This window comes from Rhizobium sp. BR 362 (assembly GCF_036528765.1).
Taxonomy (GTDB): Bacteria; Pseudomonadota; Alphaproteobacteria; order Rhizobiales; family Rhizobiaceae; genus Rhizobium.
Genome location: NZ_JARWGH010000039.1, coordinates 1 through 41889, shown reverse-complemented (window position 1 = coordinate 41889; position 41889 = coordinate 1). Strand labels below are relative to the sequence as shown.

At 58.6% G+C, this 41889-nt stretch carries 40 protein-coding genes and 1 pseudogene; 25 read left to right on the top strand and 16 right to left on the bottom strand.

All coding sequences use genetic code 11. The annotated features are described in order from the left end of the window. Together QDY28_RS27120 and QDY28_RS27115 are read left to right on the top strand one after the other, a co-directional pair. On the top strand, positions 1-371 hold a 371-nt coding region (locus QDY28_RS27120; RefSeq protein ID WP_331384427.1), incomplete at its 5' end, for a zinc-binding dehydrogenase. A gap of 13 nt (positions 372-384) precedes the next feature. Further along, on the top strand, positions 385-1074 hold the full coding sequence (locus QDY28_RS27115) for a type 1 glutamine amidotransferase domain-containing protein (RefSeq protein ID WP_331384426.1): 690 nt from the start codon (positions 385-387) through the stop codon (positions 1072-1074). A 141-nt stretch (positions 1075-1215) separates the two neighbouring features. Here the strand turns inward: QDY28_RS27115 and QDY28_RS27110 are convergent, their stop codons facing one another. Beyond that, positions 1216-3285 (bottom strand): NADH:flavin oxidoreductase, encoded by a 2070-nt coding sequence (locus QDY28_RS27110; protein WP_331384425.1) that lies wholly within the window; start codon positions 3283-3285, stop codon positions 1216-1218. 102 nt (positions 3286-3387) lie between these two features. On the opposite strand from QDY28_RS27110, the gene QDY28_RS27105 reads away from it, so the two are divergent. Together QDY28_RS27105 and QDY28_RS27100 are read left to right on the top strand one after the other, a co-directional pair. Continuing rightward, positions 3388-4335 (top strand): LysR substrate-binding domain-containing protein, encoded by a 948-nt coding sequence (locus QDY28_RS27105; RefSeq protein ID WP_331384424.1) that lies wholly within the window; start codon positions 3388-3390, stop codon positions 4333-4335. A 332-nt stretch (positions 4336-4667) separates the two neighbouring features. After that, on the top strand, positions 4668-5147 hold the full coding sequence (locus QDY28_RS27100) for a DUF2231 domain-containing protein (RefSeq protein WP_331384423.1): 480 nt from the start codon (positions 4668-4670) through the stop codon (positions 5145-5147). A 167-nt stretch (positions 5148-5314) separates the two neighbouring features. On the opposite strand, the gene QDY28_RS27095 is transcribed toward QDY28_RS27100, so the two are convergent. From QDY28_RS27095 to QDY28_RS27075, 5 genes are all read right to left on the bottom strand, one after another. Then, complete coding sequence (locus QDY28_RS27095) at positions 5315-6169, bottom strand: carbohydrate ABC transporter permease (RefSeq protein ID WP_331384422.1); 855 nt, start codon at positions 6167-6169, stop codon at positions 5315-5317. Then, the gene (locus QDY28_RS27090; RefSeq protein WP_442967599.1) at positions 6159-7064 is read right to left on the bottom strand and encodes a carbohydrate ABC transporter permease; all 906 of its coding nucleotides are present in this window, start codon (positions 7062-7064) and stop codon (positions 6159-6161) included. The genes QDY28_RS27095 and QDY28_RS27090 overlap by 11 nt, the downstream gene beginning before the upstream one ends. A gap of 100 nt (positions 7065-7164) precedes the next feature. Next, entirely contained in the window at positions 7165-8379 is a 1215-nt protein-coding gene (locus QDY28_RS27085; RefSeq protein WP_331384421.1) for an ABC transporter substrate-binding protein, read from the bottom strand. 85 nt (positions 8380-8464) lie between these two features. Continuing rightward, entirely contained in the window at positions 8465-9250 is a 786-nt protein-coding gene (locus QDY28_RS27080; protein WP_331384420.1) for a DUF4037 domain-containing protein, read from the bottom strand. A 34-nt stretch (positions 9251-9284) separates the two neighbouring features. Then, positions 9285-10604: an alpha-L-fucosidase gene (locus QDY28_RS27075; RefSeq protein ID WP_331384419.1), complete on the bottom strand. Its 1320-nt coding sequence runs from the start codon at positions 10602-10604 to the stop codon at positions 9285-9287. A 203-nt stretch (positions 10605-10807) separates the two neighbouring features. Between QDY28_RS27075 and QDY28_RS27070 the strand changes: the two genes are divergently transcribed. Beyond that, positions 10808-11815, top strand: coding sequence for a LacI family DNA-binding transcriptional regulator (locus tag QDY28_RS27070; protein ID WP_331384418.1), 1008 nt, complete (start codon positions 10808-10810; stop codon positions 11813-11815). Between the two features lie 77 nt (positions 11816-11892). On the opposite strand, the gene QDY28_RS27065 is transcribed toward QDY28_RS27070, so the two are convergent. Then, on the bottom strand, positions 11893-12999 hold the full coding sequence (locus QDY28_RS27065; protein ID WP_331384417.1) for an alcohol dehydrogenase catalytic domain-containing protein: 1107 nt from the start codon (positions 12997-12999) through the stop codon (positions 11893-11895). Positions 13000-13148: 149 nt separating this feature from the next. On the opposite strand from QDY28_RS27065, the gene QDY28_RS27060 reads away from it, so the two are divergent. Continuing rightward, entirely contained in the window at positions 13149-13499 is a 351-nt protein-coding gene (locus tag QDY28_RS27060; protein WP_331384416.1) for a DoxX family membrane protein, read from the top strand. Between the two features lie 57 nt (positions 13500-13556). Then, complete coding sequence (locus QDY28_RS27055) at positions 13557-14171, top strand: TetR/AcrR family transcriptional regulator (protein ID WP_331384415.1); 615 nt, start codon at positions 13557-13559, stop codon at positions 14169-14171. Between the two features lie 123 nt (positions 14172-14294). Here the strand turns inward: QDY28_RS27055 and QDY28_RS27050 are convergent, their stop codons facing one another. The 7 genes from QDY28_RS27050 to QDY28_RS27020 form a co-directional block, all read right to left on the bottom strand. Beyond that, positions 14295-14615, bottom strand: a complete 321-nt coding sequence (locus QDY28_RS27050; RefSeq protein ID WP_331384414.1) for a 2Fe-2S iron-sulfur cluster-binding protein — start codon at positions 14613-14615, stop codon at positions 14295-14297. 35 nt (positions 14616-14650) lie between these two features. After that, complete coding sequence (locus tag QDY28_RS27045) at positions 14651-15898, bottom strand: NAD(P)/FAD-dependent oxidoreductase (RefSeq protein WP_331384413.1); 1248 nt, start codon at positions 15896-15898, stop codon at positions 14651-14653. After that, the gene (locus QDY28_RS27040; protein WP_331384412.1) at positions 15895-16449 is read right to left on the bottom strand and encodes a cupin domain-containing protein; all 555 of its coding nucleotides are present in this window, start codon (positions 16447-16449) and stop codon (positions 15895-15897) included. Before QDY28_RS27040 ends, QDY28_RS27045 begins: the two co-directional genes overlap by 4 nt. Continuing rightward, positions 16442-17110: a 4-carboxy-4-hydroxy-2-oxoadipate aldolase/oxaloacetate decarboxylase gene (locus QDY28_RS27035; RefSeq protein ID WP_331384411.1), complete on the bottom strand. Its 669-nt coding sequence runs from the start codon at positions 17108-17110 to the stop codon at positions 16442-16444. Before QDY28_RS27035 ends, QDY28_RS27040 begins: the two co-directional genes overlap by 8 nt. A 21-nt stretch (positions 17111-17131) precedes the next feature. Further along, positions 17132-18061 carry an ABC transporter substrate-binding protein gene (locus QDY28_RS27030; RefSeq protein ID WP_331384410.1) on the bottom strand — a complete coding sequence of 310 codons (930 nt, stop codon included), beginning with the start codon at positions 18059-18061 and terminating at the stop codon, positions 17132-17134. Between the two features lie 128 nt (positions 18062-18189). Continuing rightward, positions 18190-19215 (bottom strand): amidohydrolase family protein, encoded by a 1026-nt coding sequence (locus tag QDY28_RS27025; protein ID WP_331384409.1) that lies wholly within the window; start codon positions 19213-19215, stop codon positions 18190-18192. Then, on the bottom strand, positions 19215-20405 hold the full coding sequence (locus QDY28_RS27020; protein ID WP_331384408.1) for a cytochrome P450: 1191 nt from the start codon (positions 20403-20405) through the stop codon (positions 19215-19217). The genes QDY28_RS27025 and QDY28_RS27020 overlap by 1 nt, the downstream gene beginning before the upstream one ends. Before the next feature lie 223 nt (positions 20406-20628). Here QDY28_RS27020 and QDY28_RS27015 point away from each other — a divergent pair, with 223 nt between their 5' ends. The 6 genes from QDY28_RS27015 (at position 20629) to QDY28_RS26990 (ending at position 26917) form a co-directional block, all read left to right on the top strand. Next, positions 20629-21420 carry an ABC transporter ATP-binding protein gene (locus QDY28_RS27015; protein ID WP_331384407.1) on the top strand — a complete coding sequence of 264 codons (792 nt, stop codon included), beginning with the start codon at positions 20629-20631 and terminating at the stop codon, positions 21418-21420. Continuing rightward, a complete protein-coding gene (locus QDY28_RS27010) occupies positions 21417-22127 on the top strand; it encodes an ABC transporter ATP-binding protein (RefSeq protein WP_331384406.1) in 711 nt (236 codons plus the stop codon). The genes QDY28_RS27015 and QDY28_RS27010 overlap by 4 nt, the downstream gene beginning before the upstream one ends. Further along, positions 22127-23008: a branched-chain amino acid ABC transporter permease gene (locus tag QDY28_RS27005; RefSeq protein WP_331384405.1), complete on the top strand. Its 882-nt coding sequence runs from the start codon at positions 22127-22129 to the stop codon at positions 23006-23008. The genes QDY28_RS27010 and QDY28_RS27005 overlap by 1 nt, the downstream gene beginning before the upstream one ends. Beyond that, the gene (locus tag QDY28_RS27000) at positions 23005-24000 is read left to right on the top strand and encodes a branched-chain amino acid ABC transporter permease (protein WP_331384404.1); all 996 of its coding nucleotides are present in this window, start codon (positions 23005-23007) and stop codon (positions 23998-24000) included. Before QDY28_RS27005 ends, QDY28_RS27000 begins: the two co-directional genes overlap by 4 nt. After that, positions 23997-25229: an ABC transporter substrate-binding protein gene (locus QDY28_RS26995; protein WP_331384403.1), complete on the top strand. Its 1233-nt coding sequence runs from the start codon at positions 23997-23999 to the stop codon at positions 25227-25229. Before QDY28_RS27000 ends, QDY28_RS26995 begins: the two co-directional genes overlap by 4 nt. A 308-nt stretch (positions 25230-25537) precedes the next feature. Continuing rightward, entirely contained in the window at positions 25538-26917 is a 1380-nt protein-coding gene (locus QDY28_RS26990) for an aminomethyl transferase family protein (RefSeq protein WP_331384402.1), read from the top strand. 186 nt (positions 26918-27103) lie between these two features. On the opposite strand, the gene QDY28_RS26985 is transcribed toward QDY28_RS26990, so the two are convergent. Next, complete coding sequence (locus tag QDY28_RS26985; RefSeq protein ID WP_331384401.1) at positions 27104-28003, bottom strand: alpha/beta hydrolase; 900 nt, start codon at positions 28001-28003, stop codon at positions 27104-27106. Positions 28004-28349: 346 nt separating this feature from the next. On the opposite strand from QDY28_RS26985, the gene QDY28_RS26980 reads away from it, so the two are divergent. The 5 genes from QDY28_RS26980 to sucD all read left to right on the top strand — a co-directional run bounded on the left by QDY28_RS26980 (position 28350) and on the right by sucD (position 33439). Then, on the top strand, positions 28350-28991 hold the full coding sequence (locus QDY28_RS26980) for a response regulator transcription factor (protein WP_331384400.1): 642 nt from the start codon (positions 28350-28352) through the stop codon (positions 28989-28991). Between the two features lie 182 nt (positions 28992-29173). Then, positions 29174-30364 carry an aminotransferase class V-fold PLP-dependent enzyme gene (locus tag QDY28_RS26975; protein WP_331384399.1) on the top strand — a complete coding sequence of 397 codons (1191 nt, stop codon included), beginning with the start codon at positions 29174-29176 and terminating at the stop codon, positions 30362-30364. 22 nt (positions 30365-30386) lie between these two features. Next, the gene (locus QDY28_RS26970) at positions 30387-31328 is read left to right on the top strand and encodes an HpcH/HpaI aldolase/citrate lyase family protein (RefSeq protein ID WP_331384398.1); all 942 of its coding nucleotides are present in this window, start codon (positions 30387-30389) and stop codon (positions 31326-31328) included. A gap of 12 nt (positions 31329-31340) precedes the next feature. Then, the gene (locus QDY28_RS26965; RefSeq protein ID WP_331384397.1) at positions 31341-32525 is read left to right on the top strand and encodes a malate--CoA ligase subunit beta; all 1185 of its coding nucleotides are present in this window, start codon (positions 31341-31343) and stop codon (positions 32523-32525) included. 14 nt (positions 32526-32539) lie between these two features. Then, a complete protein-coding gene (gene sucD / locus QDY28_RS26960) occupies positions 32540-33439 on the top strand; it encodes a succinate--CoA ligase subunit alpha (RefSeq protein ID WP_331384396.1) in 900 nt (299 codons plus the stop codon). A 197-nt stretch (positions 33440-33636) separates the two neighbouring features. On the opposite strand, the gene QDY28_RS26955 is transcribed toward sucD, so the two are convergent. Further along, positions 33637-34722, bottom strand: coding sequence for a hypothetical protein (locus QDY28_RS26955; protein WP_331384395.1), 1086 nt, complete (start codon positions 34720-34722; stop codon positions 33637-33639). A 293-nt stretch (positions 34723-35015) separates the two neighbouring features. Between QDY28_RS26955 and QDY28_RS26950 the strand changes: the two genes are divergently transcribed. From QDY28_RS26950 to QDY28_RS26920, 7 genes and pseudogenes are all read left to right on the top strand, one after another. Continuing rightward, the gene (locus QDY28_RS26950; protein ID WP_331384394.1) at positions 35016-35759 is read left to right on the top strand and encodes a FadR/GntR family transcriptional regulator; all 744 of its coding nucleotides are present in this window, start codon (positions 35016-35018) and stop codon (positions 35757-35759) included. A gap of 56 nt (positions 35760-35815) precedes the next feature. Further along, positions 35816-36592, top strand: a complete 777-nt coding sequence (locus QDY28_RS26945; RefSeq protein WP_331384393.1) for an SDR family oxidoreductase — start codon at positions 35816-35818, stop codon at positions 36590-36592. Between the two features lie 105 nt (positions 36593-36697). Further along, positions 36698-37765: an ABC transporter ATP-binding protein gene (locus QDY28_RS26940; RefSeq protein ID WP_331384392.1), complete on the top strand. Its 1068-nt coding sequence runs from the start codon at positions 36698-36700 to the stop codon at positions 37763-37765. A gap of 149 nt (positions 37766-37914) precedes the next feature. Further along, a complete protein-coding gene (locus tag QDY28_RS26935; RefSeq protein ID WP_331384391.1) occupies positions 37915-39228 on the top strand; it encodes an ABC transporter substrate-binding protein in 1314 nt (437 codons plus the stop codon). 66 nt (positions 39229-39294) lie between these two features. After that, complete coding sequence (locus QDY28_RS26930; RefSeq protein WP_331384390.1) at positions 39295-40230, top strand: carbohydrate ABC transporter permease; 936 nt, start codon at positions 39295-39297, stop codon at positions 40228-40230. A 15-nt stretch (positions 40231-40245) separates the two neighbouring features. Continuing rightward, entirely contained in the window at positions 40246-41145 is a 900-nt protein-coding gene (locus QDY28_RS26925; protein ID WP_331384389.1) for a carbohydrate ABC transporter permease, read from the top strand. 608 nt (positions 41146-41753) lie between these two features. Continuing rightward, positions 41754-41889, top strand: a pseudogene (locus tag QDY28_RS26920) (IS256 family transposase); the annotation flags it as partial.

The window sequence follows — 41889 nt, the reverse complement described above, 5'->3', positions numbered from 1 at the left end:
ATGCGGAGCAGATGAAGGCCGTCGGCGGGCGCTTCGACGTGATTATCGACACGGTCCCCTATGATCACGACGTCAATCCTTACATGCCAACGCTGACGTTGGAAGGCGTGCTCGTCCTCGCCGGCTACCTGGGGCCGCTCGCCACGCCGGTGAACGCCGGCGGGCTCGTGCGCGGCCGCCGAGCGATTTCCGGTTCCTTCATTGGCGGCGTGCCGGAAACCCAGCAGATGCTCGATTTCTGCGGGCAACACGGCATCGTCTCGGACATCGAGATCATCCCCATCCAGAAGATCAACGAAGCCTATGAGCGCATGTTGAAGAGCGACGTGAAGTATCGCTTCGTCATCGACATGGCCTCGCTTAAATCCTGAGGAGCCCGAACCCATGACCGGCATCATTAAGCCCATCCTGTGCGTGGTCACCAGCCATCCGATCCGCGGCGACAGCGGTGAGCCGACCGGCTTCGCGATGGTCGAACTGACCCATCCGCTCGAAGTGTTCCAGGCCGCCGGAATTCCGGTGGAGATCGCCTCAATCCGCGGCGGCCATCCGCCGATCGACTTCTTCGATCTCTCCGACCCGGTCAACGACCGCTTCTGGAAGGACAAGGAATTCCGCGAGGCGCTTGCTCATTCTCTTGTATTGGGCGACCTCGACGCATCGCGCTACTCCGCAGTGTTCTTCGCCGGCGGCCACGGCACGATGTGGGACTTCGCTGACAGCGAGGCCGTGCAGAAAGTCATCCGTGAGATCTGGGAAGCGGGCGGTATCGTCTCGGCGGTCTGCCACGGTCCGGCCGCGCTGGTGAACGCGAAGCTTTCCGACGGCAGCTATCTCGTCGCCGGCAAGACGCTTGCCTCCTTTACCGACGAGGAAGAGGCCGAGGTCAACTACACGAAGGTAGTGCCTTATCTGCTCGCGACCACTCTCAAGCAGCGCGGCGCATTGCATCAGGCTGCACCCAATTGGTCGGGGAATGTCGTAACCGATGGTCGCCTGGTGACGGGCCAGAATCCGGCGTCAGCGCGTGGTGTCGGCCAAGCTCTCGTCGATCAGTTGGCTACGAAGCTCTGAACGACGATCTCCAGATCTCTTCGATCCCAGCAAGGAGCAGAGCGCGCTTGAGGAGCGGCAATGAAGAGGCTCGCGCATTTTTGCTCATCAACGCGACTGCCGAGCCTGGAAACCTAGCTTCGCGCAATTTCCTACATCACGTTAGAGTTTAGAACACAGTCGATAGGCGTCCTGGATCGAGGAGTAGATGTCTCTGCTGGCCACGGCGTCGCCAATTCGATGAAGCTCCAAATCTGCTTTCGCCCCTGTCGGGAGAGCATCCGTTGCCCTGTCGCCAAGCAGAAACGCAATGTCGGTCACGCCCAAATTTGCGGATTTGGGCTTGAGATCTGCGTAGACGTCCTCGGCTGCAACAGTGCCGTTTTCGATAATGACCTGATCCGCCGCGATCTCTATTTCAGCTTGAGTGTATTCATTGCGGAACACCGCGATCAATTTGCCCGCTGCCCGATAAACCCTCACAAGTCTGATATCGACCAGGGATCGAACGCCGAGTTCGGCGATGCGCTTGCGGAAGCCGACCTTGTCGGGATAGGGCATTTCGATTGCCAGCGCATCGTCCGGCGTTGCGATGCAGACGGATGCGCCCTCAGAGGCAAGCTGGATCCCGCAGGCGAGTGCCGCTTGACGGCCTGTTCCATCATAGACGAGGATCTCGGCCTTGGCGGGAACTGAGCCGCCAAGCACATCCCAGACACTGTCGCAAAGTTCGGCGCCTTCAAGCCATTCCATGTCGGGAATGCCGCCTGTCGCGATCACAGTGACATCAGGCCGTTCCGCCAATACCATTTCCGCGTTTGCGTAGGCGTTGCAACGGACGTCGACCCCGAGATGTTCGAGTTCACGGATGCGCCAGTCAACAATGCCCAGCAGATCTTTTCGGTCGGATGCTCTTGTTGCAATCAGGATCTGTCCGCCCAATCTCGAACCCGCCTCGAAAAGCACGACGTCGTGGCCACGTTCGGCGGACACTCGTGCAGCTTCCATCCCCGCAGGACCGCCGCCGACAACGACCACACGCTTCCTCACGGTTGCGCGACCAATATGATGGTCTAAGCGCGTTTCGCGGCCGCTTGCCGGATTGTGGATGCAATGAACCTTCTTATAAAGACAGTAAGACGCTCCGACACAGGGGCGAATGCGATCTTCTTCGTCGTTGATGATTTTGTTGACGATGTAAGGATCGGCCATATGGGCGCGCGTCATACCGATGAGATCGACGATGTTGTCACGAATGGCATGGCGCGCCGTGGCCACATCCCGGACGGCGGCGGCGTGTATCAAGGGAAGCCTGGTCGCACGCCTGAATTTTGCAACATGCTCCAGAAACGGAGCGCTCTTCTGGAAGAGCCCCGGCATATTCGTTTCGGATAGGGCCAGATCGGTATCCATGCGGCCATAAATGCAGTTGAAGTAGTCCAGAAAGCCTTCGCGTTCGAAAAGCGACGCCTGTTCAAGGCTGTCGTCAAAGTCCGATCCGCCCTCTGTCCCTTCATCGATCACAAACCGGATTCCAACGACGAAATCGTCGCCGACGGCCTTGCGGATCGCCTCGTGCACCATCAAGCCAAACCGGGCCCGGTTGGGGATTGAGCCACCATAGGCATCGTTCCGTTTGTTGGTGAGTGGCGATAGGAATTGTCCGATAAGGTGACCTCCGGTCACCGTTTCGACACCGTCCAGCCCACCTTCGAGGCATCTCTTCGCGGCATCGGCGTAGTCCCGGACAATGCGTCTGATATCCGCATCGTCCATTTCCTTCGGAAAGTTGCGGTTGCGTATCTCGCGAACCCTGGAAGGTGCGAGCGCCGGCAGCCAGTTGCCGCCATAGCCGGTCGCTCGTCTGCCGAGGTGCGAGACCTGCGACATGACGGCCGCTCCCTGCGCATGCACGCGGTCCGCCAGCTTCTGCAGGTGAGCGATGATACCATCATTGGAGAGATCCAGTTGCCCGCCGCCCCAGCTCGAATCCCGCGAGGTCATCGCCGATCCGCCGATCATCGTCATCGCGAGGCCGCCGCGCGCTTTCTCTTCATGATAGCGGGTGTATTTCTCCAAAGGCAGGCCGCCTTCATCGAGCATTGATGCATGGCTGGTGCTGACCACCCGGTTTCGCAACTCTAGTTTTTTTATGCGAAAGGGCTGAAGGAGAGGGTCGGCGCCGGCATTCCCGGTCGTATTGTCACGCGTGAAGACAGAGCTCTGGTCCAAGAAAGTATCTCTTGCTGGTTGTTGGTCTGCTTTCTGGATGATTCCAAATATTCGCAAGGCCGTGAATGTTGAAAATAATTAGTGGGGGTATACGCTGGGCGTATGTCGACACTCTCGCGTCTTGTTCCTTCCGCCAGAGGCCTGTTCATATTCGAGGCCGCAGCCAGAAATCGCAGCTTGACCGCCACTGCGGGTGAATTCAACGTAACCCAGCCCTCGATCAGCCGCAGCATCGCCCAACTCGAACGGGAATTGGGCATCCGGCTCTTCGATCGCAGCCCGAAAGGCTTGGAGCTGACGGACCAGGGCAGGTCGCTTTATGCTGCCGTGCGCGAGGGTCTTGGTACCATTGGCGCTGCAATCACGGCGATTCAGGAGCAGGAGAAAGTTTCAAAGACTGTAGTTACTTTATCGCTCTCAAGCTCTTTCGCAGCACATTGGCTCGTGCCAAGGCTTGGTGCGTTCAAGGCGCGGTTTCCCGATGTCGATCTCAGATTTGATCTCATTTCCGGCATCATGCGCGGAGTGCCTGACAATATTGATCTGGCGACGCGCATCATCAGCGACGATGACCCCCATTATTATTGGTGGGATTTCGCGCCGGAAGTGATCGTTCCCGTGTGTAGCCCGGCCTATCTTGAGGCGCATGGCAAGCTGAACCATGAAGGCAATGGGCACGGGCATGTCTTCCTCCACCTGACCGACCATGATCTGAGGGAGTGGGGTCGTATTTGGGGAAGCGTTGCCAACCGGACCACGATGAAAGGAAGCTGGCACGAGTTTTCGGATTATGCCGTGATCTTGGAGGCGGCGATCAGGGGCGAGGGGATTGCCCTTGGCTGGGTCAGCGTCATATCGACTGCATTGTTGAACGGCACTTTGTCGCCTGCCTCCGACCGGCTCTTCAAAACCGGCCGCCATCATCGCTTAATCGCGCCGCGTTCCAGATCGCTCCGCCCTATCGTCCCAGAAATCAGCGAGTGGTTGGCGCTGCAGATGGTCAAAGAACTGGAACAACTGGCCGATCTTCTAAAGTTCGAGGATGAATAAACAGACGTAAGTGGTTGCTGTTCTGGGTGGAGTGGCGGCCGCTGCCCTGCCTTTCAATGATGCCGAGATTGCCGCGACCGACGTGCGCGATGGCGGCCGCATTTCCATCCCTGACCGCCGGATGTCAGCGTCTCTCAGTCCGCGGCGGAGTGAGTAGAACGTATGCCGGTGGGGAAGAGAGCTGCGCGCTTCTCCGCCCGAGCCCGGCCGAGTTATGGAACATTCAGATGCAACCGGCGTTCGGATGTATCGGCTTTTTACCGTCAAGCCCGTCATGTGCAATGTACGTGGGTCTGACGGCGGCGCTCGCCACGCCTCCGGAAGGCATAAAGATGGCTCAAGGTATAATCACCCACAATCCTCACAGCACCGCAAGCATTGCCGGCCATCCTGTCCATGCAATGCTGATACCGTTCCCGATCGCTTTCTTCGTCGCGACCTTCGTTTGCGACCTGATCTTTTGGCGAACCGGCAATACAGCCTGGGTCACCGGCACACTCTGGCTGCTTGGGGCGGGCCTGGTGATGGCCGCGCTGGCCGCTCTTGCCGGCCTCGCGGATGTGTTGGGCGACGCACAAATCCGCAACCTGCAGGACGTGTGGCTTCACGCCGGCGGCAACGTTCTTGTCGTCCTGATCGAGCTTTACAACTGGTACTCGCGATATGCTTACGCAGAGACGGCGGTGGTGCCGATTGGGCTCCTCCTGTCATTGATCGTTGTTCTCATCCTCCTCTTCACCGGCTGGAAAGGCTGGGGAATGGTCTATCGGCATCATGTCGGCGTTGCCGATGAATCTGACGAAGCGCGCTGAAAACTGTGAGCGCGCTTGCGATAGGATCTGGCGAGTGTCGATAGGAGTTAACGGCTAGTCAGTTCCATCATAGGTGCTCGCCGGTGCAATCGTGCGGTCGACGTTCAATGCCTATCAAGAGGAAGCAAAGTTCAAGTTCTCCATGCAGATGAAGGTCGGCCGGCGCTTCAGCGTCCGCCCATTCCGGCGTTGAGGGCGATGCTGTTGTAGATGAGCTTCTGCAGGACGATCGCGAGGAAGATGCCCGGAAGCATGGAAAGAGTGGCGCCCGCCATCAGATAGTTCCACTGCGTGCCCTGCTGCGTCTGGAACATGGTGAGGCCGACGGGCAGGGTGGCATTGTCGGCACCGGTCATGACGATCAGCGGCCAGAGGAAATTGTTCCACTGACCGATGAAGGTGAACAGCGACAAGAGGCCGATCGCCGGCATCGACAGCGGCACGATGATGCTGACGAGGATGCGCAGGCGGGAGGCGCCATCGATCCTTGCCGCCTCCTCAAGCTCCATCGGAATCGAGAGGAAGAATTGCCGCATCAGGAATGCGCCGAAGGTGCCGAAGGAGACCGGCAGGATCACGCCGGGGAAGGTGTTGACGAGGCCCAGCTTGTTGACGATCAGAAACAGCGGAATGATGAGCATCAACGGTGGCACCATCAGCGTGCCGATATAGCCAAGCAGCAGCATTTCGCGCGCCCTGAACCTCAGCCGCGCAAAGGCGTAGCCGGAAAGGCAGGAAACCACGACGGTGATCGCCGTCACGCAGACGGCGATGATGGCGCTGTTGAGGAAGAAGCGGCCGAAGGGCAGCCTGGTCCAGGCGGCGGCAAAATTACCCCATTCGAAAACCTCAGGAAGGATGTGCACCGGTATCGCCGTTACTTCGGCATTCGAGCGCACCGCGTTCGACACCATCCAGAAGAACGGAAACAGGAACGCGATCGCCACAAGCGTAAGCGCGGCATGATTGATGATATCGAGCACAAGCTTTCGGCGCGCTCTGCTTTTGGACTTATGCATCATAGTGCACCCATTTGCGCTGGAACCAGAATTGCAGTGCCGTCAGCGCCATGATCAGCGCGAACATCACCCAGGCGATGGCCGAGGCATAACCCATCTGGAAATTTTGAAAGCCGCGTTGGTAGATGGCATAGCCGAGCGTTGCGGTCGACGATCCCGGCCCGCCCTTCGTCATGACGAAAATCTGATCGAAGACTTGTAAAGACGTGATCGCCGTCATCACCGTGCCGAAGAACAAGGTCGGCGAGATCAGCGGCAGGCGGATTTTCCAGAAGCGGTCCCAGGCCGTCGCGCCATCTATCAGCGCTGCTTCCAGATAGGTTGCCGGCACCATGTCGAGGGCAGCATTGAACAGGACCGTATTGTAGCCGACGCCGGCCCAGATCGATGTGAGGACGACAGCCTGCATGGCGAGCGTGCGATCGTTGAGAACGCCTGCGAACGGTAGCGACAGCGCGGCCATCAGGCTGTCGAAAAGACCGCCGCTGGTAAAGATCAGCATCCAGACCATGGCGCCGGCAATGAGCGGGGTAAAGGTCGGGAGGAATAAGATCACCCGGAACCAGCGCTGGCCTATTTTCAAGCTCGAAATCCAGGTCGCCAATCCCAGCGAGATGACGATATTCAGCACCAGATACTCGACGGTGAAGAAGATGGTGTTGCGCATGACCGTCCAGAATTGCGGGTCGGTCGTAAACAGGCGCGTGTAATTGGAAATGCCGACAAAACGCGGCGTGCCGAGCAATTGCCAGTTGGTGAAGCTGAGCGCGATCGAAGCAAAAATGGGCAGGACGAGGAACACGACGATGCCGATCAAGCCCGGCAGCAGAAAGAACAAAGCGGTCCATCCCTCGCCTCTGAACCAGTTGCGAGGGCGTGGCTTTGGTTTGGCAATCATGTCGGTATGCTTGCCCAGCATCATGGGGCCTCCTTTCCGGCAAGGGGCGCTGCGGTCGAGCTGGTAAGCCCCGACCGCAGGCAGGCCAGATACCTTAGGGTTAGGGAAGCTGGCTTTGAATGTCGCTCAGCACGCCGTCGGGCTTCGAGTCTCCGGTCAGCGCGAGCGGTACATACTGCATCACCAGGTTCTCGAACTGGTTCCATTTCTCGTTAAGGCGGAAGGGGGTGGTGTGGGAGAACATATATTGCAGCGTGTCGCGGGTGCCGCTGACATTCTTGGCCGCACCGTCATACCAGGCGGTCTGCTGCGCAAGCCGCGCCGGCAGCGCGCGCCCGGCCGTGCCGAGGATTTCGGCTGCCTTTGGACCGGTCAGCACCTGTAGCGCCTTGAACGCGGCGTCCTTGTGCTGGCTGGCGGTGGAAATGCCCCAGCCCGAGCCGGCTGTGATGAAGCGCGACGGGCCGCTTCCGCGCGGCAGCGGCGCGATGCCGATCTTGAACTTCACGTTGGCCTGCGCGGTAATCAGCGTCCAGGGGCCATCGATATACATGGCGACATTACCCGAGGCGAAGCGGCCGCTTGCTGCGGAGGCATCGGCTGCCGAGGCAAAGACGGGCGAGAGTTTGTCCTTGGCCGTGAGATCGGCATATTTGCTGAACGCATCGACAAAGCCGGCATTGGTAAGGTCGAATTCATTGTCGGAATTGAAGTATTCCGCGCCCAGAGCAACAGGCCCGGCAATGAAATCGAAGGCCTGAGTGCCGTAACCGTAGGTTCCGTCCTTCGTCAGCGCCTTGGCGTCGGCCTTGAAGTCGTCGAACGTCCAGTCCTTGGCAGGTTCCTTCAAGCCGGCGGCGGCGAACTTGTCGCGATTGTAGAACACCATCCAAGGGCCGACGTCGTAAGGCAGCGCGTAAAGCTTGCCGTCATGGGAGAGCCCCGACATGATCGATGTCTCGAAGTCCGCCACCTTCACATCGCTGTTCTTCACGTAGTCGTCGAGGGGCGTCAGGATCGAATAGAAATTGGGCATGCGCATCGACTGCATGGAGACGATATCGGCGACCTGGCCCGATGCCGTCAGAACCGGCAGGCGCGTCCAATAGTCCGTCCAGCCCGAAAGCTGTAGGTGGACCTTGATGTCGGGATATTGCTGGGTGACGAGATCGGCTAATTGCTGCCAAAGCTGCGCATCGTTGGGCTCGCCCCACATCTGCCAGGTTAGGGTTACGGGAGCATCCTGCGCCTGCGCGCCGATGCCAGGTAATGAACTCGCCGCAAGAGCGGCGGCAAAGATCAATGAACGTTTCATGATGGTCCTCCTCCATAATGACTTTGGTTGCAGTGACGCTGATCACACTTCGGACGCTCCCCTCCGGCTTGGTCTTGCGGCCCGTTCAGGCCGCGATCATGTCCTCCAGGTCGGCGATCAGACCGATCAGTCCCGTTCGCTGGCGCTGCCAGATATCCGGATCTTTGCCCGGCTCCAGAATGGCGGTCATCCGCTCGATGAAGTCGGGCGGCAGCCGCTCGAGTTCGGATGCCATCGGCAGATTCCAGCCGTCGCCTGGAAAATAGACCCGGTTGAAGGCAAAAACCGTCTGCAGGATGGCGTTGACAAGCTTGCCCGTCAGCCCGACGAGAAAGACGAGATCGCGACGGGCGATCTTGCTCTCATAGTGATAATCCCTGGCCCAATAGCGCAGCACATTCATGTATTGGCTGAGGACGAAGGCTCTCAGCGCTTCCGGATACTGCGCCAGTTGCTGTTTCCAGCCGGCCAGCAGACCGCGGGGGTCTGCAATGATCTGCTGGCTGACGAGATCCGTCGGCAGGTGATAGCCCCAGATCGTCCATTCGAAGGTCTTGGGCACGGGCATGCCGGCAAGCCAGGAGTCCAGATCGCGCTGAACGCCGGCGTAACGGCGCATCCAGACGCCATCCATGCGGATGCCTTCGGCCTGCCAGCTTTGCAGAGCGGCCTCGAAACGCCGCCATGATTCGGTTTGTCGAACTTCCGGTCCGCGATAGGCATCGGCATAGACCCGGAAATCGAAGTCCGATTGCGCATCCGAGCGTCCCTTGCCGCGCGATCCAGCGAGGGCGACGGCGCCATTGCCATCTTCGGCCAGATCGGCGATCAAGGGGGTCATTGCAGCAATGAGTTCGGCTTCGCGGCTCATGACGGCACCGGGCGGTTGGGCTTTGCTCTCTCCTTCAGTCCTTGAGGATCAGTTCGATGACCGGCGTCACGACATCCGGCTTGAGCACCGGCAGCTCCAGGCTCAGCATGCCTTCTCCGACGGCAACGCCGATGTTAGAATCGACGTCGGCATCCGGGTCGAGCCAATGGAGTTCGCTGGCATCGTGCAGGAACTGCGCATATTTGACCTTGCGTCCCAGTCCTTCGATATGGATGTGGCGGAACGGCCAGGTTTGGATGTGCAGATAGAGCCGGTTACCTTTCTGGGTGAAGCGGCAGCCGCTTGGAGCCTTGTAGGTGGAGGGGCTGGCACCATAGATCGCGCGGCCGTTCAGTCGCATCCATTCGCCATAGGTGTCGAGCGCCTTGATGGCACGCGCGTCGAAAGTACCGCGGCCGGTCGGGCCGATATTCATGAGCAGGTTGCCGCCGAGCGAGACTGTATCGATCAGAATGTTGATGAGCTGGCCAGCGTCTTTCCAGCTCGTCTCGTCGCGATAATAACCCCAGGAACCGCTGAAGGTGTGGCAGGCTTCCCAGCGCACCGGCAATCCGGCAACCGTCGGAGCGACGCGTGGCGTATATTGTTCCGGCGTGACGAGATCGGGCATGTGGTCGGCATCGCGCGGTAGGTCGAGACGATCGCCGACGATGATGTCCGGCTGTAACCGGCGCACCAGCTTCATAAGGTCTTCGCTTTCCCAGTCGGCGCGCCCCTTGCCGGAGAGGCCCTTGTAGACGCGGCGGGGATAGCTGAAATCGAACCAGATCACATCGATCTTGCCGAAGTTCGTCAGAAGTTCGGTCACCTGATCGCGCATGTACTGCGCGTAGCGCTTGACGTCGCGGCCCTCATTGAGCTTGGCGGCATCCGGATGGTTACGCTGCGGGTGATGTCCGTCGATCGGGAAATCCGGATGATGCCAGTCGAGCAGCGAATAATAGAAGCCGACCTTCAGCCCCTCGGCGCGAAGCGCTTCGACATAAGGGCCGATCAGGTCCTTGCCATAGGGCGTGTTTGTGACCTTGTAGTCGGTCACCTTGCTATCCCAAAGGCAGAAGCCTTCATGATGCTTGGCGGTGAGGACGACATATTTCATGCCGGCCTGGCGAGCTCGACGTGCCCATTCGCGGGCGTCATAGAGATCGGGGTCGAAGTTATCGAAATATTTCTGATACGCCTCGGTAGTGAACTCCTCGCGGTTCTTCAGCCATTCGTGGCGCGCGCCGAGTGCGTAAAGCCCGAAGTGGATGAACATGCCGAAGCGGTCATGTCCAAACCATGCTTTGCCATCGGCCACATCATGGCCGCTACTGATCGCTGTGTCGGTCACACCATCCTCCCAAGAGTTACGGCTCTATCGAACCGGTTCGATTTAATCATTGATCCTCTCGCCCTGCATGTCAAGCGCACTGTTGAAATCTCTTTCTGCATATTGCTTCATGGCCGACAAATGCTAGATTTATGACAGCGATTCATTGAAGGAAGTTTCTTCGATCGATACGCTAGAGGCGATAGAAACGGTTCGAAAAATATATGGCTACAATTCGCGACGTCGCCAAACTCGCTGACGTATCCGTCTCGACGGTGTCGCTGGCGCTCAGCAATCCGGCGCGCGTTAGCCAGAAAACGCTGGAGAAAATTCGCCAGGCGATTGCCGCTGTCGGCTTCGTTGCAGATCCGCTTGCCCAAARCCTGGCGCGGGGGCGCAGCCGTATGATCGGCTTCGTCGTCGGCAATGTCGGCAATCCGTTTTTCGGAGATATTCGGCGCGAATTGGAGAATTATGCGCTCGACCACGAGCACTTCGTCGTCGTCACCGATTCCTCCGGCAAGACGGATCGCGAGAGGGCGATGGTCGAGCACCTGATCGGCCTCAAGACTGCCGGCCTGGCGCTTGCGCCGTCGGGGTATGATCAGGACTACATGGATTTCGTGGCCGGCCTAAACGTGCCGATTGTCTGTTTCGACCAGAAAGTTGCTGGCATTCAGCGCGATTTCGTCGGCTCAGACAACTACCTTGCCGGCGCGATGCTGACTGAACATCTCTTGCAACTGGGCCACAGGCGCATCGCTTTTATCACCGGCCCGAGCCACATGCATACGGCGACGGAGCGTTATCGTGGCTTTGCCGAGACCATGGCCAATGCCGGTGTCGAGGTGAACCAGAATTTCGTGGTCGACGGACAGTTCACACGCACCGCCGGCTACGAGGCGGCCATGCGTCTGCTGATCCAGCCGGAGCGTCCCACCGCGATCCTCGGCGCCAACAATATCGTCGCGCTTTCGGCATTGCAGGCCATGCAGGAACTGGGTTTCCGCTGTCCGGAAGACATCTCGCTTGCCATGATCGATAATGTGCAATGGAGCTCGGTCATCACGCCGCGCATAACCATGGTGGTTCAGGATACATTAGCGCTCGGCGGCCTCATCGCCCGCCGCCTCATGCACCGCATCACCAATCCAGACGGCGCCGTCGAACCGCCGCAGGATTTTGTCCTCACGCCAAAATTCGTTCCGGGCAATTCCTGCCGGAGGATTTAGAGCGTTTCAGGTTTCAGCAGTGTCTCTCACCAAACCGCTTGAGTTCTGGAGGCGAAACGGGGTTCCATGACTCGGAACTACAGTTCCACCGCATAATAGGTGAAGCCGCCTTCGTCCTTCCCGACGCCAGAGATCGCTTCATTGATTTTCTCGATCGGCCAAACCATCGGCGACATGACGGACAAGTCGATGATCCCTGCCTCGACCATCGCGGCGATCTCCATGCCCTCGGCCGCGGTGAACCAGACCGAGCCAATCAATTCCATTTGCTCGTCCATCCACCATTTAACATCGACGGGGAGTTCGCCGGACGTGCCGCCGATATTTACGATGCGGCCGCCCCTTTTCACTCCCCTCATCGCATCTAGCATGGATTCGAGCGGAGCTTTCGCCCCGAGGGTGTCGAGCATCAGATCGGCACCCGTTCCGTTCGTCTGCTCCCTGACGAAGGCTCCAGACGATCCGTTGGCGTTTGAAAAGGTCACGATCCTATCGGAAGCAATCGCCTTCAGTCTTTCAAGCAGCTTCTCACCCCTCGCCACGGCATAAATTCTGGCGACCCCCATCGAAAGAGCGAATAGTACTGCCCCGAGACCGAGCGTGCCGGTCGCACCGTTGATGATAAGCGTCTTGCCCATCAGCGGCCCGCATTTCTTCAAAGCGGCGTAGGAAGTTCCAAGGTAACCCATACGGGAACCCTCTACGAAACTCATCTTCTCGGGAATCTTTACGATCTGCGCCTGTGGAGCGAGCATATACTCACCGAAACCGCCATATGGATAGCGATCGAACATCTCCATGCTCTTGGGATTGTAGCCGAAATATCCACCCAGCGTCCAATACTCGCACGCTTGCGGCTTTCCGGACGAACAATGATGACAAGCTCCACAGAAGCGACCTGGATTAACGTACACGCGATCGCCCGGCTTTATACTGACAACTTGCGGGCCCACCTGATGAACAATTCCGCTGGGGTCAAGACCGTGAATTGCCGGCCGTGGCGGCAGCGGCATCTGCGGGTACCAAGTTTCCCAATTTGCAAGAACGTTCGCAAGATTTGGGACCATTCCACAGGCCTTCACCCGGACAACGACATCGCTTCCGGTTGCAATGGGCCGCTCGACCTCATCGAGGCTCATTGGTTGCCCAACTGCATGCAACCGTGCAGCACGCATTGTATTCATGACCCATCCTCCCGCTTCCAAAAGCCGCATCGCATTGACATTCGCAATGGATTGTGAATACCGTTTGGTATCTGAAAAGGCAAGCGAAGAAAATCTTGTTTTTCTCGGTGCCTCGGAAAAACAGGATCGAGCGGCGTCAAGGAGGGGGAATGCATATCGATTTGGTGGAGTGGCTACGGGTGCTTTGCGGTGTATGGTTCGTGCCTCACCTGATCGGAAAGGGATTGCACTACAAGAAGGCAGCGGGAACATTCGACGACGCCGGCTTCCGTCCACCTATGGTCTTTGTCGGCATCACCATGGCGATGGAAGCTGTGGCTGCAATCGGTCTGGTTTTTTCGATCTACCCGCATGTCGCAGCGGTGGTTGGTGCCTTCGTTGTGCTGGGTGCGGCCTATGCGGTTGTGAAGATCAACGGCGCGAATTGGCGTTGGCAGAAGATGGGGCCAGAGTATCCTATCTTCTGGGCGTTGATTTGTTTGCTATTGGCTATTGTATGATCATTGCTTTTTGAGGTACGCGTCAGTTTCTAGATACTGGAACGACAGGATTTGCGAATGGCACGGCTGACACGTGAACAAAGTCAGGCTAGGACGAAGGAAAAGCTCCTTGAGTCCGCGTATGAAGTGATGGCGCGCTACGGCTATGCGGGCGCCTCGATCGAACGAATTGCGGAAGAGGCGGGTTACTCGAAGGGCGCTTTTTATTCGAACTTCGCCAACAAAGAAGACATCTTTCTACAGCTCCTTGCCGGTAATGCCGGTGGGGACGTGGTTCAGCTCACCGACCTGCTTGGAAACTATGACGATCCGATCAAGTTGATCGACGTGCTGGCAAATTGGGCAAACGATCGGGGGGACGATCGTAGATGGGGCATGCTGGCAATCGAACTTCTGAGAATGGCCCAGCATGACAAGACGCTTGGGGACCGCCACATCAAGCTGTTTCGCGACCAGTGGGAAGGTGTCGGGGAGATTCTAATCCGGAAACTAGGCCTCGTCATGCGACCGCCGGCAACTCCATTTTACATTGGCGGCATCGTGCTCGAGCTGACATATGGCGGTATTTCGAGCTTTCTGAAACACGAAGCGCCGGGTGACATGGTGCGGATCGTTCTCGGAGCAATGTATCGCGCCTCACAGGAAGCGAGGGCGGCGTCCCCAACGAACTGAGCAGCTCTTCAACCACTGCCACGTCGCCGTCATCAGCGACGGTGCTAAGATGGGCGCGTCCCCATGCGGGCTAAGGCCCGCTCGAACGGTTTATGCTTGTCTCTGATGCGAGGGGATCAATCGCTATTCTTCAGGGGCTATGCGAACGACGATTCCGCTTAGAGTCTCATCAAAGGGAATCTGGCAGGAAAGCCGCGAGTTCTCTTGGTGGTAGTCGGACCCCTCCAGCAATTCGCTCTCGTCGATCGAGGGCGCTGGTAGGCTGGCGTTCTTCGGCAATTCCTCGACGTAGACGTGGCAGGTGGCACAGGAAAGGCAGCCGCCACACATTGCAAGCAGCTCGTCGAGGCCCGCGCTCCGGATATTCTCCATCAGCGAAGCGCCCACTCTTGCCTCGAAACTATAGAGCTCTCCGTCCCGTGTACGCACCGATATCATAGACATTTTTTCCTCCACTTTCATTCCGCGCCACAAATGCCTCACGGCGCGTCGGCGCTGAGTTCCTTGAGTTGTTTCGATGTGTTGGCCAGGGCGTCGCGGTCGATCCTTGCCGAGCTATCGACAAGCTTTCGCCCCTGTACGTAATCGCGAGATGCGTTGACGCAGTCGAGGGCGAGAACCGCCCCCTCCTTCAGGTAGATGACGCTGAAGCTGCGGCTGGCGGGATCACCCCGTGTGACCACGCTGTCAAAGCCATAGTTGAGACCAACCGTCTGCATCCTCAAATCGTATTGATGGGACCAGAACCAGGGCGTCGCATCGTAAGGTTTGAGTTCGCCGCAGATAGCCTTTGCAGCGGTCGTCGCCTGATCCGTCGCGTTCTGCACAGATTCGATGCGAATGCCACGGCCATGTCTCAGCCGGGCGCAGTCTCCGATGCAGTAAATGTCCGGCAGGGACGTCTGGCAAAACTCGTCGATATCCACACCGTTTGCGCCTTCCGCGCCCGCCTCAATCAGCGGGCCGGCCGAAGGGACAATGCCAATTCCGGCCACGACGATATCGGCCGGGATCTTCTCGCCGGTCGCAAGCACCACGTTCTTGACCCGGCCGTTAAGCCCCTCCAGAGAGCCGACACCGCAGTTGAGGCGGATGTCGACGCCATGTGCACGATGCTCGGCCTCGTAGAACCGCGATACCGGCTCCCCGGCCACACGAGCGAGTACACGATCGAGCGCCTCGACCAAAACGACCTGTTTGCCGATCTCGCGGAACACCGCTGCCGCTTCGAGACCGACATATCCGCCCCCGACGATCACGATCCTTTCGGCGCTGGGAAGGACTTCGACGAGCGCATCGCAATCCGCCTTGCTGCGGATATAGCAGATCCCGGTAAGCTCGCTGCCGGGGCAGGAAAGCCTCCGCGGTTCGCCACCGGCGGCCCAGACGAGCTTGCCGTATGAGAAGCGTTCGCCAAGGTCCGTGACGACGACATGGGCTGCCGCATCGACGGTGGTCACACGCCTGCCCAGCATCAGTTCCACTTGTCGCGAAGTCCAGAAATCCTGCGGCCTCAGATGCATCCTTTCGAAGGATTTCTTGCCTGCGAGATATTCCTTCGACAGCGAAGGGCGGTCGTAGGGGACTTCCGGCTCGGCGCTGATCAGCGCAATGGTCCCACCGAACCCGGACTGCCTGAGCGCTGCCGCTGTCTGCGCGCCGCCATGTCCGCCGCCGACGATGACGCAGTCGAAGAAGCGATTGTTGTCCTCCCGCGTCATCGTCATGACTCTCTTTCAGCGCCGATAAGGACGAAGCACATGGTCGCGGGCTTGTCGCTCTTGTTGCGCCAGGCATGGCGCGTGCCGCATTGGACGACGACGTCGCCCTGCTTCAGCAGCGTTTCGGCGCCGTCATCGAGTTCGAGCCAGACCTCGCCATCGAGGACAATGTCGTAATCCACTGTGTCGGTGGTGTGCATACCGGGGGCGTCGGGCTCGAACGCCTGGATTAGGCCTGGGATATGTACCGCCTGTTCCTCGAAGGCGGCCGCCGGATCGACGGTCGCAAATACCGAGTCCGGCGGGAAGACGACGATCATCAGCTTCGTCTCACCCGGTTCGGGGGTGACCAGGATTTGCGGCGGCGCTTGCTCCGTATGAGGCTGCGGAAGGCAGGATTTCGCCGAAGTTGCATAAAGGACCGAGGTAAGGTGGCCTGGCACAGACTCGTATATGTGGGCATTGGGCGCCGGGCCGTCGCTGATGAACACCGACTTGCCATTACTGATACCTGTGACGACCCGCCGGGGTATGCGCAGTGCTGTTGCGCTATTCATAGATCAGGCCTTTCGCCTCAAGCTGCGGACGCATGTTGTTAATGTCGAGGCTGAGTTGACCCCTCTCGTAGAGACCGCGCTTTTCGTCTTCCATTTTCTGGCGTTTGCGCGCTTTTTCGAGGACCATCGCGGCGTCGTCGCGCTTGATCACACAGACACCATCGTCGTCGGCGACGATGACATCGCCTGGCTCGATGTAGGCTCCGGCGCAGACCACGGGGACCTGGACGTTTGCCAGCGTCTCCTTGACCGTGCCCTGGGCCGATATCGCCTTCGACCAGACGGGAAAGTTCATGGACCTGAGGTCGGCGACATCGCGTACGCCGGCATCGATCACGAGTCCCAGAATTCCGCGCGCCTTGCACGATGTCGCGAGAAGATCGCCGAAATATCCGTCCGTGCATGGCGAGGTCGGTGTGACGACCAGGATATCGCCGGGCTGCGCGACCTCCAGGGCGACATGGATCATCCAGTTGTCACCCGGAGGTACCTCGCACGTGAGCGCCGTGCCGCCGATGCGCGCGCCCTCGATCACGGGGCGCAGATGCGGGGCCAGCAATCCCTTGCGGCCTTGCGCTTCATGGACTGTGGCGACACCCAGCTTGCCCAGGGCTTCACATATCTCGCGATCCGTCCGCTGTGTCTTGGTCATTACCTTCATTGGGAACCTCCCGAGATGCAATCAAACGTATTTCAACCAGCCGACCGCGCCCTGGAGGAAGCTGCGCTCGAACACGCCTGCGGCGCTCGATCTGGCTGCTTCGTCAAGCAGATTGGCCCGGATCATCAAGTCGACCGTGGCATTCATCGCAGCTTGCGGAATTGAAAGATCGCCGGGCCACATGCCCATGTCTCGCATGTAGTGAAGGCCGCGTGAGGCGAGTTCGCTGTCGTCTTTCGTGGTAATCCGCTGGAAAATCGGAAGCGTGATGTCGTCGCGGCTCGGGTCGTTTGTTATCGCATAGGCCTCGAACAGCGCCTTGAGGAAACGGCCGACCACATCGCGGTTGCTGTCCAACCAGCTTTTGCGGCCGATGACAGCGGCAAAGACGATCTCGGGGATGACATCGTTGATCTCGCCGATCAGGTTGTAGCCTTCGCGTTCGGCCAGGAAATTCCATGGCGCGGGCTGTGGAGCGCAGGCAATTTCCCCCGCCTGCAGGGCTTCCCAGCGCTTAGTGTGGATGCCGGCAAGTTCGAATTCGTAGTCGCCGGGATACCGCAGGCCTTCCTTGGACAGCAGCATTTGAGTGTAGATCGCCGTGCCCTCTGTCAGTGACGAGGTGCCGACCTTTTTGCCCTTGAGGTCCTCGATCGTCTTGATCGAAGGCTGAGCGACGAGCGACATCGGCAGACGATTGGAATTCGAGGCGATGACCCTGAGCTCGCCGCCTTTGGCGAAGTTCGAGACGGCACCTTCAGGTGGCGTTATCGCGAGATCGGCCTCGCCTTCGACAACGGCTGTGGTCGCCTTGTCGACGGTACCCATCTTCTTATATTCGATCACCAGCTCGTGCTTGGCGAAAATTCCATGCTCTTCGGCCACGAAGACCGGGAGCCAGTTGAACCCTTGCGCCCCGCCTGCGAGGCTTAGATGTTGGCTGGAAGCCATATGATTTCTCCCTGATATTCGTTCGAGCGGTCAGCGCTTTACGGAAACGCTTTCCTGCTCTATCCCGTTGTTTTCACGCATTCCGGACGGAAAACCGCTTCGCACTTTTCCTGGAAGTGCTCTGGGCTTCAAAGTCCGCGCCCGCGCAATCTTTCGTCCAAAAGCGGATAGACTCGTCGCGCGTTTCCTTCGAAGACCGCCTGTCTCTGATGATCGTCGAGGGCGAGATGGTCGATGTATCTCTTCGTGTCGTCGAACGGGTGCCCGGTCTCCGGATCGGTCGCCTTCACAGCGCCGAGCAGCTCGGAACCGAACAGGATGTTCTTGGTGTCGACGACGCGGAAAAGCGTATCGATGCCCGCCTGATGGTAGACGCAGGTGTCGAAGAACACGTTGTTCATCAGGTGCGTGTCGAGGCCCGGCTTTTCGAGCATGATCGACAGGCCGCGATAGCGGCCCCAGTGATAAGGCGCGGCCCCGCCCCCATGTGGTATGATGAGCTTCAGTTCCGGATGGCGCTCGAACAGGTCTCCCTGAACCAACTGCATGAACACCGCCGTGTCCGCGTTGATATAGTGCGCGCCCGTCATATGGAGACAGCGCTCGCAGGAGCTGGAAACGTGGATCATCGCGGGGACGCGGAGGGCGACCATTGCTTCCCACATCGGGTCCCACCATGGATCATAGATCGGCGGCGCGCTCCAACGCCCGCCTGACGGGTCGGGGTTGAGATTGCATCCGACGAAACCGTTTTCGACGCAGCGCTCCAACTCCTCGATGACATCAGACAGGTCGCCATCGATCGTCTGCGGAAGCTGGCAGACGGCCGCGAAATTATCCGGGAACATGTCGACGATCCGTCCGATATTGTCGTTCGACAGGCGCGACCACTCCTTGGCGACCGACAGCCCCGGCACATGGTGTCCCATGCCGGAAGCACGGGGGCTGAGCAGCGTCACGTGCGATCCGCGCTCGCGCTGAATTTTGAGCTGGTTCGCCGCAATAATGTCGTACAACTGCTTGTCGGGGATTCCCGGATAAACGGGTGGCTCGGAAGCCTTTCCTTCCGCATAGGCGACTTGCGCCGTACGGAAAGCGTGGTGCTCCGGCGGTTCGGTCGTGAAGTGGCCGTGGCAGTCGATGATCAGCGACATCACGCATTCCACTTCGCGGGGAGGTCGGAGATGCCACGGAACCGCCAACCCTTGCCCTTGATTTCCCGCGACACATCGAGACGAAGATCGGGCAACTCCCGAAACACTTCGGTCAGCGCAATCTCACCCATCGCACGGGACAGGAAGTGGCCGGAGCAGAAGTGCGGACGGAATCCAAATGACAGGTGCTGCTTCTTCTTGCGGAACATGTCGAAGCGGTCGGCATCTTCAAAACGCGTCTCGTCGCGGTTGGCCGATCCCATGACGATAGCGACGGACGATCCCTTGGGGATGACCGTGCCGGCGATCTCGAAATCTTCTCTGGCGATGCGCGGCGTTACGCCGATGGGCGCAATCCAGCGCAGACCTTCGTCGAAGGCGCGCATCGCGTTTTCCTGCGGCTGCTCCGCCATAAGCTTCGCCTGGTCGGGATTTGAAAGAAGACCCGCGCAGGCGTTTGCCGCTGCATGCCCCGGCTCCTGAAGACCGCCGAGGATGATGACGCGCATGGTCGGGGAGATCTCCTCCCAACTGCGAACCTCGCCCTTTGGCATGCCGCCGTACATGACATGGCTGAGCAGCGAGTGGTTCGGCTTCGAAAGGCACGCCTGGTAAAGATCGCCCATCTGCCTGTCGATGTCGGCGAGCGCCTCGTCCAGTCGCTTCCATATGGCCGGATCATTGCTGACGTTCTGCAAGCCCAGCGCCATCGCGTGAAACCACTCCACGAGGGTTTCGTTTGGCGTCTCCCTCAGGCCGATGACGTCGCCAATACACCGCACCGAGATCGGCTCGAAGAGTTCCGCCGTCAGGTTCGCTTCGCCATTCTTCTTGATGGCGTCGATGTAACGCTGCACGACCGGGCGTGTCAGACCTTCGACAAACGAACGCACGCGTTCCTGCGTGAGATTTTCGTCGATACCCTGGCGGAGGCACTGATGATCCTCGCCAGACATGGTTAGGACATTCGGCATGCCCATGACGCGAGCTTCCGGACGGTCCGCCGAGCCCGACGGCCCGAACACCTTGTCGTTGCCGCCGATCGTGCGGCAGTCGTCGAACCGCGTAATGAAATATTCCTTCGTCCCCTCGAAGAAAGCCACCGGCTGCTCCGCACGTAGCCTCGCGTAGACCGGATAGGGATCCCTATAGAGATTTTCGCCCGTCAGTTCAGTGTGCGTTCCTGTCATTGATTTCCTCCCTCACCCCTCCCTCGCGGAACCCTGCCGCCATGTTCTCCAGCCCGGCGGCACGAATTCTGAGGACGTTTCCTTAGAGCAGCAATCGCGATGCCCAATGGTGCTTGACATACCGAAACGTCTTCGGATACTGATAGGTATCCAAAGCGGATTGGGCTGTCAACAAGAGAAATGGACAAGCCGAGGAGAGACCGCTTCGGTAGGGAGGAAATCAGTGAGCGACAGCAGCATCGCCGAGGTGCGCCTTGTGCTCGAGGCGCGGGATGTTTCCGTGCAATTTGGCGGGGTCAAGGCCCTGACCAACGTGTCGGTTTCCGTGAAGGCAGGAGAAATCTGTGGCTTGATCGGACCGAACGGAGCGGGCAAATCGACTTTCCTCAACGCCGCGACCCGGCTTGTCAGTTACACAAGCGGATCGATCATGCTTGACGGCCAGCCGCTCAAGGGCGTGGGCTCGCGCGACATGATCGGAATGGGCGTCGCAAGGACCTTCCAGAACCTTGGCCTCTATGCCTCGATGACGGTTCTGGAGAATGTCATGATCGGGGCGCATCACCGGTTTGGCGGCAAGTTCACCCAAGCGATCTTCGCTCCATTCCGTGTAAGGTCGCAGGAACGGTCCGCACGCGAGAAGGCATTAGCGGTGCTTGAAGAGGTCGGCATGGTCGAGCTCGCCCCGCGCTTGGCCGGATCGCTTCCCTATCCCCTGCAGAAGCGCATGGAGATTGCTCGCGCGCTTGCTGCCGAACCTAAAATTCTGTTGCTTGACGAACCTGCCGGCGGTCTGACGCACGGCGAAGTCCACGAATTCGGAGCGCTCGTCGACGGTATCAGACGCAAACGGAACCTCTCCATTCTTCTCATCGAGCATCACATGGGCTTGGTCATGAGCCTTTGTGACCGGATCGTTGTGCTGCACCTGGGCCGCAACTTGGCCGAAGGCACCCCTTCCGAAATCAAGTCTAACGATGCGGTGATTGCCGCCTACCTCGGGAAAGCGGCATGACGCTGGATCTCAAGAATTTCTCGGTATTCTACGGCAAGACGCAGGCGCTGTTCGACTGTTCGTTCTCAGTGGGCGAAGGCGAGTTTGTCGCCCTGCTCGGCTCCAACGGGGCCGGGAAGACGACGCTGCTGCGCGCCGTATCCGGACTGCTCCCGTTCAAAGGCTCGGTGGCCTTTTCCGGTGCGCCGCTCGACGGGATCGTCGCGCAAAAGCGTCTCGCACTCGGCATCGCTCATATACCCCAAGGACGAGGAACTTTCTCTGAGTTTACTGTCGATGAAAATCTGTCGCTCGGCGCGACGATCGTCTCCAACCGATCACAGGTGAGGGAGGATAAGGAACGCTGGTATGAAACATTCCCGCGTCTGCGCGAACGGCGCGACCAGCTTGCGGGAAATCTAAGCGGCGGGGAACAGCAGATGCTGGCTGTTGCGCGCGCGCTCATGTCTCGCCCGAAGCTTCTGATGTGCGACGAGCCATCGCTCGGTCTCGCACCTTCGATCACACAGGAAATCCTGTCGATTTTCAAGACGCTCAACGAGGAGCACGGCATGACGCTGCTCGTGGTCGAGCAGAATGTCGACATCACCCTTCAATATGCCGACCGGGCCTTCGTTATCGAGGCCGGCCAGATCGTCGCGAGCGGTGCGGCAAAGGAGCTGATCGACAACGAAGACATCAAGAAATCTTACCTGGGAGTTGCCTGATGAGCCTCTTCTTCCAGCTCGTCGTCAGCGGCTTGACCACGGGCGCAATTTACGCAGCGCTGGCCCTGGCGCTCGTCCTCATCTTCAGGGCAACCAACGTCGTCAACTTCGGCCAAGGCGAGATGGCGACCTTTTCCGCCTATGTTGCCTGGCAGTTGATGCAATGGGGCGTGCCGCTCTGGCTTGCGGTCCTCGCGAGCCTCTTCGTGGCATTCGGTATAGGGGTTGTGACCTTCCGCGTCATTATCCGGCCGATGATGAGCGCTCCTGTGGAAGCAATCGTCGTCATTACGCTAGGCATCCTCGTCCTTTTCCAAGCGGCGTGCATGTGGATGTGGGGCGCCGAACAGCTCCCGTTCCCCAGCCTCTTCCCGGAAGGCGGTTTCGATATCGAGGGCGTTCGTGTGCTCGCTTCCGCCGTCGGCACGCTAACGATTCTTGTTGTTATCGCTTTTGCAATGGGCTTTATCTTCCGGTTCACCCGGCTTGGCCTGTCGATGCGCGCGGCGGCTTTCGACCATGCTCGAAGCGTGCTTGTGGGCGTCGACGTCGAACGCATGCTGATGCTGGGATGGGGCTTTGCCGCTGTGATCGGGGCGCTTGCCGCCATCCTCATTGCCCCCCGTCTGTTCCTCAGCCCGACGATGATGACGCCAATCCTCTTTTACGGGCTCGCTGCAGCGACGCTCGGCGGCTGGGACAGTCCGCTTGGCGCGATCGTCGGCGGCCTCGCCGTTGGCGTCGTCGAGAGTTTGGGTGCCGGCTACCTCTCGTTCATCGGCGCTGACATGCGCATCGCGGTGCCGATTGCCCTCACGCTCATCATCCTGCTTGTGAAGCCCGTTGGCCTGTTCGGTTCCTACAAGGTGACAAAGCTATGAATGATGGATTCCGCGCAGCCGCTCTCAAGTTCGGTCTCTTCGCGATCGTCGCAATTCTTATCCCAGCCTTTGCGCCGGGATACGCGCTTCAGCAGGTGGCGATTGCCATTGCCTATGCCATTGCCATCCTCGGTTTGAACCTGCTGATGGGGTTCGGCGGCCAAATCTGTCTGGCGCAGGGAACGCTGTTCGGGGTCGGCGCTTACGTTACCGCGATCCTTAACGCCACCTACGGCGTCTCGCCGCTCGTAACGCTGCCTGCCTCAGCCGCGGTGGCGGCCGTGGTTGGGCTGATCATCGGCCTTCCAGCACTGAGGCTTCAGGGCTTGCAGCTTGCCATCGTCACATTCGGCATCGCGGCCGCGTTCCCGCAATTGCTGCTCAAGATGGGAAATCTGACGGGTGGAGTATCAGGGCTTCCGATCGAGGCCCCGGAACCTCCGAGTTTCATGTCAGATAGCCCCGAGCTGTGGCTCTATATCATATCGCTTACATGCGCAGGCATCGGTGCCCTCCTTGTCTCGCTGATGCTCTTCGGCGACAACGGGCGCGCGCTCAGGGCACAGCGGGATAATCCCCAGATTGCCCAAGCGCTCGGCATCAACCTGACACGTACGCGCCTATGGGCATTTGCCGCAAGTTCGGCGCTCGCGGGACTGGGCGGCGGTGTGTTCGGGATCATCAGCGGTTTCATCAGCCCGGAGTCGTTCCTGGCGATCCTGTCCATCAACATCGTGATCGGCAGCATCGTCGGCGGCGTCACCAGCATCGTCGGAGCGTTTCTCGGCGGTCTGTTCATGGTGTTCATCCCGACATGGGCGTCAGACATCAACCTGAGCCTCGGCAATCTGATCTACGGCCTTGCATTGATCCTCATCATGATGGTCGCACGCAACGGCGTTACTGGCTTCATCGAAAAATGGCTGTCGATGATTATTCGGAGGATGGCGAGTAGCCGACGCCCTATTGAAATGAGGGAGGAACCGACATGAGACTTGTCTCTATACTGAAAAAATGCACGACGCCGTTGGCCATCGCGGTGTTGCTCGGGTCGAGTAATGTGAATGCGGCGGAACTGTCGCCTGGTGTCACCGATAGCACTATCAAAATCGGTATAACAGGACCACTGACCGGGCCGGTCGCTGTCGTCGGCGGCGTCGCTGAAGGCATACGCGCGCGGATCGAACAGGCCAACTCCAAAGGTGGCGTCAAGATGGGCGACGGCAAGACCCGCAAGATCGATCTTATCATCGAAGACGATGGTCTTGATCCCCAGCGCACGTTGGCGAACGTTCGGAAGATGGTCGAGAAAGACCAGGTATTTGCTCTCGTCGGTACGGCGGCGACGCCAAACAATCTGGCGATCGGCCGCTATATCACGCAGAAGAAGGTGCCGAACATCTTCATGTATTCCGGTGTCGTCTCGCTGAACGCTCCCAAATGGGAAGTCGGTTTTGTGCCTTCCTTCTCGACGGAGGCGGATTCGTTCGCTGAATACCTCAAGGCGAATAAGCCGAATGCCAAAGTGGCGTTTTTATATCTGAACACGGAAACCGGCCAGACCTTCATGAAGGCCTTCGACCGCGCGATTGATGGCTCGGCCGTGAAGGTGATCGAACGTCAACCTGTAACCTCACAAGATCCGACAGTCGAAACGCAACTCAATACCCTCAAGGCTTCCGGCGCGGACACCCTGGTGATTATCGCTGCTCCGCGCCAGGGGGGCGAGGCCATCCGCTTCCAGTCCGAAAGCGGATGGAAGCCGTTGACTCTGGTTACCAACCTTTCCTCTGCATACCCCGTCCTTCAATCCGTGGGCCTGGATAACGCGAAGGGCATTATTACGTCGGACTTCCTCAAGCCGATCATCAGTGACAAGCCCTCAGGCGACGAGGGCATTGATCGCTACCTCTCAGCAATTGCTGCAGCCAAGGTGAACTTCAATTTCGCAAACACGATCGGTCAGACTGGTTATGCTATCGGCGATTCCTTGATCCAGGCTCTCGAGAAGCTCAAGAATCCGACACGCGAGGAGCTAATCAAGGCCGTGCAAAATATGGATGGCTGGAAAAATCCGCTTCTTCTGGATGGCATCACGATGACCACGAAGGAAGGAAGCGACATTTTCCCGATTGAAGCGCTGCAGCTCTATCAATTCGACGGCCAGAAGTACGTGCCGCTCGGCGACCTCCTGCACTTTGAAGGCAAGACAAAGGAATGATGTAAAACTAAGGGCGCTGAACCGTTGTCGTCAGCGTCCTTATTCACCGCCAAGTTTTGATCAGGGCAGGTGCCCGTGACTTCGGTGAACGGGTGATAAAAGTGTTTTTGTGCGTTTCGGCCATGGCGAACCGTCTACTTGCAAGGCGGGCGTTCCTTCGTGACGCGTCTGCGTCCCTTCCGTGAGCAGAGCCGAACAAAGATGCTTGACATACCAAATGGATTTTAAATACTAAAAAGTATCCGGAAAATGATGGATGTGGCAACAGCCATCGACGGATGCATCAATTCGGCCACGGGAGGAGTATCATGGCTGCTGGTGGAGGAGCTCCGAGGAGCCTCGAAACATTGATCAATGAAGCGGGCGGAGCGGTGAAGCTGCTGCGCGGGTCCAATATCGGCCCATATGTGTTTCCGGGCATACGCCCGGAATTCACCAACTGGCGCGACGAGGTGCAGTCCTGGAAGGACAGCGTCGCGCTTCTGGAGCAATCCTATCACATGACCGAACTGCATTTGCGCGGACGGGACGTGATCCCCTTTCTGTCGCAGTTCGCGCTCAACAAGTTCGATCCGTTTCAAGTACGTCGGGCCAAGCAGATCGTTCTTGCAGGTCATGACGGCAATTACATCGCCGACGCGATCCTGTTCCGTGAGGAGGAGGAGTTTTTCCGCGTCGTCGGTGCGCCGTTTGCGAGCGATTGGCTTCTCTACAATGCCCAAGGCACATCTTTGGACGTGAGCGCAGAGAAGAATGACAACTGGTCGGTCCGTCAGGCGCCGCGCGATGTGTTCCGGCTCCAGCTCCAGGGGCCGCAGGCATTGGCCCTCATGCAGGAGGTAACGGGCAATACGCTGCCGGAAATCAAGTTCTTCTTCATCGGCGAATTCCAGATCGCCGGCAAGAACGTGCGGGCGTTGCGGCATGGCATGGCGGGCACGCCAGGCTTCGAACTCTACGGCAAATGGGAAGACCAACAGGCCGTGCGGGAAGCACTGGAAAGGACCGGCGAGAAATATGGAATGCGCAAGATCGGCGCGCTTGCCTACTCCACCACGGCGCAGGAATCCGGCTGGATGCCAATGCCGCTGCCGGCGATCTATCACAGCGCCGAAATGAAGCCCTACCGCGAATGGCTCAACAACTACTATCTGGAATCGATTGCGTCACTCGGCGGTAGTCTCGTCTCCGATCGGATCGAGGACTATTATGTTGACCCTATCGAAGTGGGTTATGGCGGTCTTGTCGACTGGAACCGCGACTTCATAGGCCGGGCGGCTCTCAAGGAGAAGGCGGCCAATCAGAAGCGCACCAAGGTGACACTCGTTTGGAATGACGACGATGTCGCAGCGACAGTCAAGGCGTCACTGTTCGACAATGAAAAGCCTGGCCGCTTCATGGCGCTTCCCACCCCCATGTACGCCACATTCGAATCCGACGCTGTTCTGAAGAACGGAAAGCTTGCGGGCGTCTCGCAATGGTCCGCCTATTCGGCGAACGCAAAGCGCTTCATTTCGCTTGCTCTCGTCAATGTCGAAGATGCCATTCCAGGGACGGAACTCACCGTTCTTTGGGGTGAACCGGATAGCCGCCGGCGAACGGTGGACCGCCATGAGGTACGCGAAATCCGCGTGACAGTGGCGCCCGCGCCTTATTTCGACAAGGTTATCAAGACGGGCCAGCAGTAAGCTGCCGGTATTCGACTACACCGCTGTGCAGCATGCTGCACAGCGGTCGGCATGAACTTCGAAAATGTTCATGCCGAAAGCGTCGCAGCTTAGAAGCACCCATGGCGCTTTTTTCACTGTGCGTCGTTAAGCCCTTGCAAATCGCGAATGCGGGACGGGCCGCCGTGACATCGAGATATGTTTGATCTATCTCTCTGCTCCATCGATGCATCGCCGAATGAAGTTTCCCGCATGCACGATCGCCTGACGTCCTGCTTCGAGCTTTGCATTCCAAAGCGGCCATGCGTGGATCATGCGCGGCCAGATCTCGAGTGTCACCTCGACGTCGGCTTCGCCCGCGGCCGCTGCAAATCTTGTGGCATCGGCAAGCAGGGTTTCATCGGAGCCGACCTGGATGAGGAGCGGCGGCATTCCCTTCAAATCGGCATAAAGAGGAGAAACACGCGGATCCTTGCGATGCTCGTGCGCGGGAACGTAGGCTTCGGCGAGCTCAAGCAAATAGCCTTTGTGAATGAGCGGATCGATCGCATCCTTCGTCTCCAGCGTCGTGCCAGATAGGGTCAGATCGGTCCAAGGTGAAATCAGCCAGCCGCACGCCGGCAAGGCCTCGCCGCTGGCGAGCAACGCGTTGATCAGCGAAACGGTGAGGCCCGCGCCTGCGCTGTCTCCGCCGATGGCGATGTGCTCGGCCTTTATGTGTTCGCGCAAAAAGCGCCAGGCGGCGATTGCATCATCAAGGGCTGCCGGGAACGGATTTTCCGGCGCAAGGCGGTAGCCGACAGCGAGCGTTCGCGCGCCCGCCGCACGCCCGGCTTCGGTCACCAGGCGGCGATGGCTGACGATCGAGCCCGAGCAGTAGCCACCCCCATGGAAGAACATGAGAATATGCGAAGCATCGCTGCCCGGCGCCAATGACCATTCCGCGGAGAAGCCGTTCAATTCGACCGCTTCCACTTTGATATCGTCGGCAATCGGCCAGGCAGCCCCGACTTCCTCGATTCTATGCCGGCGCTCCGCCCATCCGACGGGGCGAGGCTTGGAACTCAATAGGGCGCGGATGGCATCGATTTCACGGTGGTCCGTCATCTTGATCTCCATATAGGCCCGGATCGGATCGTTGCTGGATTTCAGTGGATGCAGATGTGATTGCCGCTGGCCAAACGCAAATGTCGTCAGGCCCGTTCTGTCCCTTTGGGATATTCTTGGGGAATGCCGTCTCAGTTTTTCGAGCGCCCGGCGGTAGAATAGAAGCGCCTTTGCGCCGTTGCAAGAACGCAGCAGGTAAGGCCCGCGAACGAGCTGAGGTGCCCTCGCCATGCAGCATGCCCAAACGTGGTAATCTGGATACGTTCCGTCGCATGGTGCCGGTCGGCAATGTGGGATCTAGTGGTACTTAGATACTGGAATTTTATTGCGTCAACGGGAGAGGCGCATGGTTTCAGGAAATGCACATAAGGTTCTCGGGCGTGTTCTGGTTGCTGAGCGCAATCCACTTGTCATGGCAGCCCTTCGCGGACTTTTTGAAAACAAGCCGGGCTTTTCGATCGTTGACACCGCACAGAGCTCGGCTGAGCTTTTTCAAAAGCTCGCCACCGTCGAGGCGGATTGCCTGCTTCTCAGTTGGCAATTGGACGACGCGGACGCCCCTGACGTGCTGACGGAGATCGGCAGGCTCGGGTTCGATCCACGCGTTGTCCTCTTTGCTGACAAGAACGATCCCGCTGTGCTTCAAGAGACGATCCGGCTGGGCGTTAATGGCCTTTGCTACCAGTTCGAGGATCCGGAAATCCTTTTTGCGACCTTGACCGCCGTCATAAAGGGACGGATCTGTATTCCCTATACGATGCTTTCCAAGATCTCGAACACACCGTTCCAACAACTCACGTCGCGCGAGACGGAGTTGCTGGGCATGCTCTCCCATGGCTGGTCCAACATCCAGATCGCCAGCCGGACCGGAATTTCCGAGAACACGGTGAAATACCATCTCAAGAATCTCTACGACAAGCTTGAGGTGCGCAATCGCGCCATGGCCGTTGCCCTTTACGCCAGGGAACGCCGCCGAAAGGTTGGCTGACCTACCCGTCGGGTAGTCCCCGCCTGCCCACCCATGAGAACCGACCACCCGCAAGGGCCGCAAATGCGCTGCCCATCCGGCATTATTTTCTGCCCGAAGGAGTGTGGTGGAGCGACCGTCCGAAAGGCAGTCTGTGTGTCGAGGAAACGTTCGTTCTCGGACCAGCATGCATCGGAGGAACCATGGCAGGCTACAATCATCTCTTCATTCCCGGCCCCACCAATATTCCCGAACAAATTCGCCAGGCGATGAACCTGCCGATGGAAGACATGCGCTCACCGCGCTATCCGGAATTGACGCTGCCACTCTTCGCCGACGTCAAAAAGGTGTTCAAGAACCACAACGGCCGTGTGTTCATCTATCCGTCCTCAGGCACCGGCGCTTGGGAAGCGGCGATGACCAACGTGCTTTCACCGGGCGACAAGTTGCTGATGAGCCGGTTCGGCCAGTTCTCTCATCTCTGGGTCGACATGGCCGAGCGCCTCGGCTTCGAAGTCGATTGCCTCGACATGGAATGGGGTACGGGCGTGCCCGTCGAGCTTTATGCCGAACGTCTCGCTGCCGACAAGACGCACGAGATCAAGGCCGTGTTCGTGACGCATAACGAAACGGCAACCGGTGTGACCTCTGACGTCGCCGCCGTCCGCGCGGCACTCGATGCCTGCGGCCACCCCGCGCTGCTCTTCGTCGATGGCGTCTCCTCGATCGGTTCGATCGATTTTCGCCAGGATGAATGGGGTGTCGATTGCGCCGTTTCCGGCTCGCAGAAGGGCTTCATGCTGCCTGCCGGGCTGGGCTTCCTTTCGGTCAGCCAGAAGGCGCTGGAAGCTTCCAAGACTGCGCGCCACACGCGCTGCTACTTCTCCTTCGAGGACATGATCAAGACCAACGATACCGGATATTTCCCCTACACGCCGCCGACGCAATTGCTTCGCGGTTTGCGCGCCGCGCTGGACCTGATCTTCGAGGAAGGCCTGGAAAACATCTTCGCGCGCCATCATCATCTCGCGAATGGCGTCCGCGCTGCGGTTTCCGCCTGGGGGCTCAAGCTCTGCGCGACCGAGCCGAAATGGCACTCTGACACCGTATCGGCAATCCGCCTGCCCGAAGGCATCGATGGCGTCGAGGTCATAAAACACGCTTATCGCGCCTACAACACCTCGCTCGGCAGTGGCCTCAGCAAGGTGGCCGGCAAAGTTTTCCGCATCGGCCATCTCGGCTCACTCAATGAGGTGATGGTGCTGGGCGCGCTCGGCGCCGCCGAACTGACGCTGCTGGATTGCGGCGTAAAAATCGAGGCTGGCTCAGGCGTGGCGGCGGCGATCAATCAGTTCCGCTCCGCCGCGGCAACCGCAGCCGCCAAGGCAGCCTGAACGACGGGACCAGGAGATCATCATGAGCCACACCATCAACCACCTCCGCCGGCTCCGTCTGCAGCGCAGCGAGCTTGCCGTACCGGGGTCCAGTCCGGAAATGATCGAGAAGGCCGCCAATTCGGCCGCAGATTATATCTTCCTCGATATCGAGGATGCGGTGGCACCGCCGGACAAGGAGCGCGCCCGCGCCAATATCGTAAAGGCGCTGAACCAAATCGATTGGCGCAGCCGCGGCAAGACGATCTCGGTGCGCATCAACGGGCTGGACACCCATTATATGTACCGGGACGTCGTCGATCTGATGGAACAGGCCGGCGACCGGATCGACACGCTACTAATTCCGAAAGTCGGCGTCCCCGCCGACCTCTACATGGTCGAGGCGATGGTCAACCAGATCGAGATCGCCAAGGGCTACAAGACCCGCGTCGGCCTTGAGGCGCTGATCGAAACCGCGCTCGGTATGGCCAATGTCGAGGCGATTGCCTCTTTCGGCGGCCGGCTGGAAGCACTGCATTTCGGTGTCGCGGATTATGCCGCAAGCCTAAAGGCCCGCACCGTCAATATTGGTGGGCTCAATCCGGACTATCCCGGCGATCAGTGGCATTTCGGCCTGTCGCGCTTGACGGTGGCTTGCCGCGCCTACGGCCTGCGCGCCATCGACGGTCCCTTCGGAGATTTCTCCGATCCTGAGGGCTACGAGGCCGCCGGCCGCCGGGCTGCAGCGCTCGGCATCGAGGGCAAGTGGGCGATCCATCCCAGCCAGATCGCTCTCGCCAACGACATATTCTCTCCGCCTGAAAAGGAGGTCGATCGTGCCCGCCGCATCATCGAGGCGCTGAAGCTTGCGGAGAGGCAGGGCAAGGGCGCGGCGTCGCTCGAGGGCAAGATGATCGATGCTGCCTCCGAGCGCATGGCGCGCAACGTGCTCGCCACGCATGACGCCATCACCGCTAGCCGCTGAGAGGAAACAGACATGGACATCCACGAATACCAGGCCAAGGAACTTCTCTCCCGCTACCAGATCCACATCCCGCGCGGCGGCCTCGCCTATAGTCCCGAGCAGGCGGCTTATCGCGCCCGGGAGATCGGTGGCGATCGCTGGATCGTCAAGGCGCAGATCCATTCCGGTGCCCGCGGCAAGGCGGGCGGTGTCAAACTCTGTTCGTTTGACCACGAGATCGTCGACGCCGCCGACTCCATGCTCGGCCGCACTCTTGTAACGCACCAGACCGGGCCGCACGGAAAACTGGTCAGCCGCCTCTATGTCGAAGAGGCGATGGATATCGAGCGGGAGATTTATCTCGGCTTCGTTCTCGACCGCAAATCCGAGCGCATCATGATCGTTGCCTCGTCCTCGGGCGGCATGGAGATCGAAGAAATTGCCGAAGCCGAACCGGATTCGATCATCCGCGCAACCGTCGATCCCGGCGTCGGCATGCAGGATTTTCAAGCCCGCGAGATCGCCTTCGGGCTCGGCATCGATAATGCCCTGATCGGCCGCGCGACGCAGACGCTGCTCGGCTGCTACCGCGCCTTCGTCGATTATGATGCCTCGATGCTCGAGATCAATCCGTTGGTCGTCACGCGCCGCGGCGAACTCGTGGCGCTCGACGCCAAAATGAGCTTCGACGAGAACGCACTGTTCCGCCGGCCGCATATTTCGGAGATGCGCGACAAAAGCCAGGAGGACCAGCGCGAAACCTATGCGTCGGATCGCGGCCTTTCCTATGTCGGCCTCAATGGCAATATCGGCTGCATTATCAACGGCGCGGGCCTGGCCATGGCAACCATGGACATGATCAAGATCGCCGGCGGCGAGCCCGCGAACTTTCTCGACATCGGCGGCGGCGCCTCGCCGGAACGCGTGGCAAAGAGCTTCCGCGCCGTGCTCCGCGACAGGCAGGTCGAAACGATCCTCGTCAACATCTTCGCCGGCATCAACCGCTGCGACTGGGTGGCCGAGGGCGTGATCAAGGCGCTTCGCGAAGTCGGCGTTCCTGTCCCGCTCGTCGTGCGCCTCTCCGGCACCAACATGGAAGAGGGCCGGCGCATCCTCGCCGAGTCCGGCGAAAACATCATCATCGCGGATACGCTGGCGGAGGCTGCCGACAAGGCTGTCAGTGCCTGGCGCTCCTACACCGCGAACAAGGCTGCTTGAGGGAGGATCACGCCATGGCCATTCTACTTAACAAGAACACCCGCGTGATTGTGCAGGGTTTCACCGGCAAGATCGGCAGCTTCCACGCCGAGGACATGAAGCGTTACGGCACCAACGTCGTTGGCGGTGTCACCCCCGGCAAGGGTGGGCAGACCCATCTCGGCATGCCGGTCTTCAACACGGTGAAAGGTGCGATGCAGGAAACCGGCGCCGAAGCCTCCATTGTCTTCGTGCCGCCGCCCTTCGCAGCCGACTCGATCATGGAAGCGGCAGATGCCGGCATCAGGCTCTGCGTCTGCATCACCGATGGCATTCCCTCCCAGGACATGATCAGGGTCAAGCGGTATATGAGACGCTATCGTTTCGAGGATCGCATGAGACTGGTTGGCCCGAACTGTGCGGGCATGATTACGCCGGGCGAGGCGCTGATGGGCATCATGCCGGGTTCGATCTATCTGCCCGGCAGGATCGGTATTGTCGGTCGTTCCGGCACGCTTGGCTACGAAGCTGCGAGCCAAATGAAGGCGCTCGGCATCGGGGTTTCCACGTCGGTGGGTATCGGCGGAGATCCGATCAACGGCTCGTCGTTCAAGGACATGCTCGAACTGTTCGAAAAGGATCCGAATACCGACGCCGTACTGATGATCGGTGAGATCGGCGGCCCGCAGGAGGCGGAAGCTGCGCTCTGGGCACGGGATAATATGAAGAAGCCGCTGATCGCCTATATTGCCGGCCTCTCGGCGCCGAAGGGCCGGCGCATGGGCCACGCGGGTGCGATCATCTCGGCTTTCGGAGAGTCGGCCCAGGAAAAGGTTGAGATCCTGAAGGGGGCAGGTGTTGCCATCGTGCCCACACCGTCCTCGTTCGGCGAGACGGTGGCGGAGGTATTGTCCACTCTGAGCAAAGCGGCCTGAGCAGGCACTCCCCGCAAAGACGGTGATCCACCTTGCCGGTTTGGAGAAGAGGCCAACGCAGTCGAGCGGCGTGGCCGGAGCACGGCGTTTGGTTCTGGCGGACACGATGTGTGTTAGCGGAAAAGAAGGTGGCGAAGAGGTTTTGAATATCCAACACGCCGAGCCAGCAAGTGTGGATGCCTCTTCGCCAAATCATCTCAAATCGACCGGATAGCCAACGAGTTCAGCAGCCATGCAGAATCGATCGAGATGTCGATACTGACGTCATTAAGGAATGCCCATATCTGGTCAGAGAGCCCGACATAGACCCAAACCTTCTGATTGGCAGGAAATGCCATGCTCGTGAACAGATTTATGATCCGACGCTCGCCCGGGACCGCCTGGACACTTTCGCCTGGGAAGCTCTCGCCATCACCACTGCAATCAAGGCCCGCGACAAACCATTGATCGCTGACCTCGTTTGCTGGATCGACGTCCTCCCAGTTCCAAAACACCGCTAAAACCAGTCTGCCGCGTGTCGTGGCATGAAAATCCGACCAGCCCCATTCATCGTCGGTGGAAATATTGTGGCGACAAATGAGGGCAGACAGATCTGCCTTGACCTGAAGAATACCAGTTCGAAGCGTCTTGAAACGCACCAGATAGCCAGTTTCGCGATAGGCGCAGATAAGATCCACGTCGGACGCATCGTGGTTTCTAGCGACGAGTTTTGATCCCAATCGCGCGGTCTCATCGAGATAGGAATTATTCGCGACAATTGCCCCGTCACCACTTGCCTGATTTTGTTCGAAACGATCCCACGATCCTCCAAACGGCGGATAGAACAATTTCTCCTTGTCGGGATCCGGCAAAGGAATCCAAATGATAGGCGGCGGCTGCGAAATAATATCGGTGGTACTGCCAACTATGGTCTCGTGGGCTAGAAACCGATCGTTGTTTTTCACAAATCTTCCGATCTTTTGGTATGCCTGGTCATGGATCCCCTTGAGTGCCAGCAAATCGACGCCCGCCTCCTGGGCCGCGATCAGCGAGTTGTAACGCATTCCAGGGCCTCGAAGATCCCGTGATCGGTCTGCCTTTATGGTCGTCCGAATTTTATCGCGTAGCTCGGACGAAAAGACTTCGCTCTGCTGTTTCGAGAATGAACGGCGCAACTCCTCCAATCTCTCCACATTTTTCCGCCATGCCGCATTCTGATGACGTTCATGGATCGCCTCGAGCTTTTGCAGCTCGGGCGTCTTCGAATCGGATTGTGTGCTTTCAATGCTCTCTTCTGTTCTCATAACATCCCTCCTGAGAACGAGAGGCCCGGCGGTGGTACGATAGCATAGTTTACTGGCGGTTGAAATAATTTACTTTCCACCAACCAAGTGGGAGGATCATCGGGTGACCCAATCCGGAGCTTCGTTTCGGCCATTGCCCGGCCAAGGCCGTGAGGTGTTTGGAGTCGAGGTGTTTTCACCCCGATCTCTGGATTGATCGACATGGGATTACAAGCGTGAAATGTCTTGACTGATTTCCTCAACGATCTTTAATTAACTGATCTGCTGGACCGACCAGTGGACCGGGGGGCGCGATGGGCGAGAGTCCAGTCTTGACCGAGGTACCGAATATCGCGCGGAGCCTCGCCCGCCGAACGGCGCGTGGCGTCATCGCCGAGAAGCTGATGGTCCTGATCGCGACGAATATGCTGCGGCCAGGCGACGAGTTGCCCGGCGAACGCGAGCTAGCCAATGTTCTCCATGTCAGTCGCGAAACGGTGCGCGGTGCCATCCAGACCCTCGCTGCGCAGGGCATCATCGAGGTTTCGCACGGCAGCCGCAGTCGTGTTGGCAAGGTTGATCTCAGCCACATTACCGTGATGATCGCTTCTCCGAGTGCCATCGACAGCTACGATCTGGAGTCTGTTCATGCAGCACGTCTTCACATTGAACTGAAAATCGTCGGCGACGCTGCCGAACGGATCGACGACACGACGTTAGCGAAACTGCAGGCCCTCATGGAAGCGCAGCGTCTCAGCGGAGACGACGCGATGCGTTTCCTGATTTGCGACCGTGAATTCCACATCGCGATATATCGCGCCTGCGGGAACCCGCTGCTTGCCGATTTCGTCACCGATTTATACACCTACATGATGAACTACCGGCGCAATGCCATGTCGCAGCCGGGCGCGATCGATGCCAGTTACAGTGATCATCTGTCGATCATTGAAGCTCTCGCGCAGCATGATCGAGACGGCGTCGTTGCCGCATTCCAGCATCATCTCACACGCATTTACGAATCGACCAAGGTTCTGCTGGCCGGCGGTAATTCGGTCTGAGCTGAACAGCATTGGGAGATCTGCCTGACATGCATGCGAGGGAGGAAAAGTCTGAGATGGAGCAATCCGAAACCGGGCCGAGAACCCGAATCGCGCTCGTCACCGGCGGTGGTACCGGCATCGGCCGCTGCATCGCCAAGGCGCTGTGCGAGGAGGGTTATGCTGTTATCATTACCGGCCGCCGCAGCGATGTGTTGGAAAAAGCCGCCGGCGAACTCGCCGCGGAGACCGGTGGCACGACGCGGGCGATTGCCTGCGATGTCGGCGCTGCCGAGCAGGTGGCTGACCTTTTCGGAAAGATCAGGTCAGAATTTGGCCGGCTCGATCTCCTCGTCAACAATGCCGGCAGCGGCGCTCCGGCGATCCCGCTCGAAGACATTACTTTCGATCAGTGGAACAGCGTGGTCGCGGCCAACCTCACCGGTGCCTTCCTTTGCACGCAGCAGGCTTTCAGGCTGATGAAATCGCAGGTGCCCCGCGGCGGCCGCATCATCAACAACGGGTCGATTTCGGCGACGACGCCGAGACCGAACTCGGCTCCATATACTGCGACCAAGCACGCGATCACCGGTCTTACGAAATCAACGGCGCTCGATGGGCGGCCGTTCGATATCGCTTGCGGCCAGATTGATATCGGCAATGCCGCAACGGACATGACCGCGCGGATGAGTTCCGGTGTGCTGCAGGCAAACGGAGAAGTCGCCAGCGAACCCACAATCCCGGCCGAGCATGTCGCTCGCGCAGTCGTCTATATGGCAAGCCTTCCGCTGGAGGCTAACGTTCTGACCATGACGGTAATGGCGACAAAGATGCCGTTCGTCGGCAGGGGATAGGATGTCGAAAGTGAATTGGTTGGCGTTCTATCGGTGACATCCCGGGGAGGGGAGGACCGGTAGATAGAGGTCGAAAATGAGGACAAAGTTCTGGGAGGAACTTTTATGGCAGGTGTCGAGTTTGTCGATGTCAAGAAATCATTCGGAGCGTTTCCGGTCATCAAGGGTGTGAACATCGAGATTGCGGACGGCGAATTCGTAATTCTGGTCGGGCCGTCTGGATGCGGAAAATCCACACTTCTGAGAATGCTTGCCGGGCTCGAGAATATTTCCGCAGGCGAGATCCGTATCGGCAATCGTGTCGTCAATGGAGTGGCGCCCGGCGACCGCGACATAGCGATGGTGTTTCAAAATTATGCGCTTTACCCCCACATGTCGGTGGCACAGAACATGGCCTTCTCGCTGATGCTCAAACGCTCGCCGAAAGCGGACATGGATCAGCGGGTCAAGAAGGCCGCGGATATCCTTGGCCTCACCAAACTGCTCGACCGCTATCCCCGCCAGCTTTCCGGTGGTCAGCGCCAGCGCGTAGCCATGGGCCGGGCAATCGTGCGCGATCCACAGGTCTTCCTCTTCGACGAGCCCCTTTCCAATCTTGATGCAAAGCTCCGGGTCGCCATGCGTGCGGAGATCAAGGGGCTTCATCAACGTCTTGGCACCACGACCGTATACGTCACGCATGATCAGATCGAGGCCATGACAATGGCCGACAAGATCGTCGTCATGCATGACGGCGTTGTGGAGCAGGTGGGAAAGCCGCTGGAGCTTTACGACAAGCCTGCCAATCTTTTCGTCGCGGGCTTCATCGGCTCGCCGGCGATGAACATGATCAAGGGCCGCCTCGATGCGGGAAATGATGCTCGCTTCATCGCGTCTGATGGAACGGTCCTGCCGGTTTCAAATCCGCCGGCCGCCGGGAGGGGTCGCGACCTCATCTATGGCCTACGTCCGGAATATATCGCGCCCGACGACAATGGTCTGCCGGCGGAAATCATCGTGATCGAGCCGACCGGCTACGAAACGCAAATGACGGTTCGGTTTGGTGGCAGCGAGGTCAATTGCGTCTTTCGCGAACGGATCGATGCCAAACCCGGCGATACGCTGCGCATTTCCATCGATGTGCCGCATGTCCATCTCTTCGACGCCGAAAGCGGTCAGAGATTGACTATCTGAAGCCGCTTCGGGGACAGCAAGAAGAGGAGTCTTTCTGTTCCTTCGCCGAGGCGGAAGCATCCGGCAGGCCGGATGTGATGGTCGTCGTTCACCAAAACGGGAAGGTGGGCGCCGAGGGATTTGCTCCCGTTTTTCAAAGGAGGAGTATCATGGCAATCAAGAGACGTGACTTTCTCGCCGCATCTGCGGCAGCGGCCGGTATCGCCGGCCTCTCGCCCCTCGGCATCCGGCCGTCTTTCGCCCAAACCGAGCCGAGCTACACGCCCGAAAAGGGCGCAAGTCTCCGGCTTCTTCGTTGGACACCCTTCGTCAAGGGAGACGAAGATGCCTGGCTTGCCAATACCAAAAAGTTCACAGAGGCGACCGGCGTCGAAGTTCGCATCGACAAGGAAAGCTGGGAAGACATCCGGCCGAAGGCTGCCGTCGCCGCCAATGTCGGTTCCGGTCCAGACATGGTGATGTGCTGGTTCGACGATGCTCACCAGTATCCTGACAAACTCGTCGACCTAACGGAACTCGCCACCTATCTCGGCAACAAATATGGCGGCTGGTATGACGGTTTGCGCGGTTATGCAACCCGCGGCGACAAGTTCATCGCGATGCCGCTGACGGCGATCGGCAATGCCGTTGTTTATCGGGATAGTCACGTAAAGGCGGCCGGTTTTAATGAATTCCCCAAGGATACCGCGGGATTTCTTGAGCTTTGCAAGGCGATGAAGGCCAAAGGCACGCCTGCCGGCTTCCCGCATGGCAAGGCCGTCGGTGACGGCAACAACTACGCCCATTGGCTGCTTTGGAGCCATGGCGGCAAGATGGTGGACGAAAACAGCAAAGTGACGATCAACAGCCCCGAAACCCTGGCTGCCATCCGCTATGGGATGGATCTTTATGCAACCTTCATCCCGGGGACGGAAAGCTGGCAAGACATCAACAACAACCGAGCCTTCCTTGCCGGACAAGTATCGCTCATTGCAAATGGCGTATCGGTCTATTATTCGGCCAAGAAGGATCCGAAGCTTGCCGAGATCGCGGCCGATATCAGGACGACAAACTTTCCGATCGGCCCGGTCGGCAAGAGCGTCGAGCTGCACCAAACGAGTTCGCTGGTTCTTTTCAGCCATACCAAATACCCGGAAGCCGCCAAGGCCTATATCAAGTTCATGATGGAAGGCGACCAAATGAACGCCTGGATTCAAGGTTCGAGCGCCTATTGCTGCCAACCCTTGAAGGCCTTTGCCAACAACCCCGTCTGGACCGCCGATCCGGTGCATGCACCCTATGCACGCGCCTCGGAAACGCTTCGCCCCAACGGCTATGCTGGCCCTCTGGGCTATGCTTCGGCAGGCGTGATGGCCGACTACGTGCTCGTCGATATGTTCGCCGCCGCCGTGACCGGCCAGATGACGCCGGAGGATGCAATGAAAGAAGCTGAGCGCCGGGCAAACCGTTACTACAAGGTTTAATCCCCGCGAAGATCTGCAGCATGCCGGCGCCGGCATGCTGCGACTGTCCATCAGGAGGATAATGCCATGTCGACCGTGACATCCGGCGATACGACGCGCAGGCCGATCAGATCGCTCATGCAGAACAACAATATGCTCGGCTTCCTCTTCATGTTGCCCGCGGCAATCTTTCTGCTTTGTTTTCTGACCTATCCGCTGGGACTTGGGGTCTGGCTCGGCTTCACCGACACGCGGATCGGGCGCGCCGGCAGCTTTATCGGATTGGAGAATTATCAATTCCTGGCCAATGACTCCGTCTTTTGGCTCTCGGTCTTCAATACATTGCTCTACACCTTCATTGCCTCCGTTCTGAAGTTTGTCCTCGGCCTTTGGTTGGCACTGCTTCTCAATCAGCACCTGCCATTCAAATCCTTCTTCCGGGCAATCGTGCTTCTGCCCTGGGTCGTGCCGACGGTGCTTTCGGGACTGGCATTCTGGTGGATTTATGATTCCCAATTTTCGATCGTCTCATGGTCTCTGATGAAGATCGGCCTGATCCATGGCCCGATCAATTTCCTCGGCGATCCGACCAATGCGCGGATCTCAGTCATTATCGCCAATGTCTGGCGCGGCATTCCCTTCGTGGCGATTTCGCTGCTTGCCGGCCTGCAGACGATTCCTGCTTCGCTGCAGGAGGCGGCGTCCCTTGATGGCGCCACAAGTTGGCAGCGCTTCCGCTATGTAACGCTGCCGATGCTGACGCCAATCATCGCCGTGGTGATGACGTTCTCGGTGCTATTCACATTCACGGATTTCCAGTTAATTTATGTGCTGACCAAAGGCGGGCCGGTCAACGCGACGCATCTGATGGCGACGCTTTCCTTTCAGCGTGGCATCCCGGGCGGTCAGCTCGGCGAGGGTGCGGCAATCGCGGTGGCGATGATTCCCTTCTTACTCGGCGCCATCATGTTCAGCTTCTTCGGTCTGCAGCGCCGCAAATGGCAGCAGGGCGGACAGGATTGAAATCGGGAGAACGCCATGACCATCAAAACCGAAACGGCTAATCCCGTTCTTACCGACAACGTCCAAGGCATGGGTTATCTCAATCGCCTGCCGCGGCGCATCGTCATGCTCTATCTGCCAATGGCTGTCTTTGTCTTCGTACTTCTGTTTCCCTTCTACTGGATGGCCATAACGGCCATCAAGCCGAACGCACAGTTGACCGACTACAATAATTACAGCCCCTTCTGGGTCGTGGGGCCGACGCTCGATCACATCAAGTACCTGTTCTTCGAAACGTCCTATCCAGGCTGGCTCTGGAACACGGTATTGGTGGCGGTGGGATCGACTGTTTTATCGCTGCTGGCGTCGATTTTTGGCGCCTACGCAATCGAGCGCGTGCGTTTTACCGGCTCGCGTCCAATCGGGTTGCTGATCTTTCTAGCCTATCTCGTTCCGCCTTCGATCCTGTTCATTCCCTTGGCCTTCATTGTCTTCAAGCTTGGAATTTACGATTCCAGGCTGGCGCTCATCTTCACCTATCCAACCTTCCTCATTCCATTTTGTACCTGGTTGCTGATGGGCTATTTCAGGTCGATACCTTTCGAGCTGGAAGAAAGCGCGCTGGTCGATGGTGCCAACCGTTGGCAGATCCTGACGAAGATCATTCTGCCGTTAGCAGTGCCTGGCCTCATATCGGCCGGCATCTTCGCCTTTACGCTGTCCTGGAACGAGTTCATCTACGCGCTCACCTTCATTCAATCTTCGGAAAACAAAACCATCCCGGTTGGCGTTCTGACGGAGTTGGTGCGCGGCGATGTCTTCGAATGGGGATCGCTTATGGCTGGCGCCCTATTCGGTTCATTGCCCGTCGTGATCCTCTACTCCTTCTTCGTCGACTACTATGTTTCGTCGATGACCGGTGCCGTGAAAGAATGATCAGAATTTTCGGCTGAAAGGAGTCGCACTCCATCAACAGAGCTAGAGGAAACGATTTTTGACCGAAAATTCGGTGGCATTTGCTACCTAGTTCCGAGGAACCTTACCGAACAGGCCGCATTGCGAAGGCCGAATGGCGTATATCATTCACAACATTGTCATGGTCTAATTCAATCGTCGGAGCGCCTCCGACGATTTGAAACCGAGCACTTCATGGTAACCTGTCCCCTATCCCTAACCGGATAGGGGCTTTTTATTCGCGCGACAAACTCAGGTGCGTGCAAATCTTCATCCGTCTTCAAAATTTCGGACACATCGTTGCTTGACGCGATCGAAGGGAAGCGGAGTTTAAGATGCATCTAGGGGGGTATGCAGTCTGTGCTCCAAATCAGCGTGCTCTGAATCTGGCATACTTCTCGTTTCGAGAAATACGGCGCCAGCTTTCTCACGATACGAGCGCGCGATGACAAAAACAGACAATATCATTGCTCGTGCACTGGCGCTTTATCGATGATCGTGTCCCATGGAGTGGTGTAGCTGGATTTCATAGCCATCGGTGATTTCCGGTAGGGTCGGGTTGCTTAGAGCCAACCTGAGGGACACCACCGATGACCGACGACATGATGAACCTGCGCTCACTCGTTGAGAAGAGCGCTGATGCCGATTTGCTGCGGGAGATGATCGGCTTTGCTGCCGAGAAGCTGATGGCGCTGGAGGTCGGCACGAAGACCGGCGCGGCCTATG

Excerpts from the sequence above, each read along its gene's own strand:
- QDY28_RS27020 (WP_331384408.1), bottom strand. The coding sequence starts at position 20,405 with ATGACAGGAACGCACACTGAACTGACGGGCGAAAATCTCTATAGGGAT.
- QDY28_RS27090 (WP_442967599.1), bottom strand. The coding sequence starts at position 7,064 with ATGATTGCCAAACCAAAGCCACGCCCTCGCAACTGGTTCAGAGGCGAG.
- QDY28_RS27115 (WP_331384426.1), top strand. The coding sequence starts at position 385 with ATGACCGGCATCATTAAGCCCATCCTGTGCGTGGTCACCAGCCATCCG.
- QDY28_RS26925 (WP_331384389.1), top strand. The coding sequence starts at position 40,246 with ATGACCATCAAAACCGAAACGGCTAATCCCGTTCTTACCGACAACGTC.
- QDY28_RS26970 (WP_331384398.1), top strand. The coding sequence starts at position 30,387 with ATGAGCCACACCATCAACCACCTCCGCCGGCTCCGTCTGCAGCGCAGC.
- QDY28_RS26975 (WP_331384399.1), top strand. The coding sequence starts at position 29,174 with ATGGCAGGCTACAATCATCTCTTCATTCCCGGCCCCACCAATATTCCC.
- QDY28_RS27080 (WP_331384420.1), bottom strand. The coding sequence starts at position 9,250 with ATGAGCCGCGAAGCCGAACTCATTGCTGCAATGACCCCCTTGATCGCC.
- QDY28_RS27065 (WP_331384417.1), bottom strand. The coding sequence starts at position 12,999 with ATGAATACAATGCGTGCTGCACGGTTGCATGCAGTTGGGCAACCAATG.
- QDY28_RS27010 (WP_331384406.1), top strand. The coding sequence starts at position 21,417 with ATGACGCTGGATCTCAAGAATTTCTCGGTATTCTACGGCAAGACGCAG.
- QDY28_RS27025 (WP_331384409.1), bottom strand. The coding sequence starts at position 19,215 with ATGTCGCTGATCATCGACTGCCACGGCCACTTCACGACCGAACCGCCG.
- QDY28_RS26950 (WP_331384394.1), top strand. The coding sequence starts at position 35,016 with ATGGGCGAGAGTCCAGTCTTGACCGAGGTACCGAATATCGCGCGGAGC.
- QDY28_RS27050 (WP_331384414.1), bottom strand. The coding sequence starts at position 14,615 with ATGTCTATGATATCGGTGCGTACACGGGACGGAGAGCTCTATAGTTTC.
- QDY28_RS26955 (WP_331384395.1), bottom strand. The coding sequence starts at position 34,722 with ATGAGAACAGAAGAGAGCATTGAAAGCACACAATCCGATTCGAAGACG.
- QDY28_RS27055 (WP_331384415.1), top strand. The coding sequence starts at position 13,557 with ATGGCACGGCTGACACGTGAACAAAGTCAGGCTAGGACGAAGGAAAAG.
- QDY28_RS27035 (WP_331384411.1), bottom strand. The coding sequence starts at position 17,110 with ATGAAGGTAATGACCAAGACACAGCGGACGGATCGCGAGATATGTGAA.
- QDY28_RS26930 (WP_331384390.1), top strand. The coding sequence starts at position 39,295 with ATGTCGACCGTGACATCCGGCGATACGACGCGCAGGCCGATCAGATCG.
- QDY28_RS27005 (WP_331384405.1), top strand. The coding sequence starts at position 22,127 with ATGAGCCTCTTCTTCCAGCTCGTCGTCAGCGGCTTGACCACGGGCGCA.
- QDY28_RS26985 (WP_331384401.1), bottom strand. The coding sequence starts at position 28,003 with ATGACGGACCACCGTGAAATCGATGCCATCCGCGCCCTATTGAGTTCC.
- QDY28_RS27060 (WP_331384416.1), top strand. The coding sequence starts at position 13,149 with ATGCATATCGATTTGGTGGAGTGGCTACGGGTGCTTTGCGGTGTATGG.
- QDY28_RS27030 (WP_331384410.1), bottom strand. The coding sequence starts at position 18,061 with ATGGCTTCCAGCCAACATCTAAGCCTCGCAGGCGGGGCGCAAGGGTTC.
- QDY28_RS26935 (WP_331384391.1), top strand. The coding sequence starts at position 37,915 with ATGGCAATCAAGAGACGTGACTTTCTCGCCGCATCTGCGGCAGCGGCC.
- QDY28_RS27000 (WP_331384404.1), top strand. The coding sequence starts at position 23,005 with ATGAATGATGGATTCCGCGCAGCCGCTCTCAAGTTCGGTCTCTTCGCG.
- QDY28_RS27045 (WP_331384413.1), bottom strand. The coding sequence starts at position 15,898 with ATGACGATGACGCGGGAGGACAACAATCGCTTCTTCGACTGCGTCATC.
- QDY28_RS26965 (WP_331384397.1), top strand. The coding sequence starts at position 31,341 with ATGGACATCCACGAATACCAGGCCAAGGAACTTCTCTCCCGCTACCAG.
- QDY28_RS27095 (WP_331384422.1), bottom strand. The coding sequence starts at position 6,169 with ATGATGCATAAGTCCAAAAGCAGAGCGCGCCGAAAGCTTGTGCTCGAT.
- QDY28_RS27105 (WP_331384424.1), top strand. The coding sequence starts at position 3,388 with ATGTCGACACTCTCGCGTCTTGTTCCTTCCGCCAGAGGCCTGTTCATA.
- QDY28_RS26945 (WP_331384393.1), top strand. The coding sequence starts at position 35,816 with ATGGAGCAATCCGAAACCGGGCCGAGAACCCGAATCGCGCTCGTCACC.
- QDY28_RS26940 (WP_331384392.1), top strand. The coding sequence starts at position 36,698 with ATGGCAGGTGTCGAGTTTGTCGATGTCAAGAAATCATTCGGAGCGTTT.
- QDY28_RS26990 (WP_331384402.1), top strand. The coding sequence starts at position 25,538 with ATGGCTGCTGGTGGAGGAGCTCCGAGGAGCCTCGAAACATTGATCAAT.
- QDY28_RS26995 (WP_331384403.1), top strand. The coding sequence starts at position 23,997 with ATGAGACTTGTCTCTATACTGAAAAAATGCACGACGCCGTTGGCCATC.
- QDY28_RS27040 (WP_331384412.1), bottom strand. The coding sequence starts at position 16,449 with ATGAATAGCGCAACAGCACTGCGCATACCCCGGCGGGTCGTCACAGGT.
- sucD (WP_331384396.1), top strand. The coding sequence starts at position 32,540 with ATGGCCATTCTACTTAACAAGAACACCCGCGTGATTGTGCAGGGTTTC.
- QDY28_RS26980 (WP_331384400.1), top strand. The coding sequence starts at position 28,350 with ATGGTTTCAGGAAATGCACATAAGGTTCTCGGGCGTGTTCTGGTTGCT.
- QDY28_RS27100 (WP_331384423.1), top strand. The coding sequence starts at position 4,668 with ATGGCTCAAGGTATAATCACCCACAATCCTCACAGCACCGCAAGCATT.
- QDY28_RS27085 (WP_331384421.1), bottom strand. The coding sequence starts at position 8,379 with ATGAAACGTTCATTGATCTTTGCCGCCGCTCTTGCGGCGAGTTCATTA.